Annotated in this window: 55 protein-coding genes (2 of these 55 only partly in view); 25 read left to right on the forward strand and 30 right to left on the reverse strand. The window is 70.7% G+C overall.

The features are described 5' to 3' along the window. The 13 genes from AB0K21_RS37415 to AB0K21_RS37475 all read left to right on the forward strand — a co-directional run. A protein-coding gene (locus AB0K21_RS37415; protein ID WP_343978053.1) for a YncE family protein crosses the window boundary here: on the forward strand, positions 1-713 show its 3' portion. The gene continues 565 nt to the left of window position 1, outside the view; the window shows 713 of its 1278 coding nt (coding positions 566-1278); the start codon falls outside the window, past its left edge; it ends in the stop codon at positions 711-713. A gap of 210 nt (positions 714-923) precedes the next feature. Beyond that, positions 924-2054 carry an alcohol dehydrogenase catalytic domain-containing protein gene (locus AB0K21_RS37420; protein ID WP_364156826.1) on the forward strand — a complete coding sequence of 377 codons (1131 nt, stop codon included), beginning with the start codon at positions 924-926 and terminating at the stop codon, positions 2052-2054. A 59-nt stretch (positions 2055-2113) separates the two neighbouring features. Continuing rightward, positions 2114-3472 carry a sugar ABC transporter substrate-binding protein gene (locus tag AB0K21_RS37425; RefSeq protein ID WP_364156829.1) on the forward strand — a complete coding sequence of 453 codons (1359 nt, stop codon included), beginning with the start codon at positions 2114-2116 and terminating at the stop codon, positions 3470-3472. Further along, positions 3469-4425 carry a sugar ABC transporter permease gene (locus AB0K21_RS37430; protein ID WP_364156832.1) on the forward strand — a complete coding sequence of 319 codons (957 nt, stop codon included), beginning with the start codon at positions 3469-3471 and terminating at the stop codon, positions 4423-4425. Before AB0K21_RS37425 ends, AB0K21_RS37430 begins: the two co-directional genes overlap by 4 nt. Beyond that, positions 4419-5288 carry a carbohydrate ABC transporter permease gene (locus AB0K21_RS37435; protein WP_343978066.1) on the forward strand — a complete coding sequence of 290 codons (870 nt, stop codon included), beginning with the start codon at positions 4419-4421 and terminating at the stop codon, positions 5286-5288. Before AB0K21_RS37430 ends, AB0K21_RS37435 begins: the two co-directional genes overlap by 7 nt. Before the next feature lie 7 nt (positions 5289-5295). Then, complete coding sequence (locus AB0K21_RS37440; RefSeq protein ID WP_364156835.1) at positions 5296-6456, forward strand: mandelate racemase/muconate lactonizing enzyme family protein; 1161 nt, start codon at positions 5296-5298, stop codon at positions 6454-6456. A 16-nt stretch (positions 6457-6472) separates the two neighbouring features. Further along, positions 6473-7153 (forward strand): GntR family transcriptional regulator, encoded by a 681-nt coding sequence (locus tag AB0K21_RS37445; protein ID WP_364156838.1) that lies wholly within the window; start codon positions 6473-6475, stop codon positions 7151-7153. After that, the gene (locus tag AB0K21_RS37450) at positions 7150-8580 is read left to right on the forward strand and encodes an NAD-dependent succinate-semialdehyde dehydrogenase (protein ID WP_364156841.1); all 1431 of its coding nucleotides are present in this window, start codon (positions 7150-7152) and stop codon (positions 8578-8580) included. The genes AB0K21_RS37445 and AB0K21_RS37450 overlap by 4 nt, the downstream gene beginning before the upstream one ends. After that, a complete protein-coding gene (locus AB0K21_RS37455; protein WP_343978078.1) occupies positions 8577-9593 on the forward strand; it encodes a DUF2804 domain-containing protein in 1017 nt (338 codons plus the stop codon). Before AB0K21_RS37450 ends, AB0K21_RS37455 begins: the two co-directional genes overlap by 4 nt. Before the next feature lie 11 nt (positions 9594-9604). After that, positions 9605-11356, forward strand: coding sequence for a glycerol-3-phosphate dehydrogenase/oxidase (locus AB0K21_RS37460; RefSeq protein WP_343978081.1), 1752 nt, complete (start codon positions 9605-9607; stop codon positions 11354-11356). Continuing rightward, positions 11353-12819, forward strand: coding sequence for a glycerol kinase (locus AB0K21_RS37465; RefSeq protein ID WP_364156846.1), 1467 nt, complete (start codon positions 11353-11355; stop codon positions 12817-12819). Before AB0K21_RS37460 ends, AB0K21_RS37465 begins: the two co-directional genes overlap by 4 nt. Before the next feature lie 40 nt (positions 12820-12859). Then, a complete protein-coding gene (locus tag AB0K21_RS37470; RefSeq protein ID WP_343978086.1) occupies positions 12860-14059 on the forward strand; it encodes a CoA transferase in 1200 nt (399 codons plus the stop codon). After that, the gene (locus AB0K21_RS37475) at positions 14046-15209 is read left to right on the forward strand and encodes an acyl-CoA dehydrogenase family protein (protein WP_343978089.1); all 1164 of its coding nucleotides are present in this window, start codon (positions 14046-14048) and stop codon (positions 15207-15209) included. Before AB0K21_RS37470 ends, AB0K21_RS37475 begins: the two co-directional genes overlap by 14 nt. A 74-nt stretch (positions 15210-15283) precedes the next feature. Here AB0K21_RS37475 and AB0K21_RS37480 read toward each other — a convergent pair whose 3' ends face one another. The 5 genes from AB0K21_RS37480 to AB0K21_RS37500 form a co-directional block, all read right to left on the reverse strand. After that, positions 15284-15781, reverse strand: coding sequence for a DUF1203 domain-containing protein (locus AB0K21_RS37480; RefSeq protein WP_343978092.1), 498 nt, complete (start codon positions 15779-15781; stop codon positions 15284-15286). Between the two features lie 252 nt (positions 15782-16033). Continuing rightward, the gene (locus AB0K21_RS37485; RefSeq protein WP_364156851.1) at positions 16034-16972 is read right to left on the reverse strand and encodes a hypothetical protein; all 939 of its coding nucleotides are present in this window, start codon (positions 16970-16972) and stop codon (positions 16034-16036) included. An 11-nt stretch (positions 16973-16983) separates the two neighbouring features. After that, a complete protein-coding gene (locus AB0K21_RS37490) occupies positions 16984-17574 on the reverse strand; it encodes a matrixin family metalloprotease (RefSeq protein ID WP_364156854.1) in 591 nt (196 codons plus the stop codon). A 371-nt stretch (positions 17575-17945) separates the two neighbouring features. Then, the gene (locus tag AB0K21_RS37495; RefSeq protein ID WP_364156857.1) at positions 17946-19787 is read right to left on the reverse strand and encodes a protein kinase; all 1842 of its coding nucleotides are present in this window, start codon (positions 19785-19787) and stop codon (positions 17946-17948) included. Positions 19788-19971: 184 nt separating this feature from the next. Then, positions 19972-21411, reverse strand: coding sequence for an MFS transporter (locus tag AB0K21_RS37500; protein ID WP_343978097.1), 1440 nt, complete (start codon positions 21409-21411; stop codon positions 19972-19974). A gap of 146 nt (positions 21412-21557) precedes the next feature. Here AB0K21_RS37500 and AB0K21_RS37505 point away from each other — a divergent pair, with 146 nt between their 5' ends. The 7 genes from AB0K21_RS37505 (at position 21558) to AB0K21_RS37535 (ending at position 26297) form a co-directional block, all read left to right on the forward strand. Continuing rightward, a complete protein-coding gene (locus AB0K21_RS37505; protein ID WP_343978100.1) occupies positions 21558-22013 on the forward strand; it encodes a MarR family transcriptional regulator in 456 nt (151 codons plus the stop codon). Positions 22014-22347: 334 nt separating this feature from the next. Then, positions 22348-22779 carry an Hsp20/alpha crystallin family protein gene (locus AB0K21_RS37510; protein ID WP_343978104.1) on the forward strand — a complete coding sequence of 144 codons (432 nt, stop codon included), beginning with the start codon at positions 22348-22350 and terminating at the stop codon, positions 22777-22779. A gap of 211 nt (positions 22780-22990) precedes the next feature. Then, a complete protein-coding gene (fbp, locus tag AB0K21_RS37515; RefSeq protein WP_343978107.1) occupies positions 22991-24109 on the forward strand; it encodes a fructose-1,6-bisphosphate aldolase/phosphatase in 1119 nt (372 codons plus the stop codon). 104 nt (positions 24110-24213) lie between these two features. Next, positions 24214-24474, forward strand: coding sequence for a DUF1876 domain-containing protein (locus tag AB0K21_RS37520; RefSeq protein WP_343978110.1), 261 nt, complete (start codon positions 24214-24216; stop codon positions 24472-24474). Between the two features lie 167 nt (positions 24475-24641). Next, the gene (locus AB0K21_RS37525; RefSeq protein WP_343978113.1) at positions 24642-25082 is read left to right on the forward strand and encodes an OsmC family protein; all 441 of its coding nucleotides are present in this window, start codon (positions 24642-24644) and stop codon (positions 25080-25082) included. Beyond that, positions 25082-25366, forward strand: a complete 285-nt coding sequence (locus AB0K21_RS37530) for a fumarylacetoacetate hydrolase family protein (RefSeq protein ID WP_364156863.1) — start codon at positions 25082-25084, stop codon at positions 25364-25366. The genes AB0K21_RS37525 and AB0K21_RS37530 overlap by 1 nt, the downstream gene beginning before the upstream one ends. A 28-nt stretch (positions 25367-25394) precedes the next feature. Then, positions 25395-26297: a dioxygenase gene (locus AB0K21_RS37535; protein WP_343978116.1), complete on the forward strand. Its 903-nt coding sequence runs from the start codon at positions 25395-25397 to the stop codon at positions 26295-26297. A gap of 102 nt (positions 26298-26399) precedes the next feature. Here the strand turns inward: AB0K21_RS37535 and AB0K21_RS37540 are convergent, their stop codons facing one another. Continuing rightward, positions 26400-27041 (reverse strand): lysoplasmalogenase, encoded by a 642-nt coding sequence (locus AB0K21_RS37540; protein ID WP_343978119.1) that lies wholly within the window; start codon positions 27039-27041, stop codon positions 26400-26402. A gap of 156 nt (positions 27042-27197) precedes the next feature. After that, the gene (locus tag AB0K21_RS37545) at positions 27198-28010 is read right to left on the reverse strand and encodes an SAM-dependent methyltransferase (protein WP_343978122.1); all 813 of its coding nucleotides are present in this window, start codon (positions 28008-28010) and stop codon (positions 27198-27200) included. A gap of 316 nt (positions 28011-28326) precedes the next feature. Between AB0K21_RS37545 and AB0K21_RS37550 the strand changes: the two genes are divergently transcribed. Then, entirely contained in the window at positions 28327-29925 is a 1599-nt protein-coding gene (locus tag AB0K21_RS37550) for a M4 family metallopeptidase (protein WP_343978125.1), read from the forward strand. A gap of 188 nt (positions 29926-30113) precedes the next feature. Beyond that, positions 30114-31607 carry an MFS transporter gene (locus tag AB0K21_RS37555; protein WP_343978128.1) on the forward strand — a complete coding sequence of 498 codons (1494 nt, stop codon included), beginning with the start codon at positions 30114-30116 and terminating at the stop codon, positions 31605-31607. Between the two features lie 12 nt (positions 31608-31619). Here AB0K21_RS37555 and AB0K21_RS37560 read toward each other — a convergent pair whose 3' ends face one another. The 7 genes from AB0K21_RS37560 to AB0K21_RS37590 form a co-directional block, all read right to left on the reverse strand. Beyond that, positions 31620-32792 carry an NADH:flavin oxidoreductase gene (locus AB0K21_RS37560; RefSeq protein WP_364156869.1) on the reverse strand — a complete coding sequence of 391 codons (1173 nt, stop codon included), beginning with the start codon at positions 32790-32792 and terminating at the stop codon, positions 31620-31622. A 77-nt stretch (positions 32793-32869) separates the two neighbouring features. Beyond that, positions 32870-33154, reverse strand: a complete 285-nt coding sequence (locus AB0K21_RS37565) for a DUF1540 domain-containing protein (RefSeq protein ID WP_343978134.1) — start codon at positions 33152-33154, stop codon at positions 32870-32872. Positions 33155-33531: 377 nt separating this feature from the next. Then, entirely contained in the window at positions 33532-34710 is a 1179-nt protein-coding gene (locus tag AB0K21_RS37570) for a saccharopine dehydrogenase NADP-binding domain-containing protein (RefSeq protein WP_364156872.1), read from the reverse strand. 61 nt (positions 34711-34771) lie between these two features. Beyond that, positions 34772-35878: an LLM class flavin-dependent oxidoreductase gene (locus AB0K21_RS37575; protein WP_364156875.1), complete on the reverse strand. Its 1107-nt coding sequence runs from the start codon at positions 35876-35878 to the stop codon at positions 34772-34774. Between the two features lie 49 nt (positions 35879-35927). Then, positions 35928-36914: an ABC transporter substrate-binding protein gene (locus tag AB0K21_RS37580; protein WP_343961041.1), complete on the reverse strand. Its 987-nt coding sequence runs from the start codon at positions 36912-36914 to the stop codon at positions 35928-35930. Beyond that, entirely contained in the window at positions 36911-37678 is a 768-nt protein-coding gene (locus AB0K21_RS37585) for an ABC transporter ATP-binding protein (protein WP_343961039.1), read from the reverse strand. Before AB0K21_RS37585 ends, AB0K21_RS37580 begins: the two co-directional genes overlap by 4 nt. Next, positions 37651-38481 carry an ABC transporter permease gene (locus tag AB0K21_RS37590; RefSeq protein ID WP_343961037.1) on the reverse strand — a complete coding sequence of 277 codons (831 nt, stop codon included), beginning with the start codon at positions 38479-38481 and terminating at the stop codon, positions 37651-37653. The genes AB0K21_RS37585 and AB0K21_RS37590 overlap by 28 nt, the downstream gene beginning before the upstream one ends. Before the next feature lie 165 nt (positions 38482-38646). On the opposite strand from AB0K21_RS37590, the gene AB0K21_RS37595 reads away from it, so the two are divergent. Then, positions 38647-39129, forward strand: a complete 483-nt coding sequence (locus tag AB0K21_RS37595; RefSeq protein WP_326639330.1) for a cation:proton antiporter regulatory subunit — start codon at positions 38647-38649, stop codon at positions 39127-39129. Between the two features lie 8 nt (positions 39130-39137). After that, positions 39138-40295 (forward strand): cation:proton antiporter, encoded by a 1158-nt coding sequence (locus tag AB0K21_RS37600; RefSeq protein WP_343961031.1) that lies wholly within the window; start codon positions 39138-39140, stop codon positions 40293-40295. A 126-nt stretch (positions 40296-40421) separates the two neighbouring features. On the opposite strand, the gene AB0K21_RS37605 is transcribed toward AB0K21_RS37600, so the two are convergent. The 4 genes from AB0K21_RS37605 to AB0K21_RS37620 are packed head-to-tail and all read right to left on the reverse strand — an operon-like array spanning position 40422 to position 45146. Continuing rightward, positions 40422-41549 (reverse strand): LLM class flavin-dependent oxidoreductase, encoded by a 1128-nt coding sequence (locus tag AB0K21_RS37605; RefSeq protein WP_343961029.1) that lies wholly within the window; start codon positions 41547-41549, stop codon positions 40422-40424. Then, positions 41546-42619 (reverse strand): LLM class flavin-dependent oxidoreductase, encoded by a 1074-nt coding sequence (locus AB0K21_RS37610; protein WP_343961027.1) that lies wholly within the window; start codon positions 42617-42619, stop codon positions 41546-41548. The genes AB0K21_RS37605 and AB0K21_RS37610 overlap by 4 nt, the downstream gene beginning before the upstream one ends. After that, complete coding sequence (locus tag AB0K21_RS37615; protein WP_343961025.1) at positions 42616-43941, reverse strand: NtaA/DmoA family FMN-dependent monooxygenase; 1326 nt, start codon at positions 43939-43941, stop codon at positions 42616-42618. The genes AB0K21_RS37610 and AB0K21_RS37615 overlap by 4 nt, the downstream gene beginning before the upstream one ends. Continuing rightward, positions 43938-45146, reverse strand: coding sequence for an LLM class flavin-dependent oxidoreductase (locus tag AB0K21_RS37620; RefSeq protein ID WP_364156883.1), 1209 nt, complete (start codon positions 45144-45146; stop codon positions 43938-43940). The genes AB0K21_RS37615 and AB0K21_RS37620 overlap by 4 nt, the downstream gene beginning before the upstream one ends. A 196-nt stretch (positions 45147-45342) precedes the next feature. Here AB0K21_RS37620 and AB0K21_RS37625 point away from each other — a divergent pair, with 196 nt between their 5' ends. Then, entirely contained in the window at positions 45343-46272 is a 930-nt protein-coding gene (locus tag AB0K21_RS37625) for a hypothetical protein (protein WP_364156886.1), read from the forward strand. On the opposite strand, the gene AB0K21_RS37630 is transcribed toward AB0K21_RS37625, so the two are convergent. From AB0K21_RS37630 to AB0K21_RS37685, 12 genes are all read right to left on the reverse strand, one after another. Next, complete coding sequence (locus AB0K21_RS37630) at positions 46256-46618, reverse strand: MmcQ/YjbR family DNA-binding protein (protein ID WP_343961018.1); 363 nt, start codon at positions 46616-46618, stop codon at positions 46256-46258. The two genes, AB0K21_RS37625 and AB0K21_RS37630, sit on opposite strands and share 17 nt — an antisense overlap. Next, positions 46615-46761, reverse strand: a complete 147-nt coding sequence (locus AB0K21_RS37635; protein ID WP_343961016.1) for a hypothetical protein — start codon at positions 46759-46761, stop codon at positions 46615-46617. The genes AB0K21_RS37630 and AB0K21_RS37635 overlap by 4 nt, the downstream gene beginning before the upstream one ends. A gap of 280 nt (positions 46762-47041) precedes the next feature. Next, complete coding sequence (locus AB0K21_RS37640; protein ID WP_343961014.1) at positions 47042-48073, reverse strand: LacI family DNA-binding transcriptional regulator; 1032 nt, start codon at positions 48071-48073, stop codon at positions 47042-47044. Between the two features lie 20 nt (positions 48074-48093). Continuing rightward, positions 48094-49203: a Gfo/Idh/MocA family oxidoreductase gene (locus tag AB0K21_RS37645; RefSeq protein WP_343961012.1), complete on the reverse strand. Its 1110-nt coding sequence runs from the start codon at positions 49201-49203 to the stop codon at positions 48094-48096. Between the two features lie 2 nt (positions 49204-49205). Further along, a complete protein-coding gene (locus AB0K21_RS37650; protein WP_364156891.1) occupies positions 49206-50048 on the reverse strand; it encodes an amidohydrolase family protein in 843 nt (280 codons plus the stop codon). 89 nt (positions 50049-50137) lie between these two features. After that, entirely contained in the window at positions 50138-50596 is a 459-nt protein-coding gene (locus tag AB0K21_RS37655; RefSeq protein WP_343961008.1) for a VOC family protein, read from the reverse strand. Beyond that, positions 50593-51855, reverse strand: a complete 1263-nt coding sequence (locus tag AB0K21_RS37660; protein ID WP_343961006.1) for an ABC transporter permease — start codon at positions 51853-51855, stop codon at positions 50593-50595. The genes AB0K21_RS37655 and AB0K21_RS37660 overlap by 4 nt, the downstream gene beginning before the upstream one ends. Beyond that, the gene (locus AB0K21_RS37665) at positions 51845-53359 is read right to left on the reverse strand and encodes a sugar ABC transporter ATP-binding protein (RefSeq protein ID WP_343961004.1); all 1515 of its coding nucleotides are present in this window, start codon (positions 53357-53359) and stop codon (positions 51845-51847) included. Before AB0K21_RS37665 ends, AB0K21_RS37660 begins: the two co-directional genes overlap by 11 nt. Then, entirely contained in the window at positions 53356-54339 is a 984-nt protein-coding gene (locus AB0K21_RS37670; RefSeq protein WP_343961002.1) for a sugar ABC transporter substrate-binding protein, read from the reverse strand. The genes AB0K21_RS37665 and AB0K21_RS37670 overlap by 4 nt, the downstream gene beginning before the upstream one ends. Before the next feature lie 229 nt (positions 54340-54568). Then, the gene (locus tag AB0K21_RS37675; RefSeq protein WP_343961000.1) at positions 54569-55576 is read right to left on the reverse strand and encodes a transketolase C-terminal domain-containing protein; all 1008 of its coding nucleotides are present in this window, start codon (positions 55574-55576) and stop codon (positions 54569-54571) included. Then, on the reverse strand, positions 55569-56516 hold the full coding sequence (locus tag AB0K21_RS37680; protein WP_364156897.1) for a thiamine pyrophosphate-dependent dehydrogenase E1 component subunit alpha: 948 nt from the start codon (positions 56514-56516) through the stop codon (positions 55569-55571). The genes AB0K21_RS37675 and AB0K21_RS37680 overlap by 8 nt, the downstream gene beginning before the upstream one ends. Then, positions 56509-56525 carry the end of an adenylosuccinate lyase family protein gene (locus AB0K21_RS37685; protein ID WP_364156900.1) on the reverse strand. Its footprint extends 1333 nt past the window's final position, so only the last 17 of its 1350 coding nucleotides appear in the window; its start codon lies off the right edge, out of view; it ends in the stop codon at positions 56509-56511. Before AB0K21_RS37685 ends, AB0K21_RS37680 begins: the two co-directional genes overlap by 8 nt.

Below are 56525 nucleotides of genomic sequence, written 5' to 3' on the forward strand. Positions count from 1 at the left end.
TGCCCTGCCGGGGGATCAACCACGCGGACTTCACCGCCGACGGCGGCCTCCTCCTCGGCAGCTGCGAGTTCTCCGGTCAGCTGGTGGTCATCGACACAGCCGCCCGTAGGGTCCGCGCCGTCATCGACCTGGCGGACGGCACCACACGACGCAGGGGCATCCGGCGCGTGACCCCGCAGGGCGACAACGCGTCGTACCAGATGGAACACGACATGGCGCACGACGCCATGCGACACGGCCACATGCCGTACCCCAACATGCCGCAGGATGTGAAGCTCTCCCCGGACGGCACCGTCTTCTATGTCGCCGACATGGCCAAGGACGGCGTGTGGCTCGTCGACGCCGCAGATTTCCGGGTCACGGGTTTCATCAAAACCGGCGCGGGCGCCCACGGCCTCTACGTCAGCCGGGACTCGAAGGTGCTGTACGTCTCCAACCGGGGCGCCGGGTCGGTCTCGGTCGTCTCCTTCGCCCTTCGCCTCCCGATCGACACCTGGCACATTCCCGGCGGCGGCTCACCGGACATGGGCGGCGTGTCGGCCGACGGCCGCCGTCTGTGGCTGTCCGGGCGCTATGACGGGGTGGTCTACGTGTTCGACACCGAGAACGGCGGCCTCATCCGCAAGATCGATGTCGGCGCCGGCCCGCACGGCCTGTCCATCTACCCCCAGCCCGGACGCTACTCACTCGGCCACACCGGGATCTTCCGCTGACACCTACGTCACGCCGGTCGTCGGCGGTCCGCTCCGGCGCGGGTGGTGAGGGGTGCCGTACCGGGGGCGGACCAGCGGCAAACCGGACACCTGGGCGACCAAAGCATGAAACGTCCTGGTAACAGATGCAATCCGGCTATTGACCCCTCTTGTGGAAGCCTCCTATGGTTCCCTCCATATTCTATAGAATCCAGAATATGGAGGGGATGGATGAGGGCAGCGGCGCGAGCAGCAGTCGTCATGGACGCCGCAGGGCCGGTGGAGGTCCGGTCCTACCCCGTCCCCGACCCCGGTCCGGGTGAGTTCGTCATCAAGCTGGAACTGTGCGGCGTCTGCGGCACCGACGCGCACATCTACCGGGGACGCCTTGACAGGATCACCTTTCCCGCCCTGCTGGGGCACGAGATCGTCGGCACCCTGGCCGCTCTCGGTGAGGGGGTGAACGCCGATCACAGCGGGCAGCCCGTGGCCGTGGGCGACCGTGTCGGCGTCTTCCCCGCACTGAGCTGCGGGCGCTGCTACCAGTGCCAGGTGCGGCACCGTCCCGCCGGCTGTCCTGACCGGCGCCCGTCCTACGGGTTCACCTCACCGGTGACGACCCCACCGCATCTGACGGGCGGATTCGCCGACTACCTGCACGCCGCCAACGCGGGCACGGTGTTCTATCGGACGACCCTGCCCGCCGAGGTGGCGGTCCTGCAGGAGCCGATGTCGGTGGCGCTGCACGGGATCACCCGGGGCTCGGTCGGCGTCGGCTCCACCGTGGTCGTCCAGGGAGTGGGCGCGATCGGGCTGATGGCCGTGGTCGCGGCCCGCGCGGCGGGAGCGCACCGGGTCGTCGCGGTGGGTGCTCCGGACGCGCGGCTGGAACTGGCGGCGGCGCTCGGGGCGGACGCGACGGTGAGCATCCAGGAACTGACCGGCGTGGCCGAGCGCCGCAGTGCGGTGTTCGACGTGCTCGGCGCGCCGGGAGCCGACTGCGTGATAGGCGCCAGCGGCTCGCCGGCCGCCTTCATGGAGGCCATCGGCCTGGTGGCCGACGGTGGCGTGCTCGCCGAGCTGGGCAACTTCACCGATCGGGGGACGATCCCCTTCAATCCCTTCAGCGACCTGCTGAAACGGGACATCACCATCGCCGGTGTCTACGGCGCGGGCCCCGACATGCTGCGTCACTACCACCAGGCGCTGCTCATCCTGGAACGCGGCGGCCGGCCGTACGACCGTGTGGTCAGCCACCGGGTGCCGCTGGGACGGGTGGGCGAGGCCCTCGCCGCCCTCGGCGACGGCTCCCCCCTCGACGGCCGGGACATCGTCAAGCTCGCGATCGACCCCGCCCTCTGACCTCTTCTCCGCAACACCCCTTTCCCCATCCTGTACAACCCCCGAGAGGAGGACCGGCCATGCGCCGTTCCCTCCGGTTGACCGCAGCAGCAGCCGCGCTCGGCCTGACCATCACAGCGTGCGGCTCGACGGCGTCCGAGGTCTCCGCCGACGGCGGCGGACTCGGCACGGCGGAGAACCCCGTGTCCATCAGGGTCATCGCCAACGACGCCTTCGCCAAGCAGTGGCAGGACCAGCTGGTCCCCGAGTTCAACAAGAAGTACCCCAATATCAAGGTCTCCGTGGACGGCGTGCCGTACAACGACCAGCTCCCCAAGACCATGCTGGAGCTGACCGGGCCCACCCCGACCTACGACGTGGTGCTCGGCGACGACTCGTGGATCCCCCAGCTGGCCAAGACCGGCGGCCTGATGGACCTCAAGGCCGACGTGAGCAAGTGGACCGACGCGGGCTACGACTGGGCCGACTTCAACCCCACCCCGCTCGCCGCGGGTCAGTGGGACGGCAAGCAGTACACCGTCCCGGTCCGCTCCAACCTGCTGCTGATGTTCTACAACAAGAAGCTGTACAAGAAGGCCGGCGTCCAGGAACCCACGGCGGAGACGACGTGGGAACAGTACTTCGCCGACGCCAAGAAGCTGGTCCAGGACACCGACGGCGACGGCAAGGTCGACGCCTGGGCGATCGGCACCTACTTCACCAAGGACCCGCTCACCCCGACCGTCTGGCAGACCGTCCTGAACTCCAACGGCGTGGCGCTGCTGGACGACGACCTCAAGGTCGCGTTCAACAACGAGGCCGGGGTGAAGGCCCTGCAGACCCATGTCGACCTGCTGAAGTACGCCCCGCCGGGAGCGAGCACCTACCAGTTCAACGAGCCGCTCGAGGCCTTCCGCCAGGGCCGGACCGCCACCATGCTCATGTGGGGCAGCGTCTACAAGGGCACGGCCGTGGACGAGACGTCCACCACGCTGAAGCCGGAGGACGTCGGCCTCACCACCCTCCCGGCGGGTTCGGCCGGTCCGGGCGCGCATCGCGGCGTGTGGTCGGCGGGCATCGCCAAGAAGACGCGGCACCCGGCCGCCGCGTGGACCTGGCTGCAGTGGATCACTTCCAAGGAGGGCGAGCAGTTCGCCGGAAGCGCGCTGGGAACGTTTCCGGCGCGTAACTCCACGCTGAACGGCACTCCGGCGGCCGAGTGGGTCGCCCCGGTCTACGAGGCGCTGAAGGCCGGTTACGCCGCGGTGGAGAAGAACAAGATGTGGCGGCCGCGGCTCCCCGAGGCCGACGCGGTCCAGCAGATCCTCGCCCTGCAGACGAGCCGGGCGATGTCCGGTCAGGCGACCGCCGAGCAGGCCGTCGACGAGGCGGCCAAGGAGATCACCGAGCTGCTGAAGTCCAAGGGTTACCCGCAGTGAGTGTCTCCACTCGCACACACCGGGCAGGGGCCGGCAAGGCCCCTGCCCGGGGGTCCGGCCCCAGGGCCGCCCGGCGGTTCCGGCTCGGCGAGCCGGGTACCGCGTGGTTGTTCATGACCCCGGCGCTCGTCCTGCTGGCGGGCATGCTGCTCTATCCGATCTTCTACACGCTCTGGGTGAGCTTCTCCGACTTCGACCTGGCGCTCTTCGAACCCGTCGGCTGGGTGGGCTGGAAGAACTACGAGATGGTGCTGAGGGACCCGGGTTTCCTGGAGTCGCTCAAGGTCACCGGCATCTACCTGGTGATCGCGCTGCCGCTGCAGATGATCCTCGGGTTCGCCATCGCCTTCCTGCTCAACGTGGAGTGGCGGGGCCGCGGCGTGCTGCGCGCGCTGTTCCTCATCCCCATGGTGGTCGCCCCGGTCGTGGCCGGCGGTGTCTGGCGGATGCTGCTCGACCCGCTCTGGGGCGTGGTCAACTACACGCTCGGCCTGGTCGGCATCGGCCCGGTGGAGTGGATCGGCGACCCGACCCTCGCCATGGTCAGCGTGATCCTGATCGACACCTGGCGGTGGACGCCGTTCGTGGTCCTCATCGCCGCGGCCGGGATCATGGCCCTGCCGGGTGACGTGTACGAGGCGGCCAAGTCCGACGGCGCCGGCCGCTGGCAGACGTTGTGGCGTATCACGCTGCCGCTGCTGGTGCCGGTGATGGCCGCGGCCTTCGTGGTCCGGTGGCTCGGTGCGGTGAAGATGTTCGACATCGCGCTCGCCGCGACCAGGGGCGGCCCGGGTAACGCCACCAACGTGGTGAACCTCTACATCTACGAGAAGGGCTTCCGCAGCCTGGAGTTCGGCTCGGCCTCCTCGATGGCGACGATAGTGCTGATCATCACCGTCGTTCTCACCTACTTCCTGTTCAGCATCAGCCGTCGTCTGGAGAACCGATGGTGAGCACCGCCGCCCCGGCACCCGGAAACCGGCAGGCCGGCCGGGCCCGCCTGGGACGGATCGCGACGATCACGGCCGCGATCCTGGTCACGCTGGCCTTCCTGTACCCCGTGATCTTCATGATCAGCATCTCCTTCAAGCTGCCCAAGGACATCTTCACCATCCCGCCGAAGTGGATCAGCGAGATCACCTTCGACAACTACGTCAGCTACTTCCATCAGGCCCGCATCCTGCCCCGCATGATCAACACGATCATCGTGGCGGTGGGGGCGGCGATCATCTCGATGGTCGCCGGCTCGATGGCCGGCTACGCGCTGTCCAGGATGAGGATGCGCGGCGCGGGTGTCATGGGCGGCCTCATCCTGGCCTCGCGCGCGGTACCGCCGATCGCGCTGGTCGTGCCGATGTTCCTGGTGGCCCGCAAGCTGGGGCTGACCGACCAGTACATCACCGTGATCCTCGCCTACGTGACCTTCCTGGTTCCGTACGTCGTCTGGCTGATGCGCGCGTTCTTCAAGAGCCTGCCCAAGGAGCTGGAGGAGGCCGCGATGATCGACGGCTGCTCCCGGATCGGGGCGTTCTTCCGGATCATCGTGCCGTGCAGCCTGACCGGCATGGTCTCCACGTTGATCTTCTGCATCATCCTGGCCTGGGAGGAGTTGCTGTTCGCCCTGATCCTCACCAACGACAAGGCCGTCACCATCCCGGTGGCCATCGCCGGGATCGCGGCCGACACCGAGAAGGGCGGGCTCTGGGGCCCGCTGGCCGCCGTGGGCACGCTCACCGTACTGCCTGTGGTGATCTTCGCGCTGGCCGTGCAGAAGTATCTGATCAAGGGTCTCGCCGATGGCGCGACCAAGGGATGAGGCGGCAATGAGGATCAGAGATGTCCGGGCGCGCCTCATCGAACTGCCCTATCCACGCCCCTTCGCCCCGTCGTGGGCCCCCGAGGGCGCCCACCGCAGCATGTCCGCCGTGATCGTCGAGGTCGAGACCGACGAGGGCGTGGTCGGCGTGGCGGGCGGCGACATGGGCCACGCCACCGGCCCGTTGCTGCTGGAGACCATCAGGGGATGGATCCGCCCCCGGCTGGTCGGAATGGATCTGTTCGCCACCGGCCACATCGCCAACCACCTGCGCTACGTGGCCGAGTACGTCTTCCCGCGCCCGTGGGTGGTGAGCGTGGCCGTCTGGGACGCCGTCGGCAAGGCCTGCGGGCGCCCGCTGTACCAGCTCTGGGGCGGGCATGCCGGCCAGGTCCGCGCCTACGCCAGCTTCGGCGAGGTCCGCGACCCCGGGCAGCGGGCCAAGGACGCGCTGCGCGTGGTGTCGGAGGGCTTCACCGGCGTGAAACTGCGCGTCCACGCCGACACGATCGCCGAGGACGTCGCCCAGGTGGCCGCGGTCCGCGAGGCGGTGGGCCCGGAGATCGCCATCATGGTGGACGCCAACCAGGCGGCGGCGCGCTGGCGCTACCGGCCCGACGGCAGCCGCATGATGTGGGACTTCGACCGGGCCCTGACCACCGCCAGGGAGCTGGCCGATCTCGGCGTCGCCTGGCTGGAGGAGCCGCTCCCCCGCCACGACTACCGCGCGCTGTGCGAGCTCACCGCGGCCTCGCCGATCCCGATCGCCGGCGGCGAGCACAACCGGGGCATCGGCCAGCTCGTCCGACTGCTGGAGGACGACTGCTTCACCATCTACCAGCCGGATGCCAACGAGAGCGAGGACATCGCGGCCCTGCGCGACTTCGGCGCGATGGCCGCGGCCAAGCACCGCCGGGTCGTCCCGCACGCCTGGGCCACCGGACTCGGGGTGGCGGGCAACCTGCAGCTCTGCGCCTCACTGCCCAACTGCGACTGGCTGGAATACCCCTACGATCCTCCGGTGATCGTTCCGGAGGTTTTCCACGTCATGCTCACCGAGCCGCTGCTGCCCGATTCCAACGGGGTTGTAGCCGTTCCGGACCGCCCCGGTCTCGGTGTAGAGCTGGACCACACGGCGATCGAGCCGCTGACCGTCCAACGGGTTTGAGGGGTGTCCAACAGCGATGACAGAGGTGTTCCCCCCGTCAGGCCGGCCGAAGCCGTTCCGTACCAAGGCGGATCTCGCGGCCGACCACATCAAGCAAATGATCATGTCGGGCCAGGCCCAGCCCGGCACGAAGATCATCACCAGGGTGGTGGCCGAGGCGGTCGGCGTCAGCGACACGCCGGTACGTGAGGCCATCAAGCAGCTCGTGTCCGAGGAGTGGCTCGTCGAGCGCCCGCACATCGGCGCGGTGGTCGCCGAGTTCACCGTGGACAACGTGCGGGAGCTGTACGGCATCCGCGCCGCGCTGACCTCCCTGGCCCTCCAGCTCCACCCCGCTCCGCTCAGCGGTGCGAGGTTGCTGGAGGTGGACACCGTCCTGGAGGCCTCGGTCGTCGCCATCGACAGCGGCGACGTCGCCGCCTTCGCCGGCCTGAACCGCCGGTTCCACTCGCTGATCTGCGACACCGAGAAGTCCCGCCTGGTGCACCGGATGCTGGTGGGCCTGTGGTCGAAGACGGAGACCGCCCAGCGCGGCTTCCGGCTGGTCCCCTGGCGGCTGCCGAAATCCCACGCCGAGCACGTGGCGATAAGGGACGCGCTCGTCGAGGGGGACATCGGCCGCGCGAGCGAGCTGCAGTACGCCCACGAGATGGCCGCGCTGGCCGCGCTGATCGAAGTGATGGAGGAGGAGAGATGAAGACGGGACAGGCCCTCGTCGGAGGGCGCTGGCGTGACGCGGCGGAACGCTTCGCGGTCACCGATCCGGCGACCGGCGAGACCGTCGCCGAGGTGGCCGACTGCGACGGGAAGCTGACCACCGAGGCCGTCGACGCGGCGGCCTCCGCGCTCCCCGGCTGGCACGCCATGCCCGCGCACCAACGCGCCGCGATCATGCGCCGGGCCGCCGAGCTGCTGACCGGCCGGGCCGAGGCGATCGGCGCGGTGATGACCGCCGAGCAGGGCAAACCGCTGGCGGAGGCGACCGGCGAGGTGGTCGCGGGAGCCGACCACCTCCTGTGGTCCGCCGAGGAGACCCGCCGCGTATACGGCGAGACCATCCCCTCCACCAGCACCGACACCCGCATCTGGCTGCTGCCGGAACCGGTGGGCGTCGTCGCGGCGATCACCCCCTGGAACTTCCCGGTCTCGATGATCACCCGCAAGCTGGGCCCGGCGCTGGCCGCGGGGTGCACCGTGGTCCTCAAACCCTCCGAGCTCACCCCGCTGTCGGCGATCGCGGTCGCCGAGTGCCTGACCGAGGCCGGTTTCCCACCGGGGGTCTTCAACCTGGTCACCACGTCCCGGCCGCAGGAGTTCGCCGAGGCGGTCATGGCCGACTCACGGGTCAGGAAGGTGTCGTTCACCGGCTCGACGGCCGTCGGCAGGCAGCTGATCCGGCAGAGCGCCGACGACGTCAAACGGCTCAGCGTCGAGCTGGGCGGCCATGCCCCGGTGCTCGTCTTCCCCGACGCCGACGTGGCCGCCGCCGCCGCGGGCGTGGCCCGGGCCAAGTTCATGAACGCCGGCCAGGCCTGCACCTCCCCGAACCGGATCTACGTCCACGAGTCCGTCGCCGCGGAGTTCACCGACGAGCTCGTCAGGCTGGCCGAGGCGATCACCGTGGGCAACGGCATGGACCCCGGCGTCACGATGGGCCCGCTGATCGACGACCGGGCGCTCGCCAAGGTCAGGCGGCATGTCGAGGACGCCCTCACGCACGGCGCCCGGCTCGCGACGACCCGCCGGGAGGGAACCGGAAGGCTGCATCCGCCCACCGTCCTGACCGGCGTCACCGACGAGATGCTGGTGTGCCGGCAGGAGACCTTCGGCCCGGTCGCCCCGATCCTGACCTTCGGCGCCGCAGAGGACGCCGACGTGGTGGCCAGGGCCAACGCCACGCCGTACGGCCTGGCCGCCTACCTGTGGACGCGGGACCTGGGCCGGGTCGTGCGCGTCTGCGAGGAACTTCAGTTCGGCATCGTCTCGGTCAACGGAGCCCCGCTCGCCCCGCCGCAGGGGCCGTTCGGCGGGGTCAAGGGCAGTGGATACGGCCGCGAGGGCGGCCGTCACGGAGTGGAGGATTTCGTGGAGTACAAGTACGTCAACGTGGGACTGGGCCGATGACCGAGGAGACCTCCCGCCGGATCGTCGAGCGTGAGATCACCAAGCGGGTCGACCTCTGCCGTCCGGATGGGCGCCTCAATCCGGACGCGGTCGGCTGGAGCCGTACCCCGCTGCACCGGTCCAACATCCGGGGCTGGGGCCGTACGATGCGCTGGGACTACTGGTGCCTGACCAGTCCCGAGCACATCTTCTCCTTCAGCGCCTCCAGCCTGGACTATCTGGCCGGTGAGTCCGTCTGGTACCTGGACCGCGCCACGAAGAAGGACGTGTTCAGCCGGAGCCTGCTCGTACCGAGCCAGGGCACCGGATTCTCCGAGCGGAGCGGCGAGGGCAGCGTCAGGATCGCGAAGGGCCCGGTCAAGATCGCCGTGGACGAGGCGACCGTGGGAACCCGGCTACGGGTCAGGTCCCCCGAGTTCGAGGCCGACCTGCTCGTGCACCGCGTCGAGGGCCGTGACAGCCTGGGCGTGGTCGTGCCCTGGTCATCCCGCCGCTTCCAGTACACCGTCAAGGATCTCGGACGCCCCGCCGAGGGCACGCTGGTCGTGAACGGCCGCCGCATCAAGCTGACCGCCGAGGACACCCTCGCCACCCTGGACCACGGACGTGGCCGGTGGCCCGGCAACGTGCTGTGGAACTGGGGCGCGGCGTCCGGGCGCTCCGGCGGCCACGAGATCGGCGTGCAGATCGGCGGCAAGTGGACCGACGGTACCGGCAGCGTGGAGAACGGGATCTTCCTGGACGGAAGGCTGCACAAGATCAGCGAGGAGCTGGTCTGGCGCTATGACACCTCCGACTGGATGGCCCCCTGGCAGATCACCGGCGAGCGGGTCGACCTGGAGTTCGTCCCCGAGTACGTCCGGTCCTCCGACGTCACCCGGCTCCGCTACATGCGCAGCCGGGAGGACCAGGCCTTCGGTCACTACCGCGGCACCGTCGTCGCCGACGACGGAACCGTGATCAGGATCGACGACCTGTACGGCTGGGCCGAGGAAGTACAGCGACGCTGGTAATGGAGCAGAACATGATGATCTCTGAGCGAGAGCGTGAACCGTTCGCGGCCGGTCTGCCCTTCGGAGCGGGCGACAGCCTCGACCCGCTGCGCCGTGACTGTGACCTGACCGAGTTGACCGGCGGCCTGCTGGACGTCCTGGTGGTCGGCGGCGGCGCGACCGGCGCGGGCGCGGCACTGGACGCGGCCTCACGCGGGCTGACCACGGCCCTGCTGGAGGGCGGCGACCTTGCCTCGGGAACCTCCAGCAACTCCAGCCGCCTGCTCCACGGCGGCGTACGCTACCTGGAGCAGATGGAGTTCGGGCTGGTCCGGGAGGCGCTGCACGAGCGCGGCCTGCTGCAGGACCTGGCGCCACACCTCGTCCAGCGAATGTCCTTCCTCTATCCGCTGACCCACCGGGTCTGGGAGCGCGGCTACGTGGGCGCCGGGCTGACCCTCTACGACGCGCTCGCCGGGATCGGCGACCGGCACGGCTTCCGCCGGCACCGGCACCTGACCCACCGCGCCCTGCTCCGCGAGGCGCCGCAGTTGCGCCGTGACGCCGCCGTCGGCGCGCTGGCCTACGACGACGGCCACGTGGACGACGCCCGCCTGGTCGTCACACTCGCCCGTACGGCCGCGCGGGAGGGGGCCACCGTGCTGACCCGGGTCCGGGTCAACGCCCTGGCCTCCCGCTCCGACCACACGGTCGCCACCTGCGAGGACCTGCTCACCGGTACGGAGTTCACAGTCCGCGCACGCCGCGTGGTGCTGGCCACCGGCCCCTGGTCAGGGCTCACCCAGCAGATGCTCGGCGACCAGCAGGTGGGGGTCCGCGCCTCCAAGGGCGTGCACCTGGTCGTGTCACGCGAGCGGCTGAGGCTCGACAGCGCGCTGATCGCCCGCACGCCCCACTCCGTGCTGTTCCTGATCCCGACGGGGGACGTGGTGCTCGTCGGCACCACGGACACCCCCTGGGAGATCGGCCCCGGGCCGGTGCTCCCCACCGGCGCCGACGTTCGCTACCTGCTGGACCAGGCCAACCAGTGGCTGAGCGATCCGCTGACCAGGGACGACGTGCTCGGCGTGTACGCCGGCCTGCGTCCCCTGGTGGACCAGCCCGACCGGAACTCCACCACGGCCATCAGCCGCGAGCACGTGGTCAAGGAGGTCGCGCCCGGCGTCGTGGTCGTCGTCGGCGGCAAGCTGACCACCTACCGGATCATGGCCAAGGACGCGGTCGACGCGGTGGTGCGCGGCCTGCCGAAGGTCCGCCCGTCGGTGACCGAGCACCTCGGGCTGGTCGGTTCCAACGGCTACGCCCAGGCCTGGAACCGCCGCGACTCCGCGGCCGTGGCCGCGGGACTTCCCGTGGCGGCGGTGGAACGGCTGGCACGCCGTTACGGCGCCGACTACCCGGCCCTGCTGACCCTGGGCCGCCGGAACCCGGAACTGCTGGAACCCGTACCGGGCACCCCCTCACTGCTGGCGGCCGAGGTCCTGTACGCCGCACGGCACGAGGCCGCGATGACCGTGGACGACATACTGCGCCGCCGCAGCCGGGCCGGGCTGGAGACCGCCGACGGAGGCGTGAGCGCCGCACCCCATGTGGCCCGCCTGCTGGCCGGCGCGCTGGGCCGTACCGCGAGCTGGGCCGCCGAGCAGGCCGGGAGCTACACGCACGCGGCCGAGGTGACCCACTCGGCGCTGGACACCTCCGCCGACGCCGAACTCGTCCCCCTGCTCGCCGACCTCGCCGGCCGATGGAGTGGTGCCGCGTGAGCGTTCTGGCCATCGACGCCGGGACCACCGGTGTCACCTCACTCGTGGTCGCGCAGGACGGGCGTGTCCTGGGCCGCGGCCACCAGGAGTTCCCGCAGCACTTTCCCGCGCCCGGCCTCGTCGAGCACGACCCCGACGAGATCTGGGCCGCCACGCTGCGGGCCTGCTCGGACGCGCTCGCCGCGGCGGCCGTACCGGTCTCCTGTGTCGGGCTGACCAACCAGCGCGAGACCGTCGTGCTCTGGGACCGCGCGACCCTGCGGCCGACGACCCGGGCGATCGTCTGGCAGGATCGCCGCTCCGCCGGAGAGTGCGACCGGCTCAGGGAGCACGAGCCGCGGATCCGCGATCTCACCGGGCTCCCGCTGGACCCCTACTTCTCCGCCACCAAGCTGGCCTGGCTGCGCGGGAACCTCCCGGAGGTCTGGGCCGGTGTGCGAGAGGGCCGCACCGCGGTCGGCACCGTCGACTCCTACCTGCTGGCCCGGCTCACCGGCGGCCGGCTGCACGCCACGGATCCGTCCAACGCCTCCCGGACCCTGCTGTTCGACCTCGCCACGGCCGGCTGGTCCGCTGAGCTGACCGAGCTCTTCGAGGTGCCGCCGGCCGCACTGCCGGAGATCGTTCCTTCGAGCGCGCTCATCGGCCGCACCGCGCCCGACCACTTTCTCGGGCTGGACCTGCCGATCGGCGGAGTGGCGGGAGACCAGCAGGCCGCGCTGTTCGGCCACGCCGCGTTCACTCCCGGCGCGATGAAGTGCACCTACGGCACGGGCAGCTTCCTGCTGGTCAACACCGGCGACCGACTCGCCCCCGCCGACGCGGGACTGCTGTCCACCGTCGCCTGGCAACTCGCCGGCGAGCCGGTCCAGTACGCCGTGGAGGGATCGGTGTTCGTCACCGGAGCCGCGGTGCAGTGGCTGCGTGACGGGCTGGGCGTGATCAGCGACTCGGCCGAGAGCGAGCGGCTGGCCGCGTCCGTGCCCGACAGCGACGGGCTGATCTTCGTCCCCGCGCTCACCGGCATCGGCACGCCGCACTGGGATCCGCGGGCCAGGGGCGCCCTGCTGGGCATCACCCGGGGCACCACCGGCGCCCATCTCGCCCGTGCCGTCCTCGACGGCATCGCCTACCAGATCCGCGACGTCGTGGAGGCCGTCAGCGGTGCGGCGGGCATCCCCGTCTCCCATCTGGCGGTGGACGGCGGAGCCGCGTCCAACGACCTGCTCTGCCAGATCCAGGCCGATCTCCTGGGCCGGCCGGTGGTACGGCCGGACACCACCGAGGCCACCGGCCTGGGCGCCGCCTTCCTGGCCGGCCTGGCGGGCGGGGTGTGGCGCGACCCGGCCGAGATCTCCGAGGTGAGAGGTGGCGGCCGGGTCTTCGAGCCCCGCGAGATCTCTCCGGAGGGGTACCGCCGCTGGCTCGACGCGGTGGACGCGGCCCGGCGGTTCGGGTCATGAGTCCAGCCGGTCTCGGCAGCCGGTTCCCGTGGGAGGGACGATGACGGGTCCGCTCGACGGGATCCGGATCGCCGACTTCTCCCGGGTCCTGGCCGGGCCGTACGCCACCATGGTCCTCGCCGAGCTCGGCGCGGATGTGATCAAGGTCGAGCATCCGGAGCACGGCGACGACACCCGGGCCTGGGGCCCACCGTACGCGGGCGGCGAGGCCGCCTACTATCTCGCGGTGAACCGCGGCAAGCGGAGTCTCGCGCTCGACGTCAAGCACCCCTTCGGCCGCGAGGTCGCCCAGCGGCTGTGCGCCGAGGCGGACGTGGTCATCGAGAACTTCCGCCCCGGGGTCGCCGAGCGCCTGGGCATCGGATACGAGGCGGTACGGCAGGCGAACCCGGGCGTCGTGTACTGCTCGATCACCGGGTTCCCCGGCGGCGACCGGCCGGGGTTCGACGCGACGATCCAGGCCGAGAGCGGCTACATGCACATCACCGGCGAGTCCCCGAGCAAGGTCGGGGTCGCGATCACCGACGTGCTCGCCGGGCTCAACGCGGCCGTCGCGATCCTGGGCGCCCTGCACCGCCAGGCGACCCGGGGACAGGGCGAGCTGGTCGAGGTCTCGCTCCTGGGATCGGCGCTGTCCGGTCTGGTCAACGTGGCGCAGAGCGCGCTGGTCTCGGGTGAGGAGGCGCTCGCCTACGGCAACGCGCACCCGACGGTGGTGCCCTACCAGGCGTTCGAGGCGGCCGACGGCCGTCTCATGGTCGCCGCGGGCAACGACCGGCTGTTCCGCGCGCTGTGCGCGGCGATCGGACGCGACGACCTGACGGGCGATGCCCGTTTCCGCACCAACGACGGCCGCGTCCGCGAACGCGACGCGCTGGTCGCCGAACTCGGCGCCGTCTTCGCGACCCGCACGGTGGACGAATGGATCGCGCGGCTCGACGCCGCCGGAGTTCCCTCCGGCAGGATCCGGGGCGTCCTGGACGCGATCCGCACGGCCGGCGACGTGACCCTGCGGCTCCAGCACCCGACCGCCGGACCGCTGGAGCTCATCCGCACCGGATTCACCCTGGAGAGCGTCTCCGCCGACCGCGACATCGCTCCCCCGCCGCTTCTCGGCCAGCACACCCGCGAACTGCTGGCCGAACTCGGCATCACCGACGACCGCATCGCCCTCCTCCGGCAGGCGGGCGCCATCCATCAAGCCGTCCACTCAGTGAGGCCCCCTGTTGAACCCGCATGATTTCCTGGAAGTCGACCGCGACCTGAACGACGAGGAGCGAGCGATCCGCGACGCCGTGCGCGACTACTGCCGCGCCGAACTCCGGCCGCACGTCGCCGGCTGGTTCGAGGCGGGCACCATCCCCGACCCGCACGCGGTGGCCAGGGGCCTGGGCGCGCTGGGCGTGCTGGGCATGCACCTGGAGGGCTACGGTTGCGCGGGCACCAACGCGGTGAGCTACGGGCTGGCCTGCCGCGAACTGGAGGCCGTTGACAGCGGACTGCGCAGCCTGGTGTCCGTCCAGGGCTCGCTGGCGATGACGGCGATCCACCGGTTCGGCTCCGAGGAGCAGAAGCGGGAGTGGCTGCCGCGCATGGCGGCCGGTGAGGCCATCGGCTGCTTCGGCCTGACCGAGCCCGACTCGGGCAGCGACCCGGGCTCGATGCGTACCCGGGCCCGCAGGGACGGGATGGACTGGGTCCTCGACGGCACCAAGATGTGGATCACCAACGGGTCGGTCGCCGACGTCGCCGTCGTGTGGGCGAGAGCCGAGGACGGCATCCGCGGCTTCCTCGTCCCCCGCGACACCGCGGGTTTCTCCGCCACCACACTGCACGGGAAGATCTCGCTGCGCGCCTCGATCACCTCCGAACTCGTCCTCGACGGCGTACGGCTCCCGCACGAGGCGGCGCTCCCCCTCGCCGAGGGCGTCAAGGCCCCGCTGTCGTGCCTGTCCGAGGCGCGCTTCGGCATCGTGTGGGGAGCCGCGGGAGCGGCCCGCGACTGCTTCGAGGCGGCGCTCGGCTACGCGCGGACCCGCACCCAGTTCGGCCGGCCGATCGCCGCCTTCCAGCTCACCCAGCGGAAGATCGCCGACATGCTGGTGGACGTCGACCAGGCGAACCTGACGGCCCTGCGGATCGGCCGCCTCAAGGACGAGGGGCGGGCCCACCACTCCCACATCAGTTTCGGCAAGCTCGCCAACGTGCGCGCCGCCCAGCGGGTGGCCGCCGTCGCGCGCGGCGTGCACGGGGCCAACGGGATCACCCTCGAGTATCCGGTGATGCGCCACCTGGTCAACCTGGAGAGCGTCGCCACCTATGAGGGCACCGAGGAGATCCACGCCCTCACCCTCGGCCGGGCGGTCACCGGCCACTCCGCCTTCCGCTGACCGGCCGGGCGGGGCCGTCCTCCGCCTGGCCGGCCTGCCGGTCAGGCGGAGGACGCGATCCCGGGGGGCCGGGGTCAGGCGCGGCGTACCTCGAACATGAAGCAGCCGAACAGCACGGCCCGTACGTGCACCAGTTCCACCTCGGGGTCGGCGAACTGCTCGGCCAGGACGGCCTCCGACGCGATGGCGTCACCGCTGACGTGGTGCTCCACCAGCCGTCCGCCCAGGATGCCGCCCCTGTCGTCGTAGGCGCGGAAGACCCGCAGCTCACCCCCCATCCCGGCGGGAAAATCCGTCCCGCCGAACCCCTCGCACGGCTCGGCGTGCACGAACACCGGGCCCACCTCGTCGTACGGGCCGGGGTCGGCTCCGGCCTGGGCCGCCCACCGGCGCAGCGGCGCGTACGAGAGCAGGGCGAGTTCCTCTCCGGGGAGGCTGTGACGCAGGCAGCAGCGCAGCGGGGAACCTCCCTCGGTGTCGGTGACCGGACGGGGCGGGCGCCCGGCGTCGTCACGGACCCGCAACCCGGCGACGACCTCGGCGTCGATGGCGAAAGTACGGAAGGTGCTCATGGATCGATGTTCGGCCCTGACCGGTCGGTGCGCTGGCGGAAATCAGACCTGGTTGCGGGCCGGACCATCACGCTGTTCCGTACGGCTCAAGGTTCCCGTACGGCTCAAGCCGGCCGGTGAACCGCCGGGGCGATCCCAGGACACGGGTCGGGGATCGAAGATGAGGCCCCGCCCCGGTTCGCCGGGGCGGGGCCGTGTCTCATCGGAGTGGCCGGGCCGGCGGGTGTCCGGCCCGGTGTCGGTGCCGGCCTCTCAGGCCGCGCGCACCGCGCGGTTCAGCAGCTGGCCCAGGGTCGGTGTGTCGACCTCGGGCTCGTTCTCCGTGGGGCCGGGGGTGTCCGCCGTGACCGGGTCGGGGACGTCCAGCACCGAGGCGTCGGGATCGTCCGTGGGGTCCGGGACAGGGGTGGGCGTCTGGCCGGGGTCCTCCTCGTGCGGGAAGTCCGAGGGCTTGGGGGGCCTGGGGGTCTCCGGCTCCGGCTCCTCCTCCACGGGCGGCGGGCCGCCGTTGAGTATCTGGTTCACCCGCTCCGGGTTGTCCATGAGCGGTGCGATGACCGGCTCGCCCGGTGCCTGCTCGACGAACACACCCTCGCCGATCGGGATGTGCACCGAGGCCAGGTAGCCGGCCAGCGCCTGGGGCACGGCCCGTCCCTCGGCCTGGCTGCGCTCCAGGGCGTTGTGCACGTAGAACAGCCCGTGCCCCGCGCTGCCGATGGAAGTACGCAGGAGGTCCAGGGAGATGTGACCGGGCTGCTCGACCTGCAGCCGGATCTGACCGTTCCGCACTCCGAGGCCGAGCTGCCCGGACAGCGTACGGTCCACCCTGACGACGAGGCTGGCGTAGCGGACCGCCGCGTCGGGATCGTCGTAGCCGACGATGGGCGCGGCGCCCGCGCCGTCGTCGGAGCCGAAGGCGATCCCCGGCTCGATGCCGACGACGGTGCCCTCCAGCATCGCCGCCGCGGGGGCGAAGCCTCCGGAGGCGGGCGCACCCGGCGTCAGGTCGTCCAGCGAGTCGTAGAGGTACTCGCCCGTCGACTCGCCCACGTCGGAGCGCATCAGGGACCAGAACGGAGGAGCGGGCTCGTTGGACCGGGCGGCGGCCACACCGACGGCGGCCAGCAGGCCCAGGGCGGTGACCAGGGTGAGGCTCACTCCCGCGGTGCGGGATCGGAACGTCTTAGGCATGTGTTCCGTCCTCAGAATCGGCCGTTGATGTGCGCGACGTCGTGCGCGGTGTAGGTGCGCACGGTGGAGCGGCCTGACTTCATGCAGGAGGTGCTCTGGGAGGAGTGGTCGAGCCCGGTGGTGTGCCCCACCTCGTGGCAGGTCGTCTTCTTACGCTCGTTCTCCGAGAAGCGGCTCATGTCGGCCAGATCGAAGCGGATCTCGTACTGGTCGCACTTCCACCAGCCGTTGATGGTCCCCGGGCTGATTATCCGCACGCACTTGGCGTGGGCGTAGATGTTCTTTCCGGTGCTCGACCCGTCCCAGTCAAGGCCCCAGTAGTCGTTGTAGTACTGGTCGAACATCTCCACATCGGTGTGCTTGTCAGGGTTGGAGTCGTAGTGCGTGGCCATGTCGGTCTGGGAGTCCAGCTTGATCATGGCGTAGTTGGCCGCGACCTTCATGTACGAGGTCAACGACGAGTAGTTGTAGTAATGGTCCTTGTTGTCGGCCTGCGCGCAACACCCTGACGGATGCAGATACGACCATCCGAACGCGTTGGCGCTCACCGGCGGCGCGAACGTGAGGAGCATGACGAAGGCGAGCAGGGTCGAGAGCGCCAAGGTGTGGCCTCGGACTCCCAATTCGCTCGACGGCTTTTTGGGCACCCATTTTCCTTACAAAAGGCGTGACATCAATAAAGATGATCTTTGCAGCTCCTTGACCGTGTCCGCAACAAGGTTTTCTCACCGCTGACAGGAGCGCCCTGACCAGGCACGTCGGCCCGCCCGGCCGGACCCCGGGCGCCGAAGACGACCCTCCGTTCCCTGGGAAGAACGATTCGCCGGTCAAGCCGCTTCGTGCGCTCCGGCCTTCCTCCGCCGCCGGGCGGCGACGGGCTCATCTCGATGCCCGAAGAGCTCGGGAAACGACCGGGGGCCGAGCGGCACAGCCACGATCTTCGCCCGTCACGCCGGACGAACGGATGCGAGTGTCACGGGCAGACCGTCCGGTAGTCCACTTCGGGGACGTACCGCGCCCATTCCTCGCGGGTCAGGGAGTCCGCGGCGATCGCGCAGAGCGCCGCGGGGAGATCACCGGGGATGCCGACATCCCACAGGCGCACCGCGCCGTCACGACCACCGGTGACCAGCGCCTGTCCGTCGGGGCTGAAGGGCACCGAGGCGACCACGTTGGTGTGGCCGGCCAGGATCGCGCGCTCCGGGTCGCTCAGGGCGGTGAGCATGCCGGTGCGGGCCTCGGGGGTCGGGCTGACGCGCCAGGCCGCCACCGCCAGCAGTGCCGACAGCCTGGGATCGCCGGCGAGGAGTTCGCTCTGCGCGGCGAGCCGGTGGGAGACGGCCACGTCGCGCCGGTGGTCGGCGTCTCGCCGCGCCCGTACGGCCAGGGCCGTCGCCACCAGGGCCACGGCGAGGAGCGCGGCCAGGAAGACGGTGAGGGCCTGGCGGCGCCGGATGTCGCGGGTCAGGGCGCGGGTGCCGGCGTTGAGGAACTCGCTCTCCAGCCGGTTCAGTACGAGACGCCGACGGCCTGTGGTGACCCAGAGCAGGGCCTCTTCCAGAACTCCGCCGCTGAGCACGTCTCCCGGTCGCCGGCCGCGGGTCTCCCACGCCTGCGCGGCCTGCCGGATCCGGTGATGGACGGGCAGGCCGTCGCGCTCGGTGTCGAGCCAGCCGCGCAGCCGAGGCCAGGCCCTCAGCACCGCGGGCCTGGCGAGGGTGATCCGCTCATCGGCATGGGTGACCAGGTCACGGAAAGCCATGAGCATGTTGTGCAGCACCCGCTCCTCCGGAGGTGTCAGCCCGCCGAAGAGTTCGGCGTGCGGGACCGGCCGGGGCAACAGGTCGCCGTCGTCGCCGACCGTCACCAGGCGGAGGAAGACCTCGGGAACACGGTCGCGTTCCTCAGGGGTGAGGGCGGTGTAGGCATCCTCGGCGATCATGCCCAGGGTCGGATCGATCGGCTCCCACCGGGCCGGTGACCCTGCCTCCGCGCTACCCGCCGCCATCAGGTCGCCGGGGGTGTCCGGTGTGTCGTTGATGAGGGCGGACAGGATGGCGCGGGCCGTCGGCCGGGCGAGCGGGTCCTTGGCCAGCGCCGCACCGACCAGCATACGCAGCGACTCCGGCAACATACCGAGATCAGGATCGGCGGTGAGCACCCGACGAGCCACCCCGAGAACGGAATCGGCCTGGAAGGCATGCTCGCCCGTGACGGCGAACAACACGATCGCCCCCCAGGAGAAGACATCGGCCGCCGCTCCGGCCCGCCTACCCTCGAAGATCTCCGGCGCCATGTACGGAGGGGTGCCGGCGGGCATCCCCATGGGGGTCAGCGACATCTCCACGGTCCGGGCGATCCCGAAGTCGATCAGTCGCGGGCCGTCGGGGCCGAGCAGGATGTTGTCGGGCTTGAGATCACGATGGATCATCCCGGCCTCGTGGATGGCCACCAGCGCGGTCACCACCCCGATCGCCAGCCGATGCAGGTCATCGCCCTGGAAGCGACGACCGTCCTGAACGACCCGGCCCAGACTCAGCCCGTTGACGAACTCACTGACGATGTACGGCCTGGGACCCTCCAGACGCGCCTGGAGGATCTTCGCGGTGCAGAACGACGCGACCCGCTGGGCCGCCCGCACCTCCTTCAGATACTGCGAAGCACCGCCGGAGCTGTGCAGAACCTTGATCGCGACACGGGTCCCGTCCTCGTCGTAGGCGTCGTAGACCACCCCCTGCCCCCCGGCCCCCAACCGACCGGCCAGCCAGTACTCCCCCAGCCGCTGCGGATCACCCGGTTGAAGAGCGTCGATCATCGCTGGCCCCCTCGCCTCATCTACTCCTTCGATGAGATGCCGTCCACCTCCGCAAAGTTCTGCACCGGCTCAAACCGTCGGCGGCGATGTCAACAGACCCGCTTCTTGGCGCGGTTCCCCTGTCCGGGTGCTCAGGGCGCTCCGCGCGTTCGAGGGCGGAACGGCGGAGTCCTCGGTGGAGGCGTCAGGACACGGTCGCCGGTTCGGCGGTGACGGCGTCCTCGGCCGGGGAGTCGGCCCGGCGCGCCGGGATCGCGGAGGCGATCGCCGCGGCGACGAGCGCGACGCCGCAGCCGATCAGCAGACCGGTGCGGAAGCCGCTCTCGGACGGCAGGGTGTGCCCGCCCAGCCGCATGGTCATCTGGGTGAGGACGACACCGATCACCGCGGCTGACACCGAGGTGCCGATGGAGCGCATCAGTGAGTTGAAGCTGTTGGCCGCGGCGGTTTCCGACCGGGGAACCGCACCCATGATCAGGGCGGGCATCGCGCCGTAGGCCAGTCCGACGCCTATGCTGCAGAGGCAGGTGACGATCAGCAGGCCCCACGTCGTCCCGAGCAGGGCCATCGATGAGCCGTACCCGAGCGCCATGACCAGGCTGCCGGTGACCAGGGTGACCTTGGGGCCGCGAGCGGCCGACAGCCGTGCGCCCAGCGGCGAGACCACCATCATCATCAGGCCCGACGGGGCCGTCCACAGGCCGGCGGCCAGCATCGACTGGCCCAGACCGTACCCGGTGGCCTCGGGCAGCTGCAGGATCTGGATCACGATCAGCGCCTGGGCGTACATCGCGAATCCGACCACGATCGAGGCCACGTTGGTCAGCAGTACCGGGCGCCGGGCGGTGACGCGCAGATCGACCAGTGGGTCACCGGCTCGCAGCTCCCACCAGCCCCACACCACGAAGACGACCAGCGCGACGGCGAACAGCCCGAGGGTGGTTCCGCTCGCCCAGCCCCAGTCCGCACCCTTGGAAACCCCCAGCAGCAGGCAGACCAGGCCGATGCCCAGGCCGAGCGCGCCGACGACGTCGAGGCGTCCCGTGGTCCGGGCGGGCGTGGCGGGCACCAGCAGCCAGATCAGGCCGGCGACCAGCACGCTCAGCGCGGTCGCGCCCCAGAACAGCACCCGCCAGCTCGCGTACTCGGCGACCGCCGCCGCGACCGGCATCCCGAGCGCTCCGCCGATGCCCATGGACGAGCTCATCAGCGCGATCGCGGGGCCTACCCGCTCGGACGGCAGCAGGTCACGCAGTGCGCTGATGCCCAGCGGGATCATGCCCATGCCCATGCCCTGCAGACCTCGCCCGATGATCATCTGGGTCACCGAGTCGGCCAGCGCGCAGGTCACGCAGCCCGCGATGATCGGTACCGAGCAGGCCAGCATCATCCGGCGCTTGCCGTACAGGTCGCCGAGCCGCCCGATCACCGGGACGGCCACCGCCCCCACCAGCAGGGTGATGGTGATCACCCAGGAGGCGTTGGCCGCGTCGGTGTGCAATATGCGTGGCAGCTCGCCGATCAGCGGCACCACCAGGGTCTGCATGAGCGAGGCGACGATACCGGCCACCGCCAGCACACCGACGATCCCACCGGGGCGGGTGGTGGACGTGGAGTCGTCCACGTGGATCTCCCTTGTCTGGACAAATAAGGCGATGTGTACGATACACATAATGTGCTTGATGCATAAAATGGGGGTGATACACACCGACCACCGATGCGCGCTCGTATGGCGGAACAGGACGCGAGGAAGTCTGGAGAGGGATCGGCTTGGAGAAGCCCACACACTCGATCGAGTACGAGACCATGCTGCTCGGGCGGTACTACCACCTGACCCTGTCCCGCGCCGAACGTGCGGGCGACCACCTGGACCGCAGCGCCTACGTCCTGCTCAGCCGCATCCAGCTCGTCGGCCCGATGTCCATCGGGCAGCTCAGCGAGGCGTTCGACCTGGACCCCTCCACCCTCAACCGGCAGACCTCGGCCATGCTCCGCGCCGGGCTGGTCGAACGCATCCCCGACCCCGACGGGGGCATCGCCCGCAAGTTCCACATCAGCGCCGAAGGCGAGCGCCGCCTCCGGTGCCAGCGCGACGAGATCGTCCGCAGCATGGACAAGGTGCTGGACGGCTGGACGCCCGAGGAGGTCGCCACCTTCGCCGCCTGCCTCCAGCGGTTCAACACCGATATCGAACGTCTCACCGGCCGCCCCTGGCCCCGTCCCTGACCGCCTGCCGGTGGTGCCCTCCGAGGTTTCCGGTCAGGGCCGCCCTGGCCCCTCGGGCACCACACCCGGCTCTGCGCGAAGACCTCCGGCCGACAACCCCCGTCCCAGCGCCGTGGCCGCCGACGGCGCGGCCTCGGCCCAGGCCACCGCCGCGATCCGGTGGTGCCGCCTCGAATCGCGCCCGAGCCACGGTTCGAAGGGCGTCGACGGCTTTCCGGCGTCGGGCACGGCGGCCAAAAGACCTACGTGTTTAGGGACCTCTGACTGTTATCCCGAGTCCTGCCCGGTGGTGTGATGGAGATATGGGAAGACCCCGGTAGACAAGGAGGACACCATGAGCATGCCGATGATCCGCGAGCGGCGAGGCCTCGTCCCCGAACTGTTCAACTGGTTGGACATGCCCCTCGCCGCCCTGCAGTCGCCGGCGGCGCAGCCCATCAAGTTCGAGGACTACGTCAAGGACGATCGCTACGTACTGCGGGCCGAGTTGCCGGGAATCGACCCCGACAAGGATGTCGACATCACCCTGTCCAACGGTCTCCTGACCATCCACGCCGAGCGGCGTGACGAGCAGAGGGACCAGCAGCGGACGGAGTTCCGCTACGGCTCCTTCACCCGGTCGATCACACTGCCCAGCGACGTGGACGAGAACGACGTCAAGGCTTCCTACGACAAGGGGGTTCTGGAGGTCAGCGTCAAACTCGCCGACACCAAACAGCAGGAGAAGCACATCCAGATCGAGTCCACGCCTCGGCAAGAGTCCTGACGGATCGGGCGGACCCGCTCGACATGACGCGGGTCCGCTCATGACCCGCGGATCGCGGCGGATCCTCCGCGCGCGGATCACCGGTCGCGGGCCGCCCGAGCACCCCCCACAAGCAGGTACGGAAGTCCCGCCCGGCCGGGGCCTTCTGCCCTATCCATACGCAAGGCCCCTGACCAGCGTGGAAGCAGGACAACCCACGGGGGGGATCATCATGATCACTTTGAGTGTCATCAAGGCCGACACCGGGGGGTTCGTCGGCCACTCCGCGGTGCACCCGAACATGATGGCCGAGGCCCGCCGCGAGATCGACCGGGCGACCGCCTCGGGACTGCTCATCGACGGCCAGGTCGCCAGCTGCGGCGACGACATCTCGCTCATCATGACCCACACCTACGGCGCCGACGCGGGGCTCATCCACTCCTTCGCCTGGGACACCTTCCAGGCCACCACCCACATCGCCAAGGGACTCGGCCTGTACGGCGCCGGCCAGGACCTGCTGTCGGACGCCTTCTCCGGCAACCTGCGGGGCATGGGTCCCGGGTACGCGGAACTGGAGTTCGAGGAGCGCCCGTCAGAGCCGGTGCTGTGCTTCCTGGCCGACAAGACCGAGCCGGGCGCGTGGAACCTGCCGCTGTACAAGATGTTCGCCGACCCGTTCAACACCGCGGGCCTGGTCATCGACGGAAAGATGCACGCCGGCTTCGGCTTCGAGGTCTACGACCTGTACGAGGAGAAGCGCATCGTCTTTGACTGCCCGGCCGACCTGTACGACATGCTGATGTACATCGGCGCCCCGGCCCGTTACGTGATCCACGGCGTCCGTTCCAAGACCCTGGGTGAGACCGCGGCCACGACCAGCACCCAGCGGCTGTCCCTGATCGCCGGCAAGTACGTCGGCAAGGACGACCCGGTGATGATCGTCCGCTGCCAGTCCGGGTTGCCGGCGGTCGGCGAGGCACTGGAACCCTTCGCCTTCCCGTACACGGTCGCCGGGTGCATGCGCGGCTCGCACCACGCGCCGTTCCTGCCTGTCCCGGTCCGGCAGGCGCACCCGTCCCGGTTCGACGGCCCGCCGCGCGTGGTCGCGCTGGGATTCCAGATCCACGACGGGAAGCTGATCGGCCCGCGCGACATGTTCGACGATCCGGCCTTCGACGGCGCACGGGCCCAGGCCTCCGAGATCATGGACTATCTCCGCCGCCACGGTCCGTTCGAACCGCACCGGCTGCCACTGTCGGAACTGGAGTACACCACCATGCCCGCTCTCGCCCAGCGGCTCGCGAACCGCTGGACCCCGATGACCACCGAGATCGCGACACCCGTCGGATGATCCACGCGACCGCCCGGTCATCCCGGGCGATCGGCGTCCGATCGGCCCGCCGCGCACTCGAGGGCACGACACCGCGAACACCCGTTCGATCGGAGGTTCCTTCCATGGAAGCCAAGCAATGGACCGTGCAGATCTACATCACCGAAGAGGGCGATGACACCTCCGCCCGGGCGCTCCTGACCACCAAGGACGACACCCACCTGACCGGGATCGGTCACGCGCGCCGCAACCCGGTCGACCAGTCGGTCCCCGAGATCGGCGACGAGCTCGCGGTCGCCCGCGCGCTCGCCGATCTGGCGGAAAGGTTGCGCACCGTCACCGCGGAGGACATCGCCCAGGTCGCCGCCGGGCCCACCTCATGGTGACGGCCTCTCGCCTCGGGCCACCGGGATCGGCATGACCGCACCGTCCGCCTCGGCCACGGTCCGCGGACGGTGCGCGCTCTTCACCTGTCGACGCACAGGGGCCATCCCGGGGCGATGAGATCCACGTGCTCCACCTACGGAACCTGAACACACCCGTGGAGTCACCCATGAAGCAGAACCGGAACGGAATGGTGAAGATCACCTGGCACGGCGGCGACCGCTTCGACGTTCGGATACGCCGCCACACCATCCGTGTCGACCAGCCCACGGACTTCGGCGGAGGCGACACCGGCCCCATTCCGGTCGAGCTGTTCGTCGGGAGTCTCGCGGCCTGCGTCGCCCATCGCGCCGAACGCTACCTTCACCGATGTGAGCTGCCCGCCGGCGTCACCGTGACCGCCCACTACGACCTGGAGCTGCGTCCGGCACGGGTCGGCCGAATCGATCTGGTCGTCGACGCTCCCGGCCTTCCCGAAGGGCTTCGGGAATCGTTCACCACCGTCGTGGAGCACAGCGCCGTGCACAACTCGCTGCGGCTGCCGCCGGAGATCACCCTTCAGGTCCGCACCGAGGAGGGAGCGGTCATGGAGGCGATCGAAACGACCTGATGCCATCGGTGACGTCCAGGCCGAAGAACTCCGCGGAGCGACCCGCCTCGCCCGGCTTCTTGACGAGCCGGATACTCTCGATCTCCTCGACCAATAAGATGATCTTCTCAGCAGGGACGACTCTCTCGTTCGACAGCCGCACGTTCACGCTCCGGCCCGGCGCCGTCATCGCCGCCGGAACGCCGTCCGGGATCGGCTACCCGCGTACACCCCGCGGCTGCTGCACGACGGCGACGTGGTCGAGGTGGAGGTCGGGAAGCCGAGCGGCGCCCGTACTCCAGTGATCAACACAGCGAGCGCAGAGGACTGGGCATGAGTGAGACCATGGGCTCCGGGCGCGGCCCGGCCGGCAGCCCCCCCGTGACCGAGCAGGTCGTCGGCCAGCTCCAGGGTGCGGACACCCGATTGATGACCATCATGGAGAGCCTCATCCGTCACCTGCACGGCTTCGTCGAGGACGTGCGGCCCACGGCGGCCGAGTGGGAGGCGGGACTCGCCTTCCTCGCACGTACCGGTTCGTTCTGCACGCCCACCCGGCAGGAGTTCGTCCTGCTCTCGGACATGCTGGGACTGACCACGCTCGTCGACGACGTGAACAACCAGGGACCGGCCGACATGACGCCGAGTTCGGTGGAGGGCCCCTTCCACTCCGTGGCCCCGCCGCGCGAACTGGGTGACCTCATCGCCGCGGGCCCCGAATGGGGCCGGGCCGAGAGCGCCGTGATCCACGGCACCGTGCAGGACTGCCACGGGAACCGCCTGCCGGGTGCGATCCTCGACGTGTGGCAGGCCGACGACAAGGGCCACTACGACACCCAGGACGCCGAGCAGCCAGAAGGCAACCTGCGCGGTCTGTTCACCACCGACGAGAACGGCGAGTACTGGTTTCGCACCGTGAAGCCCGCCAGCTACCCCGTGCCGATGGACGGCCCGGCAGGCGACATGCTCCGCGCCATGGGACGTCATCCCATGCGCCCCGGCCATCTTCACATCCGCGTCGAGGCGGCCGGGCATCACACGCTGACCACCCACGTGTTCGTCAACGACGACCCCTACCTGGACTCCGACGCCGCCTTCGCGGTCAAGCCGGAGATCATCGTCGACTTCGAGCCGCGCGAGGACCAGGCCTCGATCGAGCGGTACGGGATGGACGGGCCCTACCTGGACGTCACGTTCGACATCAGGCTCGCCACCGAGTCGGAGATGAAAAGGTGATCATGGAGAACCGCGGCCCCTGCCGGTGACGATCTCCCCGGAGCGGACCGGTCGGATGTCCCCTCCGGCGGAGGGGCATCCGCCGCCGGCTGTGCGACCACTTCAGTCACGGAGGCGATCGACGATGCCCGAGGCCAGGAGGTACTGGGCCGCGACGTAAGTAGCCATGATCACCAGGCCGGTCATCGGCGGGCGGGGAAGGTCCGCCAGGCCGAACGCGATCAGCGCGTCGGAGAGCAGGAACAGGGCGCCGCCGGTCCCGATGCGCGGGCCGAGACCGGCGGCGGTCACCGCGGTGGCGGTCAGCAGCAGCGAGTAGACCGCCACCGGCAGGCGCAGGTCGCCCAGGCCCGGCCAGAGGAGGAAGATCATTCCCGCCCACAGGACGCCGTAGACCACCGGGATCGCCGGGCGGCGCAACACCCGAAGTGCCCCCTCGCGGACGAGACAGGTCACGTAGCAGACGTGCGCCCCGGCGAACAGGGCCATGCCCGCGATGAAGAGACCGTCGATCTCCAGGGCCACGTCGCCGCCCCAGGAGAGCAGGAGCGCCGCCACCAGCAGGCGCGGTCCCCGCCGCGCCAGCACCCAGGCCGCGAGCAGCGGCATCAGCAGCGCCTTGGTCACGGAGTTCATCGGGCCTTCGCCGACGGCGACCAGCGCCAGATGGACCGCGGAACAGAGCCAGAAGGCGGCCGACAGGGTGCGGGAGACCGCTCCGGCCCTCAGAACATCATTCTGCACATCTGGATGCTAGGGCCTGCCACCCGGCAGGCCCTAGGCGCCCGTCGCCTTTCGACGGTACCCGGGCCGCGCGGGCCGCCAGGTGGGCACCGGGCCCCCGGACCGGGCGGGGCCGATCCGGACTCCCGGGTCAGAACACGCGGACGGCGAGGTGCCCTACGGCTTGCGGCCCACGCCGCCGTACTGGAAGACGTCGCGGTCGCGGAAGCTGGTCTGCGGCTCGGGCCGCCACGTGGGCAGCGACACCACGCCGGGCTCCAGCAACTCCAGCCCGCCGAGGAACTCCTCCAGCTGCTGCCGGGTGCGGAGGGTGAGCGGGGTGGCGGCGCTGGCGTTCCACCTGGCGGCGGCCTCGTCCATCGACGGGCTGTGCACGCTGTGCGCGATGGCCAGGTGGCTGCCCGAGGGGAGCGCGTCCAGCAGCGTGCGCACCGCGGTGTGGGCCTGGTCCCCGTCGGGGACGAACTCCAGGACGCCCATCAGCATCAGCGCGACCGGCCGGGAGAAGTCCAGTGTCCGCGCGGCCTGTCGCAGGATGGGCTCGGGATCGCGCAGGTCGGCGTCGATGTAGGCGGTCTCCCCATCCGGGGTGCCGCGCAGCAACGCCCTGGCGTGGGCCAGCACGATCGGGTCGTTGTCGACGTAGACGATCCGCGCCTTGGGGTTGACCCGCTGGGCGACCTGGTGGGTGTTGTCCGCGGCCGGAATGCCGGTGCCCACGTCCAGGAACTGGTCGATGCCCGCCTCACCGGCCAGATGGCGCACGACCCGGCCGATGAACTCCCGCTCGGCCCGCGCGTTGACCGGCAGATCCGGCATGACCTTCACGATCTCGTCGCCGACCGCGCGGTCGGGACCGTAGTTGTCCTTACCGCCAAGCCAGTAGTCCCACACCCGCGCCGAATGTGGGACCGAGGTGTCGATTCGCGCCAACACCTCGGTGTCGACCTCCGTGATTCCCTCGCTCATCAGAGCCTCCTCACCAGCGCACCCCGTAACAACACGATCGGAGCCCACCCTAGATGATCTCCGATCGGCCCGACGAAAAAATCGCCGTACATCAGACCAATTCAGTCGAGGGAGTCCTAAAACATGATGTTCTCCCCCGCAACGGCGAGCCATAACAGCAGGTACCCCGGTACGGACAACCGCCCATATCACGGCGTTATGGGATTTTGTTAGGTGTTCGACTGCCTCACTCGGTGTCAGCTTTGGGGGAGCCCCGACTCTCAGGGCTCCCTGTATCCCTCCTCCCCACAAGGGACACCGAGAGGAATCGCCCCCCGTGAATCCGAAGACCAAGCTGGGCGCCGTAGCCGTAATGGCCGTCGCCACCCTGATCACCCCCGCCGCGGTGAGCAGCACGTCGGCGTCGGCGGACATCGCCGCCAGCGCCCTCTCCGCCGACCCCCCGGCCTACTCACCGCCGGACGCGGAGGCGCGCAACCGCGCCGTCACCACCGCCAACGCCACCATCGCCATGAGGTCGGAAGCCCTCCTGAAGGGGCAGAACGAGAAGTTCACCCTGATCGCCAACATCTCCGGCGCCCAGGGCCTGCAGTACCTGACCTACGCGCGCACCTACCGGGGTCTGCCGGTGTTCGGCGGTGAAGTGATCGTCTCCACCGACCGGGCCGGAGAGCTGGTCGGGTCGGTGAGCTCGGGCCAGCAGTCCAGGATCACGGTCGACGTCACGAGCAAGGTGGACGCCGCCGCGGCGACCGCCACCGCCCGCGCGCAGGTGTCCACCGTGGAGAGCGTGAGCACCCCCCGGCTGCTCGTGCACGCCGCCACCACCACGCCCAAGCTGGCCTGGGAGGTGGTCGTCACCGGCGCCAACGGCGAGACCCCGAGCGTCCTGCACGTCTTCGTGGACGCCCTCGACGGGTCGATCGTCGACTCCTACGACGAGGTCCGCGCCGGGACCGGCAACAGCTACTACAACGGCAACCCGGTGACCATCCAGACCTCCGGCTCCGGCAGTTCGTACTCGATGACCGACACCACCCGTCCCGGCCTGCGCTGCGGCGGGCAGGGCGGCACCGCCTACACCGGAACCGACGACGCCTGGGGCACCGGCTCGGGCACCAACCTGGAGACCGCCTGCGTCGACGCCCTGTACGCGGCGCAGACGGAGTGGAACATGCTCCGCAACTGGCTGGGCCGCAACGGGTTCAACGGCTCCGGCGGCGCGTTCCCGGCCCGGGTCGGCCTGAGCGCCGTCAACGCCTACTGGACCGGCAGCTACACCAACTTCGGGCGTAACCAGGCCAACAACCGGCAGGCCACCTCGATGGACGTGGTCGGCCACGAGTACGGCCACGCCGTCTTCCAGTACTCCGGGGCCACCGTGTCCAACACCACCGAGGCCGGCGGCCTGAACGAGTCGACGGGCGACATCTTCGGCGCGCTGACCGAGCACTACGCCAACCAGCCCGCCACCCTCGACCCGCCGGACTACCTGGTGGGCGAGGAGGTCAACCTGGTCGGCGCGGGTGAGATCCGCAACATGTACAACCCCGCCGCGCTCGGCGACCCCAACTGCTACACCTCCCCCTTCAACTACGAGGTGCACGCGGGAGCGGGCCCGCAGAACCACTGGTTCTACCTGCTCGCCGAGGGCACCAACCCGGTGGGCAAGCCGGCCAGCCCCGTCTGCTCGGGTCCGTCCACCCTGACCGGCATCGGCATCCAGAAGGCCGGCCAGATCTTCCAGGCCGGGCTGAACAGCAAGACCTCGCCGTGGACGCACCCCAAGGCGCGGAAGGCCACCGTGGCCGCCGCCAAGGCGCTCTTCAGCGGCTGCGTCGAGGTCAACGCGGTCAAGGCCGCCTGGAGCGCGGTGAACGTCCCGCTGCAGAGCGGCGAGGCGACCTGCCCGTAGCACCGGGCGGCTTCCGGCTCCGAAGATGAACCACAGTCCGGGCTCCGGCGACTCGCCGGGGCCCGGACTGTGATTTGAACATCCGAGAGGGGTAGATACGGGCTGCTGAAAGCCGGAGGCGTAGAACGGGGGCGGACGATGGTCCTCAGCCGGTCACCCGTACCGCCCGGAGGCCTGAAAGACGGCGGGTGGGAAAGGTCCGCGGACCGGGAAGCCGGATCCCCGCACCGCGCGGCCGGATGAGCGGCGAGGCGACGGCCCTCCAGGAGCAGGAGGGGGCCGACCCGCGCCGCTGGAAGGCGCTGACCGTCTGCCTCGTCGCCGGCTTCATGACCCTGCTGGACGTCAGCATCGTCAACGTGGCGCTGCCGGCGATCCGCACCGGGCTGGACGCTCCGCAGAGCGACCTGCAGTGGGTGGTGTCGGGGTACGCGCTCACCTTCGGGCTGGCGTTGATCCCCGCCGGACGGTTCGGCGACATGCACGGCCGGCGCAACGCGTTCGTTCTCGGCGTCGTCCTGTTCACCCTGTCCAGCGCGGCGGCCGGGATGGCCGGCGACCCGACGTTCCTGGTCATCGCGAGACTCGTTCAGGGAATGGCGGGCGGGATATTGAACCCGCAGGTCAGCGGGTTGATCCAGCAGCTCTTCCGGGGAGCGGAGCGGGGCCGGGCGTTCGGGATGCTGGGCACCGTGATCGGTGTCTCGACCGCGGTGGGCCCGCTGCTCGGCGGGGCGCTCATCCAGCTCGGTGGCGGCCCCGACGCCTGGCGCCTCGTCTTCTACGTCAACGTGCCGATTGGCGTGCTGGCCGTGGTCCTGGCATACCGCTACATCCGGCCTCCCGCCCACGGGAGGCGTCCCCGGGAGAGCATGGACCCGGTGGGCGTGCTGCTGCTCGCCGCCGGCATCACGCTGGCGCTCCTGCCGTTCGTCGAGGGGCAGCAGTGGCGGGGCCCGGAAAAGTGGCTGGCCCTGCTCGCCGGGATCGTGGTGCTAGCCGTCTTCGTCGCCTGGGAGCGCCGATACGGACGAAGCCACCAGCCGGTCGTCGACCTGTCCCTGTTCCGCAGGCGCTCGTACGCGCTCGGCGTCCTGCTCGGGACGCTCTACTTCGCCGGTTTCACCGCGATCTTCTTCGTGCTCACCCTGTACCTGCAGAACGGCCTGAGCTACTCGGCCCTGGAGGCCGGGCTGGCGACCACCCCGTTCGCCGGGGGGTCGGCCGTGACCGCCGCACTGGGCGGCCGGGTCGTCACCCGGCTGGGCCGGTCACTGGTGGTGTCGGGACTGCTGGTGGTCGCGGCCTCGCTGGGCGTCACGGTGCTCGCGGTGCTGCTGGTCCCCGGCGAGCATGTGGGCTGGGCCATCGCGCTGCCGCTGGTCTTCGCCGGGCTGGGCAGCGGCCTGGTGATCTCCCCCAACCAGACGCTGACCCTGTCGGAGGTACCGGTCCCGGTGGCCGGAGCCGCCGGCGGGGTGCTCCAGACGGGGCAGCGGATCGGCGCGGCCATGGGCATCGCGGCGATCGGCGCGGTGTTCTTCTCCGAGGTCGCCTCCTCCCACGGCGACTACGCGCTGGCGTTCCGGCACTCGCTGCTGGTCACCATCGTCTTCGTGCTGATCTCGCTGGTGGTGGCCGTCGCCGACGTGTTCGCCTCCCGGCGTTCCGGGCTCGACTGAGACCGGGCGCGATCACTCGGCGAGCACGCACCGGGTGCCGGAGTAGATCGTCGACATGCACCGGTTGCAGTGGACGCACCGGGATTCGACAGCGCGGTCCTTCATGATCCGGTTGGGCAGGTCCGGCTCCATGAGCAGGGCCCGGCCCATGGCGGCGAACTGGAAGCCCTCGCGCATGGCCAGTTCCATGGTCGCCAGGTTGGTGACGCCGCCGAGGAGCACCAGCGGCATCTTCAGGGCGGCGCGGAAGGCGCGGGCGTCGTCGAGCAGGTAGCCGTCCCGGTAGGGGTAGGAGCGCAGGAACCGGCCGCCCAGCAGCCGCACCCCCAGCCGCTGCGGCTGCCGCAGGGCCGCGGCGAAGTCACGGATCGGGGCGTCGCCCTTGAACAGGTACATCGGGTTGAGCAGCGAACTGCCCACCGTCAGCTCGATGGCGTCGAGGCCGCCGTCCGCCTCCAGCCAGGTCGCGACCTGGAGGCTCTCGTCGGGTGTCAGGCCGCCGCTGACCCCGTCGTCCATGTTGAGCTTGGCCAGGATCGCGATCCGGCCGCCGACGGCCTCCCTCACCGCCAGGGCGACCTCGCGCGCCAGCCGGGCCCGGTTGACCGGGCTGCCACCGTAGCCGTCGGTCCTGTTGTTGAGCCGAGGGCTGAGGAAGGAGCTGACCAGATAGTTGTGTCCCAGGTGGATCTCGACGGCGTCGAATCCCGACTCCTCCGCCAGGAGCGCCGCGTCGGCGTGCGCGCGGACGATGCGCTCGATGTCCGCGACGGTCGCCGCCCGGGTCATGCTCATGCCCAGCCAGTTGAAGCGCCGGGACGGGCCCAGCGCGGGGAGCCTGTTGGAGGCGGGATTGGCCACCGGGCCGGCGTGGCCGATCTGCGCGGAGATGGCGGCGCCCTCGGCGTGCACCGCCTCGGCGAGACGGCGCAGGCCGGGCACGGCCTCCGGGCGCATCCAGATCTGCCGCCACTGCGTACGGCCTTCCGGCGCCACCGTGCAGTAGGCCACCGTGGTCATGCCGACGCCCCCGGCGGCCACCCGCCGGTGAAAGCCGATCAGCTCGTCGGAGACCAGCGCCTCGGGGGTCATGCCCTCGAAGGTGGCCGCCTTGATCAGGCGGTTGCGCAGGGTGATCGGCCCGAGCTTCGCGGGTGCGAAGACGTCCGCGGCGGTTTCTGCCATGGGCCAGTGTTACCAAACAAGCGCTTGGATGCCAAGAGATCGAGACGCTGTTCCGTCGCCGTACGGCTCGTCCGCGGTCAGGCCGGCGCGTACGTGAGGCAGTCGATGTCCTTCTGCGCGTAACCGACCACGATGCCGGAGGCCTGGCATTCGTACTGGACGTTGTGCTGGCAGTCGGACATCTTGCAGGCGCCGACGCGGCCGGTGGCGGCGGGGTCGCCCCCCTTCACGTCGACCTTGAAGAAGGTCTCGCACTCCGCGTGATGACTGTTGCCGACCGTGATGGCCAGCGCGTGGCAGATGTGCTCCGCGTTGTAGGCGCACGCATCGACCTGGCACTCGTTGACTGCGGGCATTTTCATGGCTGACGCCTCCTGGGACTCGGGCCTGCCCCGGACGTGGCCGGCCATCGTCGGGGCCGGTCGCCCGACGTTCTGTTCGGTATCACCGCGCGGCGGCGCCGGCTCCTCCGCCGGCACCCGGGCCGTCAGGTCCTCACCACGCTCTTCCGCGCTCAGGAGTCGGACATGACGCGGTCCCCGTTCCCGCACGCGGACACAGGGACTAACCGGTCTAGTACCGCGCCCGAATCACCTTCACGCTCAGCTGGCCCCCAAGGCTTCGCCAAGAGCGGCCTCCGACGGACCTTCACGATCGGGAAGGCACCCGGCCGGCCCCGCCGAACGGAGCTTCCCGGCCCCTTCTCCACCGAGGCGGGGACGACCGATGTCACGAACGCCTATTTGCGCGAGTCGCTCAGCACCGTGAAGGTGATGCCCGCCCGCTGAAGGCGGCCGATCAGCGCGTCGCCCATCGCCACGGCGGTGGTCAGCTGACCGGAGACCTCCGGGAGGTCGTCCGTCGCCAGGCAGAGCGCCGACTCGCCGAGCATCTTGGCGGTCTCGCCGTAACCGGGGTCGCCGCCCGCGACCTCGGTGACGACGCGCGCCCCGCCGCCCAGGCCGAGGAAGGTGACCTTGAACCAGCTCCTGGCCCGCTGCTCGACGCCGGGCCCCTCACCGGGTGCGAAGCGGCGCAGCAGCAGGGAACGCGCCGGTGGGATCTGGGCGAGCAGCGCGAGGGCACCCGCTCCGGCGGCGAGGCCGAGCGCGACGGGCAGTCGCCTGACCGCGAGGTGGTGACGGTAGGTGAAGTCGGGGCCGTAGCGGTCCAGCGCGCGGGCCGAGCGAGCGACGATCTGCGGGTCGAGCGTGGGCAGCGGCAGGGCCCAGCCCCCGACGTGGCGGACCGAGCCGGGCACGCCACGCGTCTTCCTGGTCGCGGAGGCCGTGGCGGGTCCGGAGACGGTTTCGAGTTCGCGCCGGACGTTCGCGGCCTCGATCGTCTGCCGGAAGCGGGAGATCGCCGTCACGAGGGAGTGCGCGGTGCCGCCGGAGGCGGCGCCGGAGGCCCGGACGAAGCCGCTGACCTCCAGCGGCACCCCCTCGGGCAGCTGCCTGACCGTGAAGTAGGCGCCGAGGTCGTGCGGGACGGAGTCGAACCCGCAGGCGTGCACGAGCTTGGCCCCGGTCCTCGCGGCCCGCTCGTGGTGACGGATGAACATGCGGTCGACGAACTCGGGCTCGCCGGTGATGTCGGCGTAGTGGGTGCCCGCGTCGGCGCAGGCCGCCACCAGCGGCTCGCCGTAGAAGACGTAGGGGCCCACGGTGGTCGCGACGACCCTGGCCTGCCGGGCGATCTCCACCAGGGAGGCCGGGTCGGTCGCGTCGGCGTGGAGCAGCGGCAGCTCGGGCAGGCCGATCCGGTCCCTGACCGCTTCGAGTTTGGCCCGGTTGCGCCCGGCCAGCGCCCAGCGAAGGGCGGGACCGGCGTTGCGCGCGAGGTACTCCGCGGTGAGCGCCCCGGTGAACCCGGTGGCGCCGAACAGCACGATGTCGTACGGGCGGTCGTCAGGCATGCACCGAGATTCCTCCCCGCGGAGACCACGCGCAAGACGGGCTCGCCGGATGTGGCCGTGATCACCTCTGGAGGTGTGCGGCGACGCGGGGGAGCACGTTCTCGCCGAACCAGTACGCCTCCTCCAGGTGGGGGTAGCCGGACAGGACGAACTCCTCGATGCCGAGCGAGGCGTACTCCTCGATCCGCTCGGCGACCTGGGAGTGGCTGCCGACCAGCGCGGTGCCGGCACCGCCCCGCACGAGGCCGACCCCGGCCCAGAGGTTCGGATGGATCTCCAGGTCGCGGGCGGTGCCCCCGGTGAAGCCCTCGTGCAGCTCCAGCATGCGCCGCTGGCCGACCGACTCGCTACGGCCGAGCAGCTTTCTGGCCGAGACGATGTCGGCCGGGTCGATGGCGGCCAGCAATCGCTCGGCCTCCGCCCAGGCGTCGCGCTCGCTGTCGCGGGTGATCACGTGCAGCCGGATGCCGAAGCGGAGCTTACGGCCCCGCTCCTCCGCCAGCTCCCGGATCCACTCGATCTTCTCCGCCACCTGCCCGGGGGGCTCGCCCCAGGTGAGGTAGACGTCCACGTGCCTGGCCGCGACCGGTCCGGCGGCCCGCGAGGAGCCGCCGAAGTAGATCTCCGGGACGGGGTCGGGCGTCTCGGCGACCGTCGCGCCCTCGACGCGGTAGTGACCGCCGTCGAAGTCGTAGGGAGTACCGCTCCAGGCGCCGCGCACGACCGACAGGAACTCGTCGGTGCGCGCGTAGCGCTCGTCCTTGGACAGGTGGTCGCCGAACCTGGCCTGCTCGGCGCTCTCCCCGCCGGTCACCACGTTGAGCAGCAGCCTGCCGCGCGAGAGCCGCTGGTAGGTGGCGGCCATCTGCGCGGCCAGCGTCGGTGACATGAAGCCCGGCCGGAAGGCGACGAGGAACTTCAGCCGCTCGGTCTCACGGGTCAGCGCGGCGGTGACCAGCCAGGCGTCCTCGCACCAGGTGCCGGTCGGGGTCAGCACCGCCTCGAAGCCGAGTTGCTCGGCGGAGCGGGCGACCTGCGCCAGGTACTCGATGTCCGGCGGGCGGAACGTGGCCGCCTCGGAGCGGCCGTGCCCCCTGCCGAGGCCGTGGCCGCCCCCGGTGAGGACCCGGCTGTCACCGGCGGTGGGCAGGAACCAGTGGAACTTCATCGGATGCCTCCAGGCGTGGATCCCCCGGGCACGGACCTCGGGGCGGGCGTCACGAGGGGTCGTCCAGGGTGGCGTCGAACCGGGTGTCGACGAAGTCCGCGAACGTGACGGGGACGGGGATGAGCTTGGCCTCGCTGAAGGCGTCGGCGACGAGCTGCTCGCGGTCGACGACGTCACCGGCGAGCCTGAGGTCCTGGTACGAGCTGCGCTTGATCGCCGCGCCGACGACGGCCTGGTCCAGCCCGGTGAGCTCGGAGAAGACCTTGGACCACTCGTCCGGGTGCTCGTTGGCCCACTGATGTGCCCTGCGGACGCGCGCCACCCAGTCGCCCAGCGCGGCGGTGCGTGCCGGGTCGGCGAGGGCCTCCTTCCCGGCGATCTGGAACTCGAAGCCGTTGGCGTAACCCTCGCCGTCGACCAGGATGCGCGCCTTGGTCTGCGACTCGGCCTGGGCGGTGTAGGGATCCCAGATGGCCCAGGCGTCGATCCTGCCGGAGGAGAGCGCGGCCAGGGCGTCCGGCGGCTGGAGGTACTGGGGCTGGATGTCGGCGAAACTCAATCCCTCCTTCTTCAGCACGGCCAGCAGGTGGAAGTTGGCGGAGCTGCCCTTGGCCACCGCGACGCGCTTGCCGCGCAGGTCCGCCGGGGACCTGACGGGCGAGTCGGCGGGGACGACGACCGCCTGGCCGCCGAGACCCTTCTCGGCGACCGCGACAACGGAGATCTTCGCCCCTGCGGCGGCCGCGAAGACCGGCGGCGCGTTGCCGACCGCGCCGAAGTCCACCGAACCGGCGTTGATGGCCTCCAGGATCGGTGGCCCCGAGGTGAACTGTGACCAGGTGACCTTGTACTTGACGTCGTCGAGCTGGCCGGCCGCGGTCAGCAGCGCCTGCAGGCCCGTGCCCTTCTGGTCGCCGACGCGGAGCGTCACCTGGGACAGGTCGACCGAACCGTCGGCGCGGACACCCTGTCCTTCCCCGGCTCCGCACGCGGTGGTGAGGAACAGGAGCAGAGCCACGGCGATACGACGTTTCATGCGGTTTCCTCCGGGGTGACGCCCAGCCTGTCGAGCAGGGTGGAGCGCAGTGCGATGAGCTCGGGGTGGTCGCGGTGGCGGGGGCGGGGCAGCTCGATCCCGGACTCGTGGGCGATGGCGCCCCCGTCGAGCACCAGGACACGGTCGGCCAGCAGCACGGCCTCGTCCACATCGTGGGTGACGAGCAGGATGCCGGGGCGGTGCCGGGCCCACAGGTCGAGCACGAGCCGGTGGATGGTGATGCGGGTCAGCGCGTCCAGGGCGCTGAACGGCTCGTCGAGCAGGAGCAGGCCGGGCTCGCGGACCAGCGCCCTGGCCAGGGAGGCCCGCTGGGCCTCGCCGCCGGACAGGGTGAGCGGCCAGGCGTCGCGCAGGGCGCCGAGACCGACCTCCTCCAACGCGGCCAGCGCGGCGGCGCGCGGGTCGGGGGCGCGCAGCCCGAGTGCGACGTTGGCCAGGACCCGCTTCCACGGTACGAGCCGGGGCTCCTGGAAGGCCACGGCGGCGGTGCCGCCGACCTCGACCTCGCCCTCGGCGCCGGGGTCGAGTCCCGCGAGCACCCGCAGCAGCGTGGACTTGCCCGAGCCGCTCCGGCCGAGCAGGGCGACGAACTCGCCACGGCCGATCTCCAGGTCGACCCCGTCGAGAACCCGGCGTTCCCCGAAGTCCCGGGTGAGTCCCCTGACCGCGGCCACCGGAGCCGCCGCACGGAGCGGGATCACCGTGCGCGGCGGGGTCAACGTGACAGGAAGCTCTGTCGCCATGACAGGGCCCTCCTCTCCAGCAGGCGCACCAGCGCGTCGGTCAGCAGCCCGAGGATCGCGTAGACGATCAGACCGACGACGATCACGTCGGTGCGCAGGAACTCCCGGGCATCGTTGATCATGTGTCCCAGGCCGGCGTCCGCGTTGATCTGCTCGGCCACGATCAGCGCCAGCCAGGCCACGCCCAGGCTCTGCCGCAGGCCGACGAGGGTCTGGGCCAGCGCGCCCGGCAGGACGATGTGGGTGACGGTCTCCGTGCGGCTCAGCCGCAGCACCCGGGCCACCTCGGCGAGCCTGCCGTCGACGCCGCGGATTCCGGAGAAGGTGTTGAGGTAGAGCGGGAAGGCCACGCCGAGGGCGACCAGCGCCACTTTGGGCGTCTCGCCGATCCCGAACCAGAGGATGAAGAGCGGGATCAGGCCGAACAGCGGGAGCGCCCGCAGCATCTGCAGCGGCGGGTCGACAGCGTTCTCGCCGATGCGGCTGAGCCCCGCCACGAGGGCCAGGCCGATCCCGGCGACCGCGCCGAGAGTGAAGCCGATCGCCGCCCGCTGGAGCGAGACGGCGATCGCCTCGGGCAGGACACCCTCCTCGACGAGCCCGGCGGCGGCGGTGAGGACCTTGACGGGCGAGGCGAGGAGTTGTTCCGGGAGAAGTCCGACGGCGCCGGCGACCTGCCAGACGACGACGATGACCAGGGGGCTGACAAGGCGCTGCCAGACGGCGGCGGAGGGCAGGGGCACACGTGACCGCGTTCGCGCGGCCCGCTGTGGCACCCCCACGTCGACGACAGGAGCGGGCACGGAAGACCTCACTGAGGCTGGGGGCGGGTTCCCGCTCATCGTCGGCCAAATAACCCACAAAGTCAATCGGTAATACCGGTTATCCTCGACATTACTCGACAAAGCCCGAGTTGGTAGGTTCTCCTGGCAAGAGAATCAGGCAAACACACGCAAGGAGCTGGCACGGTGGAGGTCGAGCAGACGGCACTGCCAGGTATAGGGCTGCGGCACGAGTTCACGACGCGCTCAGGCAGGCGAATAGGAATCGTCTCTCACCGCACGGGCCGTCGCGACCTGGTGCTGTACGACCCTGATGATCCCGACCGCGCATGCGAGACCATAAAACTGAACGACGAGGAGGCCGACGCGCTCGCCGAACTGCTCGGCGCCCCGCGCATCGTGCAGCGCCTCAACGCCCTGCACAGCGAGGTCGAGGGACTCGTCAGCCTGCAGCTGCCGATCACGCCCGGCTCGCCGTACGCCGGCCGGCCGATGGGTGACGCGCGCGTCCGCACCCGTACCGGCGCCTCCATCGTGGCCGTGGTTCGCGAGGGTCAGGTGTTCGCCAGCCCCGCCCCCGATTTCGGGTTGCTCGGAAACGACGTGGTGGTCGTGGTGGGCAGCCCGGAGAGCACATCCGCCGTCTCTGACATCCTGTCCGGCGGGTAGGAAACCTGGTGCATACGGCAATTCTTTTCCTTGAGCTCGGTGCTGTCCTTCTCGGGCTCGGCATCCTCGGCGCGCTCGCCCTCAAAGTCGGTATCTCGCCCATTCCCCTGTACCTCATCGCCGGACTGGCCTTCGGCACCGGCGGCATCCTGCCCCTGGCCACCAGCGAGGAGTTCACCTCCGTAGGCGCCGAACTCGGCGTCATCCTGCTGCTGCTCACCCTCGGTCTGGAGTACAACGCCTCCGAGCTGGTGACCAGCCTGAAGGGCAACGCCCGCGCGGGCGTGGTCGACCTGGTGCTCAACGCCGCACCGGGCGCGATCACCGCACTGCTGCTGGGCTGGGGTCCGGTGGCCGCCATCGCCATGGCCGGCGTCACCTACGCCACCTCCTCCGGGATCACCGCCAAGGTCCTGTCCGACCTGGGGTGGATCGGTAACCGCGAGACACCGGTGGTGCTGTCGCTGCTGGTCTTCGAGGACCTGACGATGGCCGTCTACCTGCCGATCCTCACCGCGGTGCTGGCCGGGCTGAGCTTCGCCAGCGGTGCGATCGCCGTGGCGATCGCGTTGGGCACGGTCAGCGTCGTACTGCTGGTCGCGCTCCGCTACGGCAGGTTCATCGAGGCGTTCGTCTCCAGCCCCAACTCCGAGGTACTGCTGCTGAAGGTGATCGGGCTCGCGCTGCTGGTCGCCGGAGTGGCCCAGCAGCTCCAGGTCTCGGCCGCGGTCGGCGCCTTCCTGGTCGGCATCGCCCTCTCCGGCGAGCTGGCCGAGGACGCGCAGGAACTGCTCACCCCGATCCGCGACCTGTTCGCCGCGGTGTTCTTCGTCTTCTTCGGCCTTCAGACCGATCCGACCAAGATACTCCCGGTCGCCGGACTGGCGGTGCTCCTCGCCGTGATCAGCATGATCACGAAACTGCTCACCGGTGCCTACGCCGCCCATCGGGCGGGCATCGCCAGAGCCGGACAGGCCCGGGCCGGAATCGCGCTCATCCCCCGAGGCGAGTTCAACATCGTGATCGCCGGTCTCGCGGTGGCCGCCGGAGTCCACCCCGACCTGGGGCCGCTGGCCGCCGCCTACGTCCTCATCCTCGCCGCGTTCGGCCCGCTGGCCGCCCGGCTGATGCAGCCCTTCATCACCGCCATCGCCAAACGCGCCTGACCTGCCCGACCTGGTACGTGGGCCCGGCCGCGACGACGGACGCGGCCGGGCCCACGCACCCGGCAGCCCGCCCCCACCTGTTCCGGGGCACGGACGGCGAGTGGCCGCCACCGGGGGTGTCCCCTCTCAGGCGACGGGCCTCGACCACTCCTCGGCGAGCAGCTCGTAGGAGCGGACCCGGTCGGCGTGATCGTGGGTGATGGTGGTGACGAGCAACTCGTGGGCGCCGGTGACGTCGCGCAGGACGCGCAACCGCTCGGCGACGGTGCCCGGGGAGCCGACGAACTGGGTGTCCAGCCGGTCGGCGACCAGCGCACGGTCCTCCTTCGTCCACTCGTGGGCCGCGGCCTCGGCCGGTGTCGGGAACGGGATCGCTCCGGCACCGCTGCGGATGCTGCGGACCCAGAGCCCGTACGGGGAGGCGAGCTCGCGGGCCCTCTCGTCGTCCTCGGCCACCACGACGTCCGCCGAGACGATCAGATGGGGTTCCGCCAGGGTCTCCGAGGGCTTGAACGCCTCCCGGTACGCCTCCGCGGCCTCCAGCACGCCGGACGGGCTGACGTGGTAGTTCGCCGCGAACGGCAGCCCCCGCTCCCCCGCCACCTGCGCGCTCTGCCCGCCGCTGCTGCCCAGGATCCACAGCCGCAGGTCCGCGCCCTCGCCGGGCACCGCGTGCGCGGCCACCCCCTCCGGGGAGCGGTAGGTGCCGGCGATCAGCGCCGCGATGTCGTCCACCTGGTCGGCGAAGTCGGGGCTTTCCGCGCCGGGCTGCTGGAGCAGCGAGCCGTACAGGGAGAGCAGCGGCGACCTCGCGAGCGCGGTGAAGGAGAAGGGTTCGGGGATGAGCAGGCCGTCCACGACCCTGGCGGGCCTCGGCGCGGGCGGGGCCTTCCTCGCCGGCTCGGCGAACTCGGCCTTGCGCCGGCCCGACCGGCCCAGGCCGAGGTCGACCCGGCCCGGGTGGAGCGCGTCGATGAGGCCGAACTGCTCGACCACCGACAGCGCGGTCTGGTGCCCGAGCTGTACGGCTCCCGAGCCGACCCTGATCGTGCTGGTCGCGGCGGCCACCAGGGCGGCGAGCACGGCCGGGGCTGCGCTGGCGACGCCGGACGCGAAGTGGTGCTCGGCCACCCAGTAGCGGAGGTAGCCGAACTCCTCGACCCGCCTGGCCAGGTCCAGGGTGTTGCGCAGCGCGTCGCCCGGCGTGCCGCCGGACGGGACCGGGGCCAGGTCGAGGACCGACAGGGCGGTCATGAGCGCCTCCCGTCCCGCGCGCCCTCGTGCCGGGGGAACGGTCTGCTGGGGATCTCCGCGCGCAGCACCGGGGCGATGTCGCTCTGGAAGAGTTCCAGTGCCGTCCGGTGCTGCTTGTCGGTGAGGCCGTCCGCGTCCGCGTGCAGGTGCATGACCTCGTGCCCGAGCCGCTGGTGGTAGCGGTGCACCTTGTCGATGATCTGCTGCGGGCTGCCGACCAGGATCGAGCTGCGCTCGATCGCGTCCTCCAGGGTGTGGAAGACCGGGTCCACCCCGACCTTCCTGAACAGCTCCAGCCTGGCATTGAAGATCGGCCGATAGGTCTCGATCGCGTCCTGGGAGTTCCTGGCCGCGTAGTACCCGGCGGTGCCCGCGCCCACCAGGGCGTCGGCGGGGTCGTGGCCGTGGAACTCCCAGCGTTCCCGGTAGTAACGGATCAGCTCGGCGTACGGCTCGACCGGGTTGCTGACGTTGGCGGAGAACAGCGGGTCTCCGTACTGGGCGGCGAGGTCCACCGACTCCTTGCTGGTGGCACTGCCGTGCCAGACGCGGATGGGCCGCTGCAGCGGGCGCGGCCAGGTCTCGGCGTCGGTCAGGGACGGCCTGAACCTACCGGACCAGGTCACCCTGTCCTCCCGCCACAGGCGGCGGAAGAGCTCGTAGCCCTCCCGGTTGCGCTCCCACTGGTCCTCGCCGGTCACCTGGAAGAGCTGGGCCTGCGCGGCCCCGTTGCCCTTGCCGATGATGAGCTCCAGGCGGCCGTCGGAGAGGTGGTCGAGGGTGGCGTAGTCCTCGTAGGCCCGTACCGGATCCAGCAGGCTCAGCGTGGTGACCGCGGTGAACAGTTTGATCGTCGACGTCTTCGCCGCGATGTGGCTGAGCACGACCGGCGGGGAGGAGGAGATGAACGGGCGCTCGTGCCGCTCCCCGACGCCGAAGCCGTCAAACCCGAGTTCCTCGGCCAGCACGGCGTTCTCGACCACCTCGCGCAGGCGCGCGTTGGTCGACTTGAGCTCCCCGGTGACGGGGTTGGGGCCGTGGACGATGAGGGTGATGGCGAGGAATTTCAACGGTGCCCCTCCAGCCCCAGGTGGCCGCGTAGCGTGGTGGTCTCGTACTCGGCGCGGAGGACTCCGCGCTCCTGCAGCAGCGGGACGACCTTGTCGACGAAGTCGTCCAGGCCCCCGGGGGTGAGGTGCGGCACCAGGATGAAACCGTCGGAGGCGTCGCTCTGCACGAACTCGTTGATCTCCTCGGCGACGCGCGAGGGCGAGCCGATGAAGGACTGCCTACCGGTCACCTCGATGATCAGGTCGCGGATGCCGAGCCGTTTGGACTCCGCCAGGGCCCGCCACTCCGCCGCGGTTTTGAGCGGGTCCCTGGACATCCTGGTCCGGCCCTTGATGATCGAGTCTTCCGAGACGTCCGGGTCGATCTCGGGAAGCGGGCCCTCTGGGTCGTAGGCCGACAGGTCGCGGTTCCACAGCTGTTCGAGCAGCAGGATCGCGGTCTGCGGGCTGACCTGCTGGCGGCGGATGTGGTCGGCGTTCTCCTGGGCCTCGGCGTCGGTGTCACCGAGCGCGAACGTGACACCGGGGAGGATCTTCAGCGAGTCGGGGGACCTGCCGTGCGCGGCCAGCCTCGACTTGATGTCGCGGTAGAAGGCCTGCCCCTCTTCGAGCCTGCTGTGCCGGGAGAAGACGGCGTCGGCGGTGGCCGCCGCGAAGGCCCTGCCGCCCTCGGAGTCTCCGGCCTGGATGGTCAGCGGGCGGCCCTGCGGGCTGCGCGGCACGGTGAAGTGGCCGCCGATGTCGAAGTGGGTGCCCCGGTGGGCGAACCTCCCCGCCTCCCGTCTGGCGAACGTGGCCGTCGCCGGGTCCGCGACGAGGTCGTCGGCGGCCCAGGAGTCCCAGAGCTCGCGGACCGTCCGGACGAACTCCTCGGCCCGCTCGTAGCGTTGCGAGTGCTCCAGGAAGCCGCCCCTGCGGAAGTTCTCCCCGGTGAACGCGTCGGAGGAGGTGACGACGTTCCACCCGGCCCGGCCACCGGACAGGTGGTCGAGGGTGGCGAGCTTGCGGGCGAGCTCGTACGGCTCGTTGAAGGTGGCGTTGACGGTCCCGGCCAGGCCCAGGTGGTCGGTGACCGCGGCCAGCCCGGAGAGCACGGTGAGCGAGTCGGGGCGGCCGACCACGTCGAGGTCGTGGATCCTGCCGCGCTGCTCGCGCAGCCGCTGCCCGTCTGCCAGGAAGAAGAAGTCGAACCTGCCGCGCTCGGCGGTCCGCGCCAGGTGGGCGAAGGAGGCGAAGTCGATCTGGCTGCCCGAGGCCGGATCGCTCCAGACCGTGTGGTTGTTCACGCCCGGGAAGTGGGCGGCGAGGATGACCTGCTTCATCGTCGGCTCCCTGCGTAGCGGCTGGCGGGTCGGGGCAGGTGGAGGTGGCCGCGGAGCGTGCCGGCCTGGTACGCGTGGCGGAAGGCGCCGCGGCCGCGCAGCTCGGGCACCAGGCCGCGGGTGATCGCGGTCAGGTCGGTCGGCAGCACGGCGGGCCGGAGCCGGAACCCTTGCAGCCCGGCCGCGCGCCATTCCAGGAGCAGGTCGGCGAGCTCTCCCGGGGTACCCGTGAAGATCGCGGCGTCGGAGGTGTAGGTGGCGCCGTCGATCTCGTCGAGCCGTGCCTTGCGTTCGCGGGCGCCCTTGGCGTCGTCATCGAGGAGGACGACCAGGTCCGCGAATATCCTCAGCTCCTCCGCGGCCGGATCGCGCACCTGCCCGGAGATCTCCCGTACCTCGCGTACGACGGCCCGCGCCTGCTCACTGTCGTGTGGCGTGACGTAGACGACGTCGGCGCCGCGCGCGGCGAACTCGTACGGGAGCCGGGAGTGGGCCAGCGCGGTGACCAGCGGCTGCCCCTGGGGCGGCCTCGGCACGATGGAGGGCCCCTTGACCGTGAAGCCCGCCCCCTCGAAGTCGACGTAGTGGAGCCGGTCCCGGTCGACGAACCGGCCGGTGGCCACGTCGCGGATGACCGCGTCGTCCTCCCAGCTGTCCCAGAGGCGCCGCACGGCCTCGACGGCGTCGGCGGCGTCGGCGAACAGCTCCCGCACGACGCCCGCCTTGTCGAGGTCGGCGAGGTTCTCGGAGCGGAGCTCGGGAACCTCGCGGCGGCCGAAGTGGGCCGCCTCGGTGCGGCGCCCGGAGATCTGGGCGCGCCACCCGGCCCGCCCGGTGCTGACGTGGTCGAGGGTGGCGATGGAGCTCGCGACGTGGAAGGGCTCGGTGTGCGTGGTGGTCACCGTGGGCACCAGCCCGATCCGGCTGGTCAGGGGGGCGATCCTGGAGGCCACCAGGACGGCGTCGAGCCGGCCGCGTACCTGGTCGGCACGGCCGTCGTGGCCGTCCAGAAGAGTGGTCTGCAGGGCGAGGGAGTCCTCGATGGTGACGAAGTCGAGCAGGCCGTGCTCGGCTTCGGCCACCAGTCCGGCCCAATAGGCGGCGGTGAACAGGGCTTTCGGGGAGGCGGCGGGATCACGCCAGGCCGCGGGGTGCCATCCGGCGCCGTCGAGAGCGACGGCGAGATGCAGGGGAACTGCCGACATATAACGACAGTAACATCAAAACCCGTAATCTCTACATGTTTAGTTGGTTATATCGCCGGAGATCGACCGGCGGGTCCCGAGGCACGCTTCCGGGAGCGGGTCCCGGGAGTCTCCATGGTGCGGACCTTCGCGGAACGCCTCCTTCCAGAGGTCGTCTTCCTGTCGCCGACGCCGGGATCTGGTAGGCATTTGTCTTGTGACGCGTTTGCTGACGGTCCTCGCGACCGCCCTCCCCCTCCTGGCGGCCACCACTCCGGCCTCGGCCACCGCCCCCGGCAAGCCACATGTCCCGGCCGGGGTGACCGCCGGTTACGTGGTCTTCGACCGGCAGAGCGCGAAGGTGACCGAGTACCGCAACGCGCACCGGAGGTTCCGGTCGGCGTCGGTGGTGAAGATCCTCATCGCGATCGACCGTCTGGAGTCGCGCAGCGGCGTCTCCAAGGAGGACCTGGCACTGCTCAAGGTCATGCTGCGGGTCAGCGACGACGACGCCGCGACCTCCTTCTGGAGCAGGGGCGGCCAGGGAAGGATCATCCAGCGGATGGCGCGCAAGCTACAACTCACCGACACCGCTCCCCCACCGGCCGACAAACCGGGATTCTGGGGCTATACCTCGCTCAGCGCGATGGATGTCGTCAAGACCTACCGCTACCTGCTCGACCGGGCCGACCCCAAGGTCAGCGGTCTGATCCTGGGCCACCTGCGCAGGGCCGGGCAGTGCGGCTCCGACGGCTTCGACCAGTACTTCGGCATCCCCCGTGGGGTGCGCGGGCCGTGGGCGGTCAAGCAGGGCTGGTCGGGATACGGCTCCACGCCCCCGGTCCGCTGCCGCCCGGCGACCTCTCCCGCCGCCCGCACCGCCTCCGCCGCCTTCACCTCCGCCTCTCCGGCTCCGGCGGCCCTGGGCGCCACCGCACCGAGCGGGGGCACCACGGCGGCACCCGCCGGAGCCGGTCCCGTACCCGACCTGGGCCGTCCCGTACTGCACAGCACCGGCCTCGTCGGCCCCGGGGAGCGCTGGATCATGGTCCTGCTGACCGCCCACCCGGCCGGGGCCACCTGGCAGCGCTCCACCGGCCAGACGACGAGGCTGGCCCGGGAGGTTCATCTCAGCGGGACCTCCTGACCACCGGCTCCCCGAAGTGGGCGGCCACGACCCGTTTGGGCGCGACCATCCGCCAGGCGTCCTCGACCAGCTCGCGCAGCTCGGTCGCGTCGATCGCCGCGAGCCGGACCCGCACCCAGTTGTAGCGCTCGTCGGAGGGCCGGGGCATGTGGAACGTCTCCGGCGCGGACGCGATCAGCGCGGCCCGCTCCTCCTTGGGGAAGGCGAATCCCATCGAGGTCTCGTCGGGCGAGATCGCGACGTAGACGATCCGGCCCACCCGGAACGTCACCCGGTCCCTGACGACCCTCTCCTCGGTCCTGGGCAACGCCATGGCGACGCGGCGCACGTCGTCGGCCGTGATCATCGTGACGACTCGTCGAGGGAGGCGATGACCCGGCGCAGGGTCCACCGCAGGTCGAGGGCCTCCGAGGGCGCGAGCCCGGCGGCCTGCTTCAGCAGCGCGGGCATGAGCGTCCGCGCCTCCTCGACGGCGAAGGTCCCATCCACCCCCGCACGCTAGCGCGTCCCCGCCCGGAGCGCGAAGGGGACCAGGAATGGCGCACCGCGAGCAGGCACACCGGATCATCGACGACGGGAGCTGACAATGTTCGCGAGGTTCACCCCGAGGCCCGGCGGACCACGGTCCGGGCCGGGCTGCCCGCACTCGACCTCGGCTTCCTGCACCGGTCGGCCTGAGCGCTCCCGGACGCCCGGGCCCGAACAGGGCCGGTCCGGGGCGACCTCGGGCAGGCTCGCCCCGGACGCCCCGGACAGCCCGGGTCACGGCTCAGGTTCCGTGCGGCGGGGCCGTGGAGCGGCGGACGATCAGCTCGATGGGACCGTCGAGAACCTCCTCGACGCTCTCCTCCGGCTTGAGGCTGCCGAGCAGGGCCACCCCTCTCCTGCCAAGCTCCGCCAGAGGCATCCGGACCGTGGTGAGCGGCGGTGCCAGGTAGCTGGCGAGGTCCAGGTCGTGCACGGCGACCATGGAGATCTGGCGGGGGATCTCCAGACCCGCCGCCCGTACGGCTTCCATGGCGCCGATGGCGGAGGCGACGTTGGCCACGAAGACCGCGGTGGGAGGGTCGGGGGCGGCGAGCAGTTCGGCCATCGCCGCGGCACCGCCGGCGGGAGTGTAGTCGGCGGCGACGACCTGCCCCTCCGGCAGGCCCGCGGCACTCATCGCCATGGAGTATCCCGCCCGGCGCCGCAGCGCCGTGTCGGCGCCGTCGGGCCCGGCGAGATGGGCGACACGACGATGGCCGAGCCCCACCAGATGCTCGACCGCGAGCCTGGCCGCCCGCTCGTCGTCCAGGACCACGTAGCGCTTGACCGAGGGGCTCCTGCGGTTGAGCATGATCCATGGCACGGTCGCCCGATCCAGCTGCTCGATCAGGCCGGACTCGCCCTCGGCGCCCGCCAGCAGCAGGCCGTCGATCCTGCCCTGCCCGAGCAGGTCCATGTAGCCGCCGAGCCCCGCCCCCGCGGCGCTGCCGGTGACGAGCACGTAGCTCAGCGCCGCCGCGGCGGCCTCGGCCCCCTTGATGATCTCCGCGTAGACGGGGTTGGCGAAGTCGGGGATGAACAGGCCGAACATGTGGGCGCGGGCCGTGCGCAGACTCCGGGCCGCCACGTTCGGCCGGTATCCCAGCGCGGCGACCGCGGCGAGGACGCGCTCCCTGGTCTCCGGCCGGATGTTGAGCGACGGGTCGTTGTTCACGACCCGCGAGACCACCGCACGGTCGACCCTCGCCTCCGCCGCGACGTGGGCCAGGGTCACCCGGACGGGTTTCCCCCCGCCCCTCACTCCGGGTTTCACGCCGCCGTCCGTCCCGGACCTCACCGTGCCTCCCCCACCGGCTCCGGCCCGGCCCGCAGGCGCCTGCTCTCCCCGGTCTCCATGGAGCGGTAGAGGGCGTCCAGCAGGGCGAGGGTGCCCAGGTTGTCGGCACCGGCCGTCTCCGGCTCACCACCTTCCGCGATCGCGGCGAGCAGCGACCCCATGGGCCCGGCGACCGCGTCCGGCAGCCAGCGGGTGGTCACCGGGTACGGCAGCCAGCCGTCGGTCGGTACCGTGCGGCTGTTGACCAGCAGTGTGTCGGGACGGCCGTGCGGGTAGTCGTAGAGGAGCCCGAGGGTTCCCTTGATCGCCCCCTCGGTGCCGTCGATTCGGAACGCGGCCTCGTGGTCGCCGGTCCGGTTCTCGTGCGTCACGTGGACCAGGGCCCGCACGTCGCCGGGGTAGACCAGGGTGCTCATAGTGCGAGTCTCCCCCTTGGGGAGCTGACCCGCCGTACGGCTGCCGGTGCAGAACACGGTCACCGGGTCGCCGAGAATGGAGCGGATGGCGTCCAGGTAGTGGATCGAGTGATAGACGATCTCCAGGCGGTCCGTGGAGACGAGCCACTCCCAGCCGCTCCAGTCGGTGGCTATGTTCACGGTGAACGTCATCGTGGTCGGTTCACCGACCCATCCGGCCCTGACCATGGCCCGCGCGGCGGCGATTCCCTCGTCAAAGCGGAGCTGCTGGTTGACCGCGATCTTCAACCCGCGCGCGGCGGCCAGGTCGACGAGTTGCCTTCCGGTGGCGACGTCGGGAGCGAAGGGCTTCTGGCAGAGCACGTGCCTGCCGCTCTCCAGAACCGCCCGCGCGATGCCGGGCTGCGCCTCGGGTGCGACGGCGATGTCCACCACGGCGATCCGCTCGTCGGAGAGCAACTCCCGCAGGGAGCCGTACACCGTCGTGACGCCATGCCGGGCGGCCACCTCACGGGCCCGTTCCCCGTCGAGGTCGTACAGGCCGGTCACCTCCAGGCCGGCGGCGCGGTAGGCGGGCAGGTGGGCGACGTCGACGATGGCGCCCGCCCCGACGACCGCGATCGGGAGCCGGTGTCCCGCCGGGATGGTCAGGTCGGCGGCGGCCGCGATCGGGGTGAGCAGGTCCAGCACGGTCAGGCCTCGATCCGGTAGAAGCGCGCGGCCGTATCTCCGAGTACGGCCGCGCGGTCGTTCTCGCCAAGGCCCGCGAGCAGCACGCCCGTCTCCCGCCACACCTTGGCGTAGTCTCCGGCGAGGACGGCCACCGGCCAGTCACTGCCGAACATCAGCCGGTCGGGGCCGAACACCTCGATCGCGTGGTCGACGTAGGGGCGGAGGTCCTCGGCGGTCCAGGTCTCGGCGTCGGCGGCGGTGTTGAGACCGGACACCTTGGCGTACACATCGGGATGCTCGGCGGCTCGGGCGATCAGCGACGCCCATGGCTCCCAGCCCTTCTCCCTGATCGGCGGCTTGGCCAGGTGGTCGATGACCAGCCGCAGCCCGGGGACACGCTCGGCGAGGACCGGCACGTGCTCCAGGTGCCTGGGCAGCACCGCGACCACGTCGAACGGCAGCCCCGCCGCCGCGAGGAGGCCCAGCCCCTCGACCACCGAGTCCTGGATCACCCAGTCGGGGTCGGGATCGTCGTGGATGAGATGCCTGACCCCGGCGAACCTCGGGTGCCGTCCATAGCGCTCCAGCGCCTCGGCGGCCTCCTCCGGCCGGTTCAGCGGAACCCAGCCCACCACCGCGGCGATGAAGTCGTGGGCGTCCGCCTGCGCCAGCATCGCGTCGGTGTCGGCGTAGGTGTCGGCGGCCTGGACCAGCACGGTCCGCTCCACACCTGCGGCGGCGAGCTGCCCGAGGAGCTCTTCGGGGGCGAAGGTGCGGTGGATCGGCCCCGCCTCCGGCGTCAACCAGGAGTAGGAACCCGTCTCCAGGTTCCAGAAGTGCTGGTGGGCATCGATGACGGCCATCCACCGCTCCTTTTCGATCAATCGTTTGAGTTTGCACAAACTAGGACGCTCCACCGGGGGTGTCAACGCCGCTGGATCCGGGGAGTTCGTCAGCGTGGCGGCGGCTGCACGAACTCCAAGGTGATCTCGTCCGGGTCGAGGAAGTAGCAGGCGAACCCGCCCGCGTTGACCCCGGCGGTGATCTCGTTGGGCGGCGAGACGAAACGCACCCCCGCCGCCGACAGCCGCGCGTACTCGGCACGGGCGTCGGTGACGGCGAGCGCCAGGTGGGCGGCGCCCGGCAGGTGCCTGGCCGGGTCCCTGCCCTCGCCGCGCGGGCGGACATACTCGACGAGTTCCAGGTCGTGGGTGGAGACCCCGCGCGGCTGACCGGGTACGGCCAGCTGCGCGATGCGCAGCACGGCGTCGGGGTAGCCGACGAGGCTGCGGGTGTAGTCGTTGTCCTGGTCCTGCCGGTGCACGAGCGTGAAGCCGAGCAGATCACGGTAGAAGGCCACGGACCTGTCAAGGTCGGCGACGGTGAAGGAGAAGTGCCAGACTCCCCTCATCGCAGCACCCCCTGTCTTTCGGGTTCGCTGGGTTCCGGAGTGGTCTCCACCGGTTTCGCCTGTGACTCCCGCACCCGGCGAACCTGGCGCTGCCGCCCGGCGATGGTGTAGATGGCCGCGGCCACGATGACCACGGTGCCGACGATCAGGCCCTGGTAGTTGGCCCCCAGATTGAGCACGTTGAACCCGTTGTCCAGAGTGAACAGGATCAGCGCGCCGACGACGGACTTCAGCACGCTGCCGAGGCCGCCGAACAGCGAGGTGCCGCCGAGGATCGCGGCGGCGAGCACGGTGAGCTCGGTGCCCTGCAGGCCTGTCGGGTTGATGGCCAGCAACTTGGCGGCGAACAGCACGCCGACGAAACCGGAGCCGAGACCGTTGAGCACGAACGCGCCGATCTTGTAGCGGTCGACGTTGATACCGGACAGGCGGGCGGCCTCGGCATTGCTGCCGACGGCGTACAGGCGGCGGCCGATCACGGTGTAGCGCAGCACGGCCCAGGTGATCGTGACGATCACGAGGAGGTAGTACGTGGGCTTGCTCAGCCGCAACTCGAAGCCGAGGACCGGGCTGAGCGCGATCAGGACGGCACCGGCCGCCACCGCGACGCCACCGCGCAGCGGGCTGCCGCCGGACCTGCGTGCGAGCAGGGCCAGCACCGCCCCGACGACCAGGACCACCGCTCCGGCGACGGCCAGGATGTGCGGGACCGTCCAGTATCCGGCCTGTAGCGCGATCAGCGCCCGCTGCGCGTCGGGGTCCTCGGCGGTGATCGTGCGGCCGTCGGTGAGGATGAGCACCAGGCCGCGTACGGCCGTCATGGTGCCCAACGTCACGATGAAGGCGTTGATACCGACCCGCTGGACGATCAGCCCGTTGACCGCACCGCAGAGGAGTCCCGCGCCCAGTGCGATCGCCATCGCCATCGGCAGCCCAAGCGTGCTGACCAGGCTGAGCACCGTCGCGGCCGAGAAGGCGGAGACCGAGGCGACGGAGAGGTCGAAGTTCCCACTGATCAGGACCACCGTGGTGAACACGGCGAGGATGGCCACCAGCGACGACTGGTCCAGGATGTTGACGATGTTGGTCGGTGACAGGTAACTCGGCCGGCCCAGCTGGGCCGAGAGCAGCGTCAGCACGGCGACGATGAGCACGAAGGCGTAGACCACCCCGGCGTTGCCGGGCCGCAGCGCGGCGGTCAGCCGCGAGCGCCGCGCGGGCAGGGCCGCGGGGGTGCGGGGCGAGGTCTCAGGCGGCACCCTGCGCACCTCCCTCACCGAATCCGTTGGCCAGCATCAGCAGTTCCTCCTCGGATGTCTCGTGTGCCGGTCGTTCGGCGACGATCCGGCCCTCGCGGACGACGAACACGCGGGTCGCCACCGCGAGGATCTCCTCGAACTCGCTGCTCACCATGAGCACGGCGCCGCCCCGGGCGGCGAATCCGCGGACGAGTTCGAGGATGTCGGCCTTGGCCCCGACATCGACTCCGGCGGTGGGCTCGTCGAGCATGAGGATCCGGGTCCCGCCGTGCAGCCACTTGCCGAAGACGACCTTCTGCGCGTTACCGCCGGACAGCTCGGTGACCATGGCCTCGGGTCCCGGGCAGACGATGCCAAGGTCCTCGATGACCCGGGCGGCACGCTCCGTCTCCGCGCCCTCCCCCGGGATCACCCGGCCCAGGGCCAGGGACGGCAGGTCGGGCAGTGAGATGTTCTTCCAGATCGGGAAGGTACCGATCAGGCCCTGGGCGTTACGGTCCTCGGGGACCAGCGCCATACCGGCGGCGACGGCCGCGCGCGGGCCTCGCCGCACCTTCTCGCCGGCGACCCGTACCTCACCGCGGGCGTGAGGGTCGGCGCCGTAGGCGGCGTGCAGAATCTCCGAGCGCCCGGAGCCGAGCAGGCCCGCGAAGCCGACGACCTCTCCCGGACGTACCTCGAAGGAGACGTCGCGTACGCCCGCCGGGGCGTTCAGCTCCCGCACGGCCAGCAACGCCGGTCCGGAGATCTCGGCGGGCGGGGCCGTGCGACGCTCCACGGCGAGCAGGTCCCGGCCGACGATCGCCTGGACCAGCCGGTCCTCGTCGTAGGCGTCCGTCTCCCCCTCCTCGACGACGGTCCCGTCCCGCAGGACGGTGACCCGGTCGGTGAGCGAGAGCACCTCGTCGAGGAAGTGCGAGACGTACAGGAACGCGGTGCCCTGGGCGCTGAGTCTCCTGACCACCTCGAAGACGACCTGCCGCTCGCCCTCGGCGAGCGAGGCGGTCGGCTCGTCCATGACGACGAGCTCGGCGCCGATGGCGAGCGCCTGGAGGATCGCCACCATCTGCCGCTCCCCGATGGCCAGGTCCATCACCTCGGCGTCGGGGTCGATCAGGTAGTTGACGCGCTCCAGCAGCCCGGCGAACTCCGCACGGCGGGCGCGCGGCAGCCGCCATGGCCCGGGAGCGCCGAGGAAGACGTTCTCCAGCACGGTGAGCGACGGGGCGAGCGGTACGTGCTGCATGATCGTCGCGACGCCCGCCTTCCTGGCGGATCCGGGGTCACGCCAGACGACCTCCTCGCCCTTCCAGCGCACGGTTCCCGTCGTCGGCGCGTGTACCCCGGCGATGACCTTGATCATCGTTGACTTACCCGCGCCGTTGGCACCCACCAGACCGTGCACGCTTCCCGGCAGGACGTTCAACCTCGCTCCCCGCAGTGCGACGGTGCCGTTGGGGAACGACTTGCCGACGCCCTCCAGGGAGAGCAGCGGGGCGGTCACCACTGCGGGGTGCAGTCGGCGACGTTGTCCTTCGTGATCGACGGGGTGTCGTAGGTCACGAAGGCGGCGTCCTGCCTCTGCTCACCGGTCAGGTGCTTGTAGAGGGTGGTCAGGGCGAGCCTGCCGAGGTCCTCGGGTTTGAAGCAGACCGTGCCCACCACGTCGCCCGCGTTGATCGCGTCGATGCCGAGCTTGCTGCCCCCGATGCCGATGACCTTGGCCTCGGAGCCCGCGGCCTTGACCGCCTTGGCACAGCCCACCGACATGTCGTCGGACTGGGCGTAGAAGAGCTGAACGCCGGGGTTGGACGCCAGCATGTTCTGGCACGCCGACTGGGCCTTGTCCTGCACCCAGTCTCCGGGCTGCCTGGCGACGACCTCGAACTTCGCCCCCTTCGCCTCGGAGGCCGCGGGGAAGTCCTGCCAGCGGTTGACGACCTCGGCGAAGCCCGCCGCGCCCTCGACGATGGCGATCTTGCCTCCGCCGGGCACGATCTGGGCGGCGATCTCCCCGGCCTTGCCGCCGGCCGCGTACTCGTCCTGGGTGACCAGGGCGACCAGCCCGGGGTAGACGTCCTTGAGCTTGCGGGTCTTGGGGTCGCCGACCTGGGAGGCCACCGCGACCGTGGGGATGTTCGCGGCCTTCAGCCGGTCGGCGAGGCCCTGCGCGACACCGGAGTCGACCGGCAGCATCAGTACGCCGTCGGGCTGCTGGGCCATCAGGTCCTGGATGTCGTTGCTCTGCTTGTCGGCCTTGCCCTGCGCGTCCAGTTCGACGATCGTGACGCCGAGCTTGGCCGCCTCCTCCTTGATGCCCTTGCCGATCGCGGCGGGGAAGGGAAAGCTCAGGCCGAGATTGGAGACGCCGATCGTGTACTGCTTCTTCCCGCTCTCCGGCGCGGCCTCATCCGTGCCCGAGGAGCCGCCACAGGCGGTCGCACCGACCGCGAGGGCGGCCACCACGAGGAATGCCTTCTTCATTGTTTCTCCTGCTGATAAGAGGTCAAACGTTTGACTTGACGGCGGCGCCCCATCGGCTCCGGCGAGGGGACCGCCGGGTTCCCCCGGCAGGGGAATCGCCTCCCTGGTCGGGTTCCCGGGTTCGAAACGGGCCGGGCTCGTCCGTCGCCCACCTCGGCCGAGGGAGGCGAGCAGCCGCTCCCCTCGGGGAACGGAGGAGTCACGGACCGGTTCGTCATCGGGGCCGCTGTCACGAACCGCCCAGGACGAGCGTTCGCACCTCGCCCGCGATACGGCGCGCGTCCGGGACGAGCTCCTGCGCCAGGACCGGCGCGGCGGGCATTCTGACATCCGGCGTGCCGACGCGGATCGGGGGTGCCTTCAGCACCACCCCCGCGCCGACCACCCGCGCGACGACCTCCGCACCGAAACCGCCGGTGACATTGGCCTCGTGGACCACCGCGAGCCTGCCCGTGCGGCGGGCGCTGCCGACCACCGCGCCGGTGTCGAACGGGTTGAGCCAGGGCGTCTCGACCACCTCGACCCCGATGCCCTCCATGGCCAGGCTCCTGGCGGCCTCCACCGCCCGCCAGGTCATGGCGCCCCAGGTGACGACGGTGGCGTCGGAGCCCTCGTGGCGGATCCGCGAGCCGCCCATCGGCAGGACCGGGCCACCGACGCGCACCTCCTCCTTCGCCCCGAAGTAGAGAGTCCTGTTCTCGACCACCAGGACGGGGTCGTCACTGTGCACCGCCGTGACCAGCAGGTCGTGGGCGTCCTGCGGGGTGGACGGCATGCACACCCGCAGCCCGGGAACGTGCAGGAACAGCGCCTCCAGGCACTGGGAGTGCTGCGCGCACGCGCCCGGTCCGTTGCCCTGCTGGGTGCGGATCGTCAGCGGCGCCGCCAGGCGCCCGCCGGAGACGTAGCGGACGTTCGCCGCCTGGTTCACGATCTGGTCGAGCGCGACGAGCGAGAAGTCAGCCCACATGATCTCGACGACCGGGCGGCGGCCCATCATGGCCGCGCCCACGGCACTGCCGAGGATCGCCGACTCGCTGATCGGAGTGTCGAACGCGCGGTCACCGTACTGCTTGCGCAGGCCCCGCGTCACACCGAAGACGCCGCCGGGCACGCCCACGTCCTCGCCGTAGACGAGCGTCTCCGGCAACTCCTCCATCAGGCGGTGCAGCGCCGCGTTGACGGCCTCCCCGTACGACAGTTTGCGGGTGGTCTCGGAAACGGTGCTCTCAGGCATAGAGGTGCTCCATCACGGTCGCGGGGTCGGCGAGCGGTGCGGCCAGCGCGGCCGCGGCGGCGGCCTCGGTCTCGGCCCTCGCGCGGCTCTCGACCGCGTCGATCTCGGCCGCGGGAACACCGTCGGCGAGCAGGCCCTCACGCAGCCGCGCGATCGGCTCCCTGCGCCTGATCCGGTCCATCTCCCCAGGCCTGCGGTAGCTTTCCGCGTCACCGATGTAATGGCCGGAGATGCGCTCCGTCATGCACTCCAGCAGCGTCGGCCCGCCACCCTCGCGGGCGACCTCGACGGCGTCGCGCACGTGGAAGCGGACCGCCTCGACGTCATTGCCGTCAATGCGATGGCCGGGCATGCCGTAGGCGGCGGCCCGGTCGGCCAGGCGTCCGCCGCGGACCATGTCGGCGATCGGGGTCAGCTCCGAGTAGCGATTGTTCTCGCACACGAAGACCACCGGGAGGTCGAAGGCGGCGGCGAAGTTCATCGCCTCGTGCACCGCGCCCTGGTTCATCGCACCGTCGCCGAAGACGGTGACCGCCACCCGCCCGGAGCCGTCGAACCGGCCGGCGAGCGCCGCGCCGCAGGCGATCGGAGCACCGGCGCCCACGATGGAGTTCTCGCCGTGGAAGCCGTACTCGGCGGCGGTGAAGTAGGCGGAGCCGCCCCTTCCGCCGTTGACGCCGGTGGCCCGGCCCATCAGCTCCGCGAAGAGCGGCTCGGCGGGCACGCCCCTGGCGAGCGCCCAACCGTGGCCGCGGTATGTCGCGAACAGCGCGTCCTCGGCTTGCAGGGCGTCGCAAGCGCCGACGGGGATCGCCTCCTGACCGATGCACAGGTGCACCGAGCCGACGATCGGCCCTTCGAGCCGCAGGTCGCGCACCTTCTCCTCGAAGGCCCGGATCCGCCACATGGCCAGCAGATCCGCGAGCCGTCGCTCACTCATCGTCGTTCT

The sequence above is a fragment of the Streptosporangium sp. NPDC049248 genome, from assembly GCF_040678965.1.
GTDB lineage: Bacteria > Actinomycetota > Actinomycetes > Streptosporangiales > Streptosporangiaceae > Streptosporangium > Streptosporangium fukuiense.

What these genes read in the sequence shown, in the direction of transcription:
- AB0K21_RS37420 (WP_364156826.1), top strand. Translation starts at nt 924, where the DNA reads ATGAGGGCAGCGGCGCGAGCAGCAGTCGTCATGGACGCCGCAGGGCCG.
- AB0K21_RS37450 (WP_364156841.1), top strand. Translation starts at nt 7,150, where the DNA reads ATGAAGACGGGACAGGCCCTCGTCGGAGGGCGCTGGCGTGACGCGGCG.
- AB0K21_RS37585 (WP_343961039.1), bottom strand. Translation starts at nt 37,678, where the DNA reads ATGGCGACAGAGCTTCCTGTCACGTTGACCCCGCCGCGCACGGTGATC.
- AB0K21_RS37495 (WP_364156857.1), bottom strand. Translation starts at nt 19,787, where the DNA reads ATGATCGACGCTCTTCAACCGGGTGATCCGCAGCGGCTGGGGGAGTAC.
- AB0K21_RS37615 (WP_343961025.1), bottom strand. Translation starts at nt 43,941, where the DNA reads ATGAAGCAGGTCATCCTCGCCGCCCACTTCCCGGGCGTGAACAACCAC.
- AB0K21_RS37655 (WP_343961008.1), bottom strand. Translation starts at nt 50,596, where the DNA reads ATGAGGGGAGTCTGGCACTTCTCCTTCACCGTCGCCGACCTTGACAGG.
- AB0K21_RS37670 (WP_343961002.1), bottom strand. Translation starts at nt 54,339, where the DNA reads ATGAAGAAGGCATTCCTCGTGGTGGCCGCCCTCGCGGTCGGTGCGACC.
- AB0K21_RS37520 (WP_343978110.1), top strand. Translation starts at nt 24,214, where the DNA reads ATGGAAGCCAAGCAATGGACCGTGCAGATCTACATCACCGAAGAGGGC.
- AB0K21_RS37525 (WP_343978113.1), top strand. Translation starts at nt 24,642, where the DNA reads ATGAAGCAGAACCGGAACGGAATGGTGAAGATCACCTGGCACGGCGGC.
- AB0K21_RS37445 (WP_364156838.1), top strand. Translation starts at nt 6,473, where the DNA reads ATGACAGAGGTGTTCCCCCCGTCAGGCCGGCCGAAGCCGTTCCGTACC.
- AB0K21_RS37605 (WP_343961029.1), bottom strand. Translation starts at nt 41,549, where the DNA reads ATGACCGCCCTGTCGGTCCTCGACCTGGCCCCGGTCCCGTCCGGCGGC.
- AB0K21_RS37580 (WP_343961041.1), bottom strand. Translation starts at nt 36,914, where the DNA reads ATGAAACGTCGTATCGCCGTGGCTCTGCTCCTGTTCCTCACCACCGCG.
- AB0K21_RS37480 (WP_343978092.1), bottom strand. Translation starts at nt 15,781, where the DNA reads ATGAGCACCTTCCGTACTTTCGCCATCGACGCCGAGGTCGTCGCCGGG.
- AB0K21_RS37560 (WP_364156869.1), bottom strand. Translation starts at nt 32,792, where the DNA reads ATGGCAGAAACCGCCGCGGACGTCTTCGCACCCGCGAAGCTCGGGCCG.
- AB0K21_RS37460 (WP_343978081.1), top strand. Translation starts at nt 9,605, where the DNA reads ATGATGATCTCTGAGCGAGAGCGTGAACCGTTCGCGGCCGGTCTGCCC.
- AB0K21_RS37440 (WP_364156835.1), top strand. Translation starts at nt 5,296, where the DNA reads ATGAGGATCAGAGATGTCCGGGCGCGCCTCATCGAACTGCCCTATCCA.
- AB0K21_RS37545 (WP_343978122.1), bottom strand. Translation starts at nt 28,010, where the DNA reads ATGAGCGAGGGAATCACGGAGGTCGACACCGAGGTGTTGGCGCGAATC.
- AB0K21_RS37530 (WP_364156863.1), top strand. Translation starts at nt 25,082, where the DNA reads ATGCCATCGGTGACGTCCAGGCCGAAGAACTCCGCGGAGCGACCCGCC.
- AB0K21_RS37425 (WP_364156829.1), top strand. Translation starts at nt 2,114, where the DNA reads ATGCGCCGTTCCCTCCGGTTGACCGCAGCAGCAGCCGCGCTCGGCCTG.
- AB0K21_RS37565 (WP_343978134.1), bottom strand. Translation starts at nt 33,154, where the DNA reads ATGAAAATGCCCGCAGTCAACGAGTGCCAGGTCGATGCGTGCGCCTAC.
- AB0K21_RS37675 (WP_343961000.1), bottom strand. Translation starts at nt 55,576, where the DNA reads ATGCCTGAGAGCACCGTTTCCGAGACCACCCGCAAACTGTCGTACGGG.
- AB0K21_RS37470 (WP_343978086.1), top strand. Translation starts at nt 12,860, where the DNA reads ATGACGGGTCCGCTCGACGGGATCCGGATCGCCGACTTCTCCCGGGTC.
- AB0K21_RS37485 (WP_364156851.1), bottom strand. Translation starts at nt 16,972, where the DNA reads ATGCCTAAGACGTTCCGATCCCGCACCGCGGGAGTGAGCCTCACCCTG.
- AB0K21_RS37535 (WP_343978116.1), top strand. Translation starts at nt 25,395, where the DNA reads ATGAGTGAGACCATGGGCTCCGGGCGCGGCCCGGCCGGCAGCCCCCCC.
- AB0K21_RS37570 (WP_364156872.1), bottom strand. Translation starts at nt 34,710, where the DNA reads ATGCCTGACGACCGCCCGTACGACATCGTGCTGTTCGGCGCCACCGGG.
- AB0K21_RS37680 (WP_364156897.1), bottom strand. Translation starts at nt 56,516, where the DNA reads ATGAGTGAGCGACGGCTCGCGGATCTGCTGGCCATGTGGCGGATCCGG.
- AB0K21_RS37510 (WP_343978104.1), top strand. Translation starts at nt 22,348, where the DNA reads ATGAGCATGCCGATGATCCGCGAGCGGCGAGGCCTCGTCCCCGAACTG.
- AB0K21_RS37575 (WP_364156875.1), bottom strand. Translation starts at nt 35,878, where the DNA reads ATGAAGTTCCACTGGTTCCTGCCCACCGCCGGTGACAGCCGGGTCCTC.
- AB0K21_RS37435 (WP_343978066.1), top strand. Translation starts at nt 4,419, where the DNA reads ATGGTGAGCACCGCCGCCCCGGCACCCGGAAACCGGCAGGCCGGCCGG.
- AB0K21_RS37630 (WP_343961018.1), bottom strand. Translation starts at nt 46,618, where the DNA reads ATGATCACGGCCGACGACGTGCGCCGCGTCGCCATGGCGTTGCCCAGG.
- fbp (WP_343978107.1), top strand. Translation starts at nt 22,991, where the DNA reads ATGATCACTTTGAGTGTCATCAAGGCCGACACCGGGGGGTTCGTCGGC.
- AB0K21_RS37455 (WP_343978078.1), top strand. Translation starts at nt 8,577, where the DNA reads ATGACCGAGGAGACCTCCCGCCGGATCGTCGAGCGTGAGATCACCAAG.
- AB0K21_RS37650 (WP_364156891.1), bottom strand. Translation starts at nt 50,048, where the DNA reads ATGGCCGTCATCGATGCCCACCAGCACTTCTGGAACCTGGAGACGGGT.
- AB0K21_RS37620 (WP_364156883.1), bottom strand. Translation starts at nt 45,146, where the DNA reads ATGTCGGCAGTTCCCCTGCATCTCGCCGTCGCTCTCGACGGCGCCGGA.